47 protein-coding genes, 2 tRNA genes and 3 rRNA genes (1 of these 52 running past the window's edge) are annotated in these 57,671 nt (G+C 33.3%); 32 read left to right on the plus strand and 20 right to left on the minus strand.

Going from position 1 to position 57,671, the window contains the following annotated elements:
• The first annotated feature begins 367 nt into the window (after positions 1–367).
• The 7 genes from OLM51_RS11845 (at position 368) to OLM51_RS11875 (ending at position 7,240) form a co-directional block, all read left to right on the plus strand.
• Positions 368–1,881, plus strand: a 16S ribosomal RNA gene (locus OLM51_RS11845).
• A gap of 125 nt (positions 1,882–2,006) precedes the next feature.
• A tRNA-Ile gene (locus OLM51_RS11850) sits at positions 2,007–2,080 on the plus strand.
• A 92-nt stretch (positions 2,081–2,172) separates the two neighbouring features.
• Positions 2,173–2,246: transfer RNA gene (locus tag OLM51_RS11855), tRNA-Ala, on the plus strand.
• A gap of 203 nt (positions 2,247–2,449) precedes the next feature.
• Positions 2,450–5,330, plus strand: a 23S ribosomal RNA gene (locus OLM51_RS11860).
• 169 nt (positions 5,331–5,499) lie between these two features.
• Positions 5,500–5,609, plus strand: a 5S ribosomal RNA gene (rrf, locus tag OLM51_RS11865).
• The 16S, 23S and 5S rRNA genes sit together here with 2 tRNA genes alongside, the layout of an rRNA operon.
• 719 nt (positions 5,610–6,328) lie before the next feature.
• Entirely contained in the window at positions 6,329–6,781 is a 453-nt protein-coding gene (locus tag OLM51_RS11870; protein ID WP_264550828.1) for a DUF1569 domain-containing protein, read from the plus strand.
• 24 nt (positions 6,782–6,805) lie between these two features.
• The gene (locus tag OLM51_RS11875) at positions 6,806–7,240 is read left to right on the plus strand and encodes a nuclear transport factor 2 family protein (protein WP_264550829.1); all 435 of its coding nucleotides are present in this window, start codon (positions 6,806–6,808) and stop codon (positions 7,238–7,240) included.
• A gap of 5 nt (positions 7,241–7,245) precedes the next feature.
• Here OLM51_RS11875 and OLM51_RS11880 read toward each other — a convergent pair whose 3' ends face one another.
• Positions 7,246–7,890 (minus strand): endonuclease III domain-containing protein, encoded by a 645-nt coding sequence (locus tag OLM51_RS11880; RefSeq protein WP_264550830.1) that lies wholly within the window; start codon positions 7,888–7,890, stop codon positions 7,246–7,248.
• Positions 7,891–7,938: 48 nt separating this feature from the next.
• Positions 7,939–8,805: an alpha/beta fold hydrolase gene (locus OLM51_RS11885; protein WP_264550831.1), complete on the minus strand. Its 867-nt coding sequence runs from the start codon at positions 8,803–8,805 to the stop codon at positions 7,939–7,941.
• Positions 8,806–8,942: 137 nt separating this feature from the next.
• On the opposite strand from OLM51_RS11885, the gene OLM51_RS11890 reads away from it, so the two are divergent.
• The 6 genes from OLM51_RS11890 to OLM51_RS11915 all read left to right on the plus strand — a co-directional run bounded on the left by OLM51_RS11890 (position 8,943) and on the right by OLM51_RS11915 (position 18,578).
• Entirely contained in the window at positions 8,943–10,370 is a 1,428-nt protein-coding gene (locus OLM51_RS11890) for a glycogen synthase (RefSeq protein ID WP_264550832.1), read from the plus strand.
• Entirely contained in the window at positions 10,360–11,640 is a 1,281-nt protein-coding gene (locus tag OLM51_RS11895; RefSeq protein WP_264550833.1) for a glucose-1-phosphate adenylyltransferase, read from the plus strand. The genes OLM51_RS11890 and OLM51_RS11895 overlap by 11 nt, the downstream gene beginning before the upstream one ends.
• Positions 11,641–11,691: 51 nt before the next feature.
• The gene (gene glgB, locus OLM51_RS11900) at positions 11,692–13,596 is read left to right on the plus strand and encodes a 1,4-alpha-glucan branching protein GlgB (protein ID WP_264550834.1); all 1,905 of its coding nucleotides are present in this window, start codon (positions 11,692–11,694) and stop codon (positions 13,594–13,596) included.
• 201 nt (positions 13,597–13,797) lie between these two features.
• Positions 13,798–16,197 (plus strand): glycoside hydrolase family 31 protein, encoded by a 2,400-nt coding sequence (locus OLM51_RS11905; RefSeq protein WP_264550835.1) that lies wholly within the window; start codon positions 13,798–13,800, stop codon positions 16,195–16,197.
• 87 nt (positions 16,198–16,284) lie between these two features.
• Positions 16,285–17,097 carry a M48 family metallopeptidase gene (locus OLM51_RS11910; RefSeq protein ID WP_264550836.1) on the plus strand — a complete coding sequence of 271 codons (813 nt, stop codon included), beginning with the start codon at positions 16,285–16,287 and terminating at the stop codon, positions 17,095–17,097.
• A 155-nt stretch (positions 17,098–17,252) separates the two neighbouring features.
• On the plus strand, positions 17,253–18,578 hold the full coding sequence (locus tag OLM51_RS11915; RefSeq protein ID WP_264550837.1) for an MFS transporter: 1,326 nt from the start codon (positions 17,253–17,255) through the stop codon (positions 18,576–18,578).
• Between the two features lie 10 nt (positions 18,579–18,588).
• On the opposite strand, the gene OLM51_RS11920 is transcribed toward OLM51_RS11915, so the two are convergent.
• The 5 genes from OLM51_RS11920 to OLM51_RS11940 form a co-directional block, all read right to left on the minus strand.
• The gene (locus OLM51_RS11920) at positions 18,589–20,436 is read right to left on the minus strand and encodes a serine hydrolase (RefSeq protein ID WP_264550838.1); all 1,848 of its coding nucleotides are present in this window, start codon (positions 20,434–20,436) and stop codon (positions 18,589–18,591) included.
• Between the two features lie 257 nt (positions 20,437–20,693).
• On the minus strand, positions 20,694–21,419 hold the full coding sequence (locus tag OLM51_RS11925) for a head GIN domain-containing protein (protein WP_264550839.1): 726 nt from the start codon (positions 21,417–21,419) through the stop codon (positions 20,694–20,696).
• A gap of 17 nt (positions 21,420–21,436) precedes the next feature.
• Positions 21,437–22,498, minus strand: coding sequence for a hypothetical protein (locus OLM51_RS11930; RefSeq protein ID WP_264550840.1), 1,062 nt, complete (start codon positions 22,496–22,498; stop codon positions 21,437–21,439).
• Entirely contained in the window at positions 22,482–23,018 is a 537-nt protein-coding gene (locus OLM51_RS11935; protein WP_264550841.1) for an anti-sigma factor, read from the minus strand. The genes OLM51_RS11930 and OLM51_RS11935 overlap by 17 nt, the downstream gene beginning before the upstream one ends.
• 91 nt (positions 23,019–23,109) lie before the next feature.
• The gene (locus OLM51_RS11940; RefSeq protein WP_264550842.1) at positions 23,110–23,664 is read right to left on the minus strand and encodes an RNA polymerase sigma factor; all 555 of its coding nucleotides are present in this window, start codon (positions 23,662–23,664) and stop codon (positions 23,110–23,112) included.
• 269 nt (positions 23,665–23,933) lie between these two features.
• Here OLM51_RS11940 and OLM51_RS11945 point away from each other — a divergent pair, with 269 nt between their 5' ends.
• The 7 genes from OLM51_RS11945 (at position 23,934) to OLM51_RS11975 (ending at position 32,969) form a co-directional block, all read left to right on the plus strand.
• Positions 23,934–24,626 carry a hypothetical protein gene (locus tag OLM51_RS11945; RefSeq protein ID WP_264550843.1) on the plus strand — a complete coding sequence of 231 codons (693 nt, stop codon included), beginning with the start codon at positions 23,934–23,936 and terminating at the stop codon, positions 24,624–24,626.
• A 244-nt stretch (positions 24,627–24,870) separates the two neighbouring features.
• Positions 24,871–27,324, plus strand: coding sequence for an endopeptidase La (gene lon / locus OLM51_RS11950; RefSeq protein ID WP_264550844.1), 2,454 nt, complete (start codon positions 24,871–24,873; stop codon positions 27,322–27,324).
• Between the two features lie 207 nt (positions 27,325–27,531).
• Entirely contained in the window at positions 27,532–28,551 is a 1,020-nt protein-coding gene (porQ, locus tag OLM51_RS11955; RefSeq protein ID WP_264550845.1) for a type IX secretion system protein PorQ, read from the plus strand.
• 4 nt (positions 28,552–28,555) lie between these two features.
• Positions 28,556–29,161 carry a murein L,D-transpeptidase catalytic domain family protein gene (locus OLM51_RS11960; protein WP_264550846.1) on the plus strand — a complete coding sequence of 202 codons (606 nt, stop codon included), beginning with the start codon at positions 28,556–28,558 and terminating at the stop codon, positions 29,159–29,161.
• Positions 29,162–29,464: 303 nt separating this feature from the next.
• On the plus strand, positions 29,465–30,157 hold the full coding sequence (cmk, locus tag OLM51_RS11965; protein WP_264550847.1) for a (d)CMP kinase: 693 nt from the start codon (positions 29,465–29,467) through the stop codon (positions 30,155–30,157).
• Between the two features lie 68 nt (positions 30,158–30,225).
• The gene (locus OLM51_RS11970; protein WP_264550848.1) at positions 30,226–31,602 is read left to right on the plus strand and encodes a nucleoside permease; all 1,377 of its coding nucleotides are present in this window, start codon (positions 30,226–30,228) and stop codon (positions 31,600–31,602) included.
• A 122-nt stretch (positions 31,603–31,724) separates the two neighbouring features.
• Positions 31,725–32,969: a TPR end-of-group domain-containing protein gene (locus tag OLM51_RS11975; RefSeq protein ID WP_264550849.1), complete on the plus strand. Its 1,245-nt coding sequence runs from the start codon at positions 31,725–31,727 to the stop codon at positions 32,967–32,969.
• 3 nt (positions 32,970–32,972) lie between these two features.
• Here the strand turns inward: OLM51_RS11975 and OLM51_RS11980 are convergent, their stop codons facing one another.
• A complete protein-coding gene (locus OLM51_RS11980; protein WP_319799957.1) occupies positions 32,973–33,326 on the minus strand; it encodes a hypothetical protein in 354 nt (117 codons plus the stop codon).
• Positions 33,327–33,531: 205 nt separating this feature from the next.
• Positions 33,532–33,903, minus strand: coding sequence for a winged helix-turn-helix transcriptional regulator (locus tag OLM51_RS11985; RefSeq protein ID WP_264550850.1), 372 nt, complete (start codon positions 33,901–33,903; stop codon positions 33,532–33,534).
• Positions 33,904–34,003: 100 nt separating this feature from the next.
• On the opposite strand from OLM51_RS11985, the gene OLM51_RS11990 reads away from it, so the two are divergent.
• The 4 genes from OLM51_RS11990 to OLM51_RS12005 all read left to right on the plus strand — a co-directional run bounded on the left by OLM51_RS11990 (position 34,004) and on the right by OLM51_RS12005 (position 41,962).
• Positions 34,004–34,540 (plus strand): NAD(P)H-dependent oxidoreductase, encoded by a 537-nt coding sequence (locus tag OLM51_RS11990; protein WP_264550851.1) that lies wholly within the window; start codon positions 34,004–34,006, stop codon positions 34,538–34,540.
• Between the two features lie 247 nt (positions 34,541–34,787).
• Positions 34,788–36,566 (plus strand): 30S ribosomal protein S1, encoded by a 1,779-nt coding sequence (rpsA, locus tag OLM51_RS11995; RefSeq protein WP_068840655.1) that lies wholly within the window; start codon positions 34,788–34,790, stop codon positions 36,564–36,566.
• A 122-nt stretch (positions 36,567–36,688) separates the two neighbouring features.
• Positions 36,689–39,235 (plus strand): T9SS type A sorting domain-containing protein, encoded by a 2,547-nt coding sequence (locus tag OLM51_RS12000; protein ID WP_264550852.1) that lies wholly within the window; start codon positions 36,689–36,691, stop codon positions 39,233–39,235.
• Between the two features lie 138 nt (positions 39,236–39,373).
• On the plus strand, positions 39,374–41,962 hold the full coding sequence (locus tag OLM51_RS12005) for a T9SS type A sorting domain-containing protein (RefSeq protein ID WP_264550853.1): 2,589 nt from the start codon (positions 39,374–39,376) through the stop codon (positions 41,960–41,962).
• A 262-nt stretch (positions 41,963–42,224) separates the two neighbouring features.
• Here OLM51_RS12005 and OLM51_RS12010 read toward each other — a convergent pair whose 3' ends face one another.
• Entirely contained in the window at positions 42,225–42,755 is a 531-nt protein-coding gene (locus tag OLM51_RS12010) for an ExbD/TolR family protein (RefSeq protein ID WP_264550854.1), read from the minus strand.
• A 28-nt stretch (positions 42,756–42,783) separates the two neighbouring features.
• Entirely contained in the window at positions 42,784–43,308 is a 525-nt protein-coding gene (locus tag OLM51_RS12015) for an ExbD/TolR family protein (RefSeq protein ID WP_264550855.1), read from the minus strand.
• A 215-nt stretch (positions 43,309–43,523) separates the two neighbouring features.
• On the opposite strand from OLM51_RS12015, the gene OLM51_RS12020 reads away from it, so the two are divergent.
• The gene (locus tag OLM51_RS12020) at positions 43,524–44,078 is read left to right on the plus strand and encodes a fasciclin domain-containing protein (protein WP_264550856.1); all 555 of its coding nucleotides are present in this window, start codon (positions 43,524–43,526) and stop codon (positions 44,076–44,078) included.
• 64 nt (positions 44,079–44,142) lie between these two features.
• On the opposite strand, the gene OLM51_RS12025 is transcribed toward OLM51_RS12020, so the two are convergent.
• The 6 genes from OLM51_RS12025 to OLM51_RS12050 all read right to left on the minus strand — a co-directional run bounded on the left by OLM51_RS12025 (position 44,143) and on the right by OLM51_RS12050 (position 50,767).
• Positions 44,143–44,988: an EamA family transporter gene (locus OLM51_RS12025; protein ID WP_264550857.1), complete on the minus strand. Its 846-nt coding sequence runs from the start codon at positions 44,986–44,988 to the stop codon at positions 44,143–44,145.
• 63 nt (positions 44,989–45,051) lie between these two features.
• Complete coding sequence (locus OLM51_RS12030; RefSeq protein ID WP_264550858.1) at positions 45,052–45,192, minus strand: SsrA-binding protein; 141 nt, start codon at positions 45,190–45,192, stop codon at positions 45,052–45,054.
• Positions 45,193–45,496: 304 nt separating this feature from the next.
• On the minus strand, positions 45,497–47,278 hold the full coding sequence (locus OLM51_RS12035; protein WP_264550859.1) for a M56 family metallopeptidase: 1,782 nt from the start codon (positions 47,276–47,278) through the stop codon (positions 45,497–45,499).
• Positions 47,279–47,350: 72 nt separating this feature from the next.
• Positions 47,351–49,012, minus strand: coding sequence for a M56 family metallopeptidase (locus OLM51_RS12040; RefSeq protein WP_264550860.1), 1,662 nt, complete (start codon positions 49,010–49,012; stop codon positions 47,351–47,353).
• A gap of 5 nt (positions 49,013–49,017) precedes the next feature.
• On the minus strand, positions 49,018–49,386 hold the full coding sequence (locus OLM51_RS12045) for a BlaI/MecI/CopY family transcriptional regulator (RefSeq protein ID WP_213256784.1): 369 nt from the start codon (positions 49,384–49,386) through the stop codon (positions 49,018–49,020).
• 163 nt (positions 49,387–49,549) lie between these two features.
• A complete protein-coding gene (locus OLM51_RS12050) occupies positions 49,550–50,767 on the minus strand; it encodes an MDR family MFS transporter (protein ID WP_264550861.1) in 1,218 nt (405 codons plus the stop codon).
• Between the two features lie 98 nt (positions 50,768–50,865).
• Here OLM51_RS12050 and OLM51_RS12055 point away from each other — a divergent pair, with 98 nt between their 5' ends.
• The 7 genes from OLM51_RS12055 to OLM51_RS12085 all read left to right on the plus strand — a co-directional run bounded on the left by OLM51_RS12055 (position 50,866) and on the right by OLM51_RS12085 (position 55,778).
• Entirely contained in the window at positions 50,866–51,465 is a 600-nt protein-coding gene (locus OLM51_RS12055; protein ID WP_264550862.1) for a DUF1684 domain-containing protein, read from the plus strand.
• Positions 51,465–52,121, plus strand: coding sequence for a TatD family hydrolase (locus OLM51_RS12060; RefSeq protein WP_264550863.1), 657 nt, complete (start codon positions 51,465–51,467; stop codon positions 52,119–52,121). The genes OLM51_RS12055 and OLM51_RS12060 overlap by 1 nt, the downstream gene beginning before the upstream one ends.
• 181 nt (positions 52,122–52,302) lie before the next feature.
• A complete protein-coding gene (locus OLM51_RS12065) occupies positions 52,303–53,022 on the plus strand; it encodes a tRNA threonylcarbamoyladenosine dehydratase (protein ID WP_264550864.1) in 720 nt (239 codons plus the stop codon).
• An 83-nt stretch (positions 53,023–53,105) separates the two neighbouring features.
• Positions 53,106–53,777, plus strand: coding sequence for an HAD family hydrolase (locus tag OLM51_RS12070; protein ID WP_264550865.1), 672 nt, complete (start codon positions 53,106–53,108; stop codon positions 53,775–53,777).
• Positions 53,778–53,839: 62 nt separating this feature from the next.
• The gene (locus tag OLM51_RS12075; RefSeq protein WP_264550866.1) at positions 53,840–54,682 is read left to right on the plus strand and encodes a DUF2911 domain-containing protein; all 843 of its coding nucleotides are present in this window, start codon (positions 53,840–53,842) and stop codon (positions 54,680–54,682) included.
• Between the two features lie 155 nt (positions 54,683–54,837).
• Positions 54,838–55,362 carry a TetR/AcrR family transcriptional regulator gene (locus tag OLM51_RS12080; RefSeq protein WP_264550867.1) on the plus strand — a complete coding sequence of 175 codons (525 nt, stop codon included), beginning with the start codon at positions 54,838–54,840 and terminating at the stop codon, positions 55,360–55,362.
• A gap of 2 nt (positions 55,363–55,364) precedes the next feature.
• Positions 55,365–55,778 carry a nuclear transport factor 2 family protein gene (locus OLM51_RS12085; RefSeq protein WP_264550868.1) on the plus strand — a complete coding sequence of 138 codons (414 nt, stop codon included), beginning with the start codon at positions 55,365–55,367 and terminating at the stop codon, positions 55,776–55,778.
• A 16-nt stretch (positions 55,779–55,794) separates the two neighbouring features.
• Here the strand turns inward: OLM51_RS12085 and OLM51_RS12090 are convergent, their stop codons facing one another.
• The 3 genes from OLM51_RS12090 to OLM51_RS12100 all read right to left on the minus strand — a co-directional run.
• The gene (locus OLM51_RS12090) at positions 55,795–56,424 is read right to left on the minus strand and encodes an MCP four helix bundle domain-containing protein (protein ID WP_264550869.1); all 630 of its coding nucleotides are present in this window, start codon (positions 56,422–56,424) and stop codon (positions 55,795–55,797) included.
• The gene (locus tag OLM51_RS12095; protein WP_264550870.1) at positions 56,421–57,053 is read right to left on the minus strand and encodes a hypothetical protein; all 633 of its coding nucleotides are present in this window, start codon (positions 57,051–57,053) and stop codon (positions 56,421–56,423) included. The genes OLM51_RS12090 and OLM51_RS12095 overlap by 4 nt, the downstream gene beginning before the upstream one ends.
• A gap of 237 nt (positions 57,054–57,290) precedes the next feature.
• Positions 57,291–57,671, minus strand: partial view of a sodium:solute symporter gene (locus tag OLM51_RS12100; protein ID WP_264550871.1) — the final stretch only. The gene runs 1,344 nt beyond the window's last position; the window shows 381 of its 1,725 coding nt (coding positions 1,345–1,725); its start codon lies off the right edge, out of view; the stop codon is at positions 57,291–57,293.

Here is a 57,671-nt window from a genome sequence, read left to right on the forward strand (position 1 = left end):
GCTAAATCAAACGGAAAGAAATTTTCGAAAAAAAAGATTAGAAAAAGCTTGTGAGATTTAAAAACGGATGTTACATTTGCACCCCGCAAAACACGGAAAGTTCATTGACAGATTGGTAAATTGGGAAGTATGAAATGAAAAGAAATTTTCAAAAAAAACTTCAAAAAACATTTGCCAGTTAGAAATAAGTTTTCTACTTTTGCACCCGCTTTGAGAGACAAGCGAAACAAAAAGAAATACACGTTCGTAGACATATTGAATTGACAGCCGTTCCGATGAAAATCGGAACAAAAGAATAAGAGTAATAGAATTGAGAGATTCGAAAAGAACCACTAGATAATACATCGCAATATAATATAAAAAATATACGATGAAGAGTTTGATCCTGGCTCAGGATGAACGCTAGCGGCAGGCTTAACACATGCAAGTCGAGGGGTATATGTCTTCGGATATAGAGACCGGCGCACGGGTGCGTAACGCGTATGCAATCTACCTTTTACAGAGGGATAGCCCAGAGAAATTTGGATTAATACCTCATAGCATAGCAACTTCGCATGAAGTCACTATTAAAGTCACAACGGTAAAAGATGAGCATGCGTCCCATTAGCTAGTTGGTAAGGTAACGGCTTACCAAGGCAACGATGGGTAGGGGTCCTGAGAGGGAGATCCCCCACACTGGTACTGAGACACGGACCAGACTCCTACGGGAGGCAGCAGTGAGGAATATTGGACAATGGGCGCAAGCCTGATCCAGCCATGCCGCGTGCAGGATGACGGTCCTATGGATTGTAAACTGCTTTTGTACGAGAAGAAACACTCCTACGTGTAGGAGCTTGACGGTATCGTAAGAATAAGGATCGGCTAACTCCGTGCCAGCAGCCGCGGTAATACGGAGGATCCAAGCGTTATCCGGAATCATTGGGTTTAAAGGGTCCGTAGGCGGTTTAGTAAGTCAGTGGTGAAAGCCCATCGCTCAACGGTGGAACGGCCATTGATACTGCTAAACTTGAATTATTAGGAAGTAACTAGAATATGTAGTGTAGCGGTGAAATGCTTAGAGATTACATGGAATACCAATTGCGAAGGCAGGTTACTACTAATGGATTGACGCTGATGGACGAAAGCGTGGGTAGCGAACAGGATTAGATACCCTGGTAGTCCACGCCGTAAACGATGGATACTAGCTGTTGGGAGCAATTTCAGTGGCTAAGCGAAAGTGATAAGTATCCCACCTGGGGAGTACGTTCGCAAGAATGAAACTCAAAGGAATTGACGGGGGCCCGCACAAGCGGTGGAGCATGTGGTTTAATTCGATGATACGCGAGGAACCTTACCAAGGCTTAAATGTAGATTGACCGGTTTGGAAACAGATCTTTCGCAAGACAATTTACAAGGTGCTGCATGGTTGTCGTCAGCTCGTGCCGTGAGGTGTCAGGTTAAGTCCTATAACGAGCGCAACCCCTGTTGTTAGTTGCCAGCGAGTCATGTCGGGAACTCTAACAAGACTGCCAGTGCAAACTGTGAGGAAGGTGGGGATGACGTCAAATCATCACGGCCCTTACGCCTTGGGCTACACACGTGCTACAATGGCCGGTACAGAGAGCAGCCACTGGGCGACCAGGAGCGAATCTATAAAACCGGTCACAGTTCGGATCGGAGTCTGCAACTCGACTCCGTGAAGCTGGAATCGCTAGTAATCGGATATCAGCCATGATCCGGTGAATACGTTCCCGGGCCTTGTACACACCGCCCGTCAAGCCATGGAAGCTGGGGGTGCCTGAAGTCGGTGACCGCAAGGAGCTGCCTAGGGTAAAACTGGTAACTAGGGCTAAGTCGTAACAAGGTAGCCGTACCGGAAGGTGCGGCTGGAACACCTCCTTTCTAGAGCCTCGAATGTTAGTGCTTGCACACGTTGAGGAAAAAAGATGTGAATCGAATGGATCTGAATATTAAAATTCAATTACTCTTGCTGTTAATTTAAAAATAATGAAAATTAAGTAAAACAGAGTCTCGTAGCTCAGCTGGTTAGAGTACTACACTGATAATGTAGGGGTCGGCAGTTCGAGTCTGCCCGGGACTACTATTTAACTTAAAACAAAGGAAATTTTAGAGGTTGAGACCTTATGAGCAATAATTCATAACTCATAACTAATAACTCATCACTAAGAAAATGGGGGATTAGCTCAGCTGGCTAGAGCGCCTGCCTTGCACGCAGGAGGTCAACGGTTCGACTCCGTTATTCTCCACGATTTTAGTCATAAAGATTAAAGTCATAAAGTCCAAAGTGATTCACTTGACGACTTTTGACTTTTGACCTTCGACTAAATAAAGTTCATTGACATATTGAGATAAGAAAATAATAAAAAGTAGAAAGCGTTTTTTGTTATTAGTAGTAATACAAATAATAAAAGACAAAAAAAAACGGTCATAATTAAATTTATGATTGGTACAATAAGCAAAATAAGGGCGTATGGGGGATGCCTAGGCTCTCAGAGGCGAAGAAGGACGTGATAAGCTGCGAAAAGCTGCGGGGACGAGCACACATCGATTGATCCGCAGATATCCGAATGGGGCAACCCACTATGTTGAAGACATAGTACACCGATAGGTGGGCAAACCCGCTGAACTGAAACATCTAAGTAGGCGGAGGAGAAGAAAACAAAAGTGATTCCGTAAGTAGTGGCGAGCGAACGCGGATTAGCCCAAACCAGTGCTGTTACGGCAGTGCTGGGGTTGTAGGACCACGACATTTCTTGCACAAAGAATTAGAATCTACTGGAAAGTAGAACCATAGAGGGTGATAGTCCCGTATAGGTAATGAGTGTAAAGGATAGTGGTATCCTGAGTAGGGCGGGGCACGTGAAACCCTGTCTGAATTTGGCGGGACCATCCGCTAAGGCTAAATACTCCTGAGAGACCGATAGTGAACCAGTACCGTGAGGGAAAGGTGAAAAGAACCGTGAATAACGGAGTGAAATAGATCCTGAAACCATACGCTTACAAGCGGTCGGAGCCCTTTCGTGGGGTGACGGCGTGCCTTTTGCATAATGAGCCTACGAGTTAACGTTGCTGGCAAGGATAAGTGATTAAGTCACGGATCCGTAGCGAAAGCGAGTCTGAATAGGGCGCTTTAGTCAGTAGTGTTAGACGCGAAACCGTGTGATCTACCCATGGGCAGGTTGAAGCTGTGGTAACACACAGTGGAGGACCGAACCGGTTGACGTTGAAAAGTCTTCGGATGACCTGTGGGTAGGGGTGAAAGGCCAATCAAACTCGGAAATAGCTCGTACTCCCCGAAATGCATTTAGGTGCAGCGCTGATGATAGTTATATAGAGGTAGAGCTACTGATTGGATGCGGGGGCTTCACCGCCTACCAATTCCTGACAAACTCCGAATGCTATATAATGTTTCACAGCAGTGAGGGCTTGGGTGCTAAGGTCCAAGTCCGAGAGGGAAAGAACCCAGACCATCAGCTAAGGTCCCCAAATATATGTTAAGTTGAAAGAACGAGGTTTGTCTGCCCAGACAGCTAGGATGTTGGCTTGGAAGCAGCCATTCATTTAAAGAGTGCGTAACAGCTCACTAGTCGAGCGGACGAGCATGGATAATAATCGGGCATAAACATATTACCGAAGCTATGGATTTACAGTCTGACTGTAAGTGGTAGGGGAGCATTCTAACAGGGTTGAAGGTGTATCGTAAGGTATGCTGGACTGGTTAGAAAAGAAAATGTAGGCATAAGTAACGATAATGCGGGCGAGAAACCCGCACACCGAAAAACTAAGGTTTCCACAGCTATGCTAATCAGCTGTGGGTTAGTCTGGTCCTAAGGCGAACCCGAAAGGGACAGTCGATGGCTAACGGGTTAATATTCCCGTACTACTAATTACTGTGATGGGGTGACGGAGTGATGAAAGCGCCGCGAACTGACGGAATAGTTCGTTGAAGTACCTACCTATAAGAGATGCAGGCAAATCCACATCTTTTGGGGAAATACGATAGTACTCGGAGTCTTCGGACAAAGAGATAGTGCGCCTAAGGGCTTCCAAGAAAAACCTCTAAACTTCAGGTAATTAGTACCAGTACCGTAAACCGACACAGGTAGTTGAGGAGAGAATCCTAAGGTGCTCGAGAGATTCATGGCTAAGGAATTAGGCAAAATAGACCTGTAACTTCGGGAGAAAGGTCGCCAGCGCAAGCTGGCCGCAGTGAAGAGGTCCAGGCGACTGTTTATCAAAAACACAGGGCTCTGCAAAATCGTAAGATGAAGTATAGGGCCTGACACCTGCCCGGTGCTGGAAGGTTAAGAGGAGATGTTATCTTCGGAGAAGCATTGAATTGAAGCCCCAGTAAACGGCGGCCGTAACTATAACGGTCCTAAGGTAGCGAAATTCCTTGTCGGGTAAGTTCCGACCTGCACGAATGGTGTAACGATCTGGACACTGTCTCAGCCATGAGCTCGGTGAAATTGTAGTAACGGTGAAGATGCCGTTTACCCGCAGTGGGACGAAAAGACCCTGTGCACCTTTACTATAGCTTAGTATTGACCTTGGATAAATGATGTGTAGGATAGGTTGGAGACTGTGAAGTGGCGTCGCCAGGCGTTGTGGAGTCATTGTTGAAATACAACCCTTTGTTTATCTGAGGCCTAACCCCGCGTTGTGGGGGACATTGCTTGGTGGGTAGTTTGACTGGGGTGGTCGCCTCCAAAAGAGTAACGGAGGCTTCTAAAGGTTCCCTCAGTACGCTTGGTAACCGTGCGTAGAGTGCAATGGCATAAGGGAGCTTGACTGAGAGACATACAGGTCGATCAGGTACGAAAGTAGAGCATAGTGATCCGGTGGTTCCGCATGGAAGGGCCATCGCTCAAAGGATAAAAGGTACGCCGGGGATAACAGGCTGATCTCCCCCAAGAGCTCATATCGACGGGGGGGTTTGGCACCTCGATGTCGGCTCGTCACATCCTGGGGCTGGAGAAGGTCCCAAGGGTTGGGCTGTTCGCCCATTAAAGTGGCACGCGAGCTGGGTTCAGAACGTCGTGAGACAGTTCGGTCTCTATCTACTGTGGGCGTTAGAAATTTGAGTGGATCTGATTCTAGTACGAGAGGACCGAATTGGACAAACCTCTAGTGTATCTGTTGTCCCGCCAGGGGCACCGCAGAGTAGCTACGTTTGGAAGGGATAAGCGCTGAAAGCATATAAGCGCGAAACCCACCACAAGATGAGATTTCTTTTAAGGATCGTGGAAGATGACCACGTTGATAGGCTATAGATGTAAAGGCAGTAATGTCATAGTCGAGTAGTACTAATAATCCGTAAGCTTATGTACACCCTTTTCCCGAGAGCGAAAGCTCTCGGGAGGAAACTTTCTAAATACTTTTATGTTTCTTTATCTCAGTATGTTAAGATATTTGCAGCGAAGCTGCAGTTGACAGTTGATGGTTGGTAGCCCGTGGAAACACCAACAACCATAAACCAACAACCGCCAACAATGACCTTAAGGTGGTTATTGCGGCGGGGCTCACCTCTTCCCATCCCGAACAGAGTAGTTAAGCCCGCCTGCGCAGATGGTACTGCAGTTATGTGGGAGAGTATGTCGTCGCCTTTCTTTTAAGAATCCTCATCATTTATTTGATGAGGATTTCTTGTTTTATACCATATTTTAATTGTACTGCAATTATGTGGGAGCCCCGATAGCTATCGGGGGTCGTCGCCTTTGCTTCGCCAGTTTGGCCAAAAGGCCTCGGGTCTTTTAAGAATCCTCATCATTTATTTGATGAGGATTTTTTGTTTTATACCATATTTTAATGGTACTGTAATTATGTGGGAGCCCCGATAGCTATCGGGGGTGTCGCCTTTGCTTCGCCAGTTCGGCCAAAAGGCCTCGGGTCTTTTGAAAAACACTGTCCAAATCGGATAGGCTTTTTTGTTTTGCAATAGATTTTATTTTTACTGCAAAGTACATGGGAAATTTTAAATCATCTGATAACGCAAAGTTCACAAAGCTGTTTGTTGACAGCTTTGTGAACTTTGCGTTTTTTCATTGTGTTCTTTGCGGTTAAATAAGAATTTTTATGCTGAATTTCTTTTGAAAACTACAATTTCTTTTTGCTGTAAATTGCGTTAGGGATGGAAGTGGTATCCTTTTGTGATATCCAAAACTGCTGAAAACACTAAAAACCCTGTCACAAAAGATTTAGCGGACAGCCCGACCCGGAGGGTAACGCCATAATTATTAATTAAATTAGTGGTAAAATACTTATGTAATTTTATATTTTATATTTTTGCTACTCTTTAGATGACCAAAATTTTAAACTAAATTGCATTATGAAAAATATTTTTGATAAAGAAGTCTGTAATGATTTTATAAATCGAATCAATAAACTTAGTCCGGAATCAGAAGGGCTTTGGGGTAAAATGAATGTTTCTCAAATGTTGGCGCATTGTAATGTGTCTTATGAAATGGTTTATGATAATATTCATTCTAAACCAAATGCTTTTATGAGGTTTGTCTTAAAATCGCTGGTAAAGAATAAGGTTGTTGATGACAAAGCATATGCCAGAAATAATGGAACTGCACCACAGTTTATAATTAAAGGAGATAGAAATTTTGATATCGAAAAGAAGCGGTTGGTTGCTTATATTACTAAAACACAAGAATTGGGAGAAAGAGAATTTGAAGGAAAAGAATCTCTTTCTTTTGGCAAATTAACGTCTAAAGAATGGAGTAATATGTTTAGTAAACATTTGGAACATCATTTGAGCCAATTTGGTGTTTAATTGTCTATTTTAATCTGATTTTTTATGAGAATATATGTTGTATTAGCTTTATTATTGGTTGGTTTAGTTTCAAATGCGCAACAACAGGACGTGCAGAAAACTATCGAATCTTTCTTTGAAGGATTTCATCAAAAAGACACAATTAAACTCAAATTAGTGTGTTCTGATAAGATTATTTTGCAATCTATTAGTGAAAGTAAAACTAAGGGAAATAAATTATCTGATGAAACAGCAAAAGAACTCTATAAATCTATTGCTTCAATTCCTGCCAGTATGAAATTTCAGGAAAAAATTTTAAGTTACAATATTCAAATTGATGGTGGGATGGCACATGTTTGGGCTCCGTATGAGTTTTATTTGAATGATAAATTAAGTCATACTGGTGTAAATACTTTTACTTTGTTTAAAGAAAAAGATACATGGAAAATTATTTACTTAATTGATACAAGAAGAAAATAAGTTTTTTAAGCTACTTCTGTGGTATAATAGAGACAAATATCAGCTAAAAGACATTCCTCACATTTAGGTTTTGGTCTGCAGGTTTCTCTTCCCAAAAAAGATATTGCCATGCCAATCTCAGACCAAATGCTTTTTGGTAATACCTGCATTAAATCTTTTTCAACTTTAATTCCGTCCTTACTTTCTTTTATTATCCCAATTCTTGGTGCTACACGAATGACGTGTAAATCTGCAATTATACCTTCGGCTGGTTTGCCAGTTTCTCTTAAAATTACATTGGCCGATTTTCGTCCAACTCCTTTTAAAGCTGTTAATCCTTGCATTGTTAAAGGAATATCGTCATCATTTTGAATTGCTCTTGCAATTTCTAATATCCAGTTTGCTTTTGTTCCAAAGTTTCTAACCTTACTTATGTAAGGTATAAATGTCTCATGATCTGTCTCGGATATACTTTTTAAGGTTGGAAATTTCTCAAATAGTACCGGTGCAATTTTATTAATATTAGCATCAGAATCTTGTGCAGACAAAATTACCATAACTAATAATTGATATGTATTTTGGTATTCTAAAGGATGTCTTTTTCCTTTATATTTCTCTAAAATGGGCTCTAATTTAATTTCCCAATTATTTGTTTCTCCAAATAAATCCATTTCATTATAGTTTAAGTTAGTTGTTTGAAAAATGTAACTATCACAAAATTAGTTGGTTTTGATAAAATCTAACGTTTTTTTGATAACATTATGATTTCCAAGTATTTTTCTATGTCCTAAATTATCAGTTAAAAACAAAGTTCCATTCTCAAGTTGTTGGTGAATGTGAATTCCTGCTTTAACGGGAACTTCGGGATCATCATTATCGTGAACGACTAAAACTGGAATTTTTACTTTTTGTGCTGCTCTATAGGCAGAAAAGTCATCCATTTTCATCTGATATTTATTTTCAAAACGATCACGAAGACGTTCGCTAATCTCTTGCTTTAAACCTAATTTTGAAACAAAGTCATCTAGAATATCCTGAACAATATCACCACTACCAATTACGATTGCTTTTTTTACGTGTAAACCATCTTTTATGGCATTTAGAACAGACATTCCGCCAAGTGAGTGACCAATTGCAAATTCAAATGGGCCAAATTGCTTTTCAATTTCTAATATTGAAGCAATAAATTCAGACATAATGGTTGATTTGCCTTTTGATTTTCCATGTGCAGGTGCATCAAAACTTACAGTTGAATAGCCATTTTTTAAAAGTTCATCGGCTATTTTAAATAACTGGGTACCTCTTCCAGACCAGCCGTGAACTAATATAATTTTACGGTTACTATTTCCGTAATGATAAGTTACAATGTTTTTATCTATTTCAGGAATATGAATTGTTTTCTGTACACTTTGAGTGTCCATTTCAAGTTCTCGTTTTGGAATCTTATGTTTTATAGGTGTTGTAAATAGTTTCGCAGCATATGTCGTAACTAGTTTAGTGGAAATAAAAGCGCAAATTTTACAGGATACAATAATAAACTGTGGAATTTTTAATGATTTAGTAGGATTAGTTTCCTTTTTTGACATATTATTAAATTTTACTTGAGAGCTAAATTATGCTTATTTTTTCCTAAATTTAAAAAACATAAAAGTAGCATATTAATGATTACTTAAAAAAAAATAAATCAGTGATTACTATTTTAATACTGTTATAAATTTTTAGGATGGAAATATTTCATTTAAGTGCAGAATGTTACCCAATGGCAAAAGTTGGTGGTTTGGCTGATGTCGTTGGCGCATTGCCTAAATATCAGACAAATGCAGGTCATCAGATAAGAGTTGTTGTCCCAGGTTATGATACAAAATTTAGGAAAGAAAATGATTTTGAATGTGTTCATTGGGGAAATGTGAAACTAGGAAATTTTGATTTTCCATTTAGCGTTTTAAAAGAGGCTTCTGATAAACTGGGTTATGAATTGTATTTGATAGAAATCAAAGAATTATTTGACAGGCCAAATGTTTATGGGTATGAAGATGATATTGAACGTTTTTTATCTTTTCAGATTGCAAGTTTAGATTGGATTATGGCTCGTGGTAAAGCTCCCGATATTATCAATTGTCATGATCATCATACAGGAGTAGTCCCTTTTTTAGTGAAGTATGCTTATAAATATGAAAGTTTACGAAATGTAAAAACAACGATTACCATTCATAACGGTTTATATCAAGGTTGGTTTGGCTTTGATAAGTTATATTATCTGCCAGAATTTGATTTAATTCATGTGAGGTTTTTAGAATGGAATCATTCAATTAATTCGCTGGCAGTTGGAGTGAAATGTGCACATGCTGTTACTACTGTTTCTCCAAGTTATCTAAATGAGATTAATTATGCCGCAAATGGTTTGGAATCGCTTTTTAATTCGGTTCGAAATAAATCAAGAGGAATTTTAAACGGAATTGATATAGAAGTCTGGGATCCATCAAGAGATAAAATGATTGAGCATCATTACTCTATTGAAACTTTTGAAATGGGAAAACAAATAAATAAAGAAAAGCTTTGTGAGCAATTTGAATTAGACCCAACAAAACCATTATTTAGTTTTATCGGACGGTTATTCGAAGAAAAAGGAGGCGATTTATTACCACAAGCATCTGCATTAGCATTATCTGAAAATTTTGAGAATATTAATATCCTGATTTTAGGATCGGGAAATGCTGAAATAGAAGCACAACTAACGCAATTGCGAAATGACTATAAAGGCAACTACAATGTTTTTATTGGTTATAATGAAGAATTAGCGCATTTAATTTATGCGGGATCGGATTATATTCTAATGCCTTCCAGAGTAGAGCCATGCGGTTTGAATCAGATGTATGCCATGAGATATGGGACAATACCAATTGTTAGAAGAACAGGAGGATTACGTGATACGGTAATTGATTTTGGAGATGAAGGAAATGGAGTTTGCCACGATCAGGCTTCGGTTGGAGATATTTGTTATTCGATAAATCGTGCAGTAGGGTTGTATGAAGATAAAATAAATTTCAATAAAGTTTTAAAAAGAGGAATGTCAGCAGATCATTCCTGGGAAAGTGTTTGCCAAGAATATATCGAAATATACAACTTAATAATTCAGCAAAATGAAGTTTAAAAAGAAAAATGTAGTTGCCATTATTTTAGGAGGTGGGCAAGGATCTCGCTTGTTCCCATTAACAGAAACAAGATCTAAACCAGCTGTTCCAATTGGAGGTAAATATCGTTTGGTTGATATTCCAATTTCAAATTGCATCAATTCTGATATTTTTAAAATATTTGTTTTGACACAATTTAATTCTGCATCTCTTAATGCTCATATTAAAAACACGTTTAACTTTAGCATTTTTAGTCAGTCATTTGTTGATATTTTAGCAGCTGAACAAACCCCGGATAATCCAACCTGGTTTCAGGGAACTGCAGATGCTGTTAGACAATGTATGTCTCATTTTTTAAAACATGATTTTGACCATGCTTTAATTCTTTCTGGAGATCAGTTGTATCAAATGGATTTTAACGAAATGTTAGAAGCTCATATTGCTGCAGATGCTGCAATTTCTATTGCAACTTTACCTGTAAATGCTAAAGATGCTCCGGAATTTGGAATTTTAAAAACCAATCATGAAAGCTGCATTGAAGCTTTTATTGAAAAGCCGGATGCTTCACTTTTGCCACAATGGGAATCTGAGGTAAGTGAGCAAATGCAGGAAAAAGGCAAAAAATATTTGGCTTCAATGGGCATCTATATTTTTAATAAAGAATTGCTAGTAGAATTAATGGCAAATCCGGATACTAAAGATTTTGGAAAAGAAATTATTCCGCAAGCCGTTGGGAAACATAAAATTTTGAGTTATCAATATGAAGGATATTGGACTGATATTGGAAATATTGAATCATTCTTTGAAGCAAATATCGGTTTAACTGATGATATTCCTGAATTTAATTTGTTTGATAATGATAATAAGATTTTTACAAGACCAAGATTACTTCCACCATCAAAATTTAGAAATTCCATTATCAATCAATCCTTAATTTCAGAGGGCTGTATTATCAATGCTAAAGAAATTAAAAGTTCGGTAATTGGTATACGTTCCAGAATTGGTACAGGAACAGTTCTTGAAAATTGCTACGTAATGGGGAATGATTTCTATCAGGATTTAGATGAACTTAATCATGAAGCAAGCATTAATAAAATTCATGTTGGAATAGGGGAAAACTGCTTTATTAAAAATGTTTTAGTAGATAAGAATGTGCGAATCGGAAATAATGTACATATAAACGGAGGCAAGCATTTAGATAATTTTACTAATGAATTGTATAGCATTAAAGATGGAATTGTTGTGATTAAGAAAGGAGTTATTCTGTCGGATAATTTTAGAATAGAATAAAAAATCCAAATTCCAAAAACCAAATTCCAATTGTTGCCTTAAAAACCAAATATGACAAAAGTAATTACATATTCTTTATTTACCGATTTTGATATTGATTTATTCAAGGCAGGAAAACATTTCAAATTGTATGAAAAGTTAGGAGCACATTTAGTTGAAGTAAATGGAGTTAAGGGAGTTTATTTTGCTGTTTGGGCTCCCACAGCAAATTCAGTTTCTGTGGTTGGTGATTTTAATTATTGGGTGCAAGGTGAACATCAGCTTCAGGTTCGCTGGGATTCTTCAGGGATTTGGGAAGGATTTATTCCTGATATTTCGAAAGGATCACTTTATAAGTATAAAATTGAGTCGAATATAGATGGAGTTGTAACCGAGAAAGCCGATCCATTTGCTTTATACTGTGAAAAACCACCAAATACAGCATCGATTGTCTGGGATTTAGGTTACAATTGGAAAGATAGTAATTGGATGGAATCCAGAAATGAAAATAATGCTTTAAATAAACCTTATTCGGTTTATGAAGTACATTTAGGTTCTTGGAAACGTGGTGAAAATAATCGATTCTTAACTTATTTAGAATTGGCAGATGATCTGGTTGCTTATGTTAAAGAAACTGGTTTTACACATGTTGAGTTTATGCCTGTTATGGAGTATCCATATGACCCTTCATGGGGATATCAGCTGACAGGTTATTTTGCACCAACATCACGTTTTGGCAAACCACAGGATTTTATGGTTTTGGTTGATAAACTACATCAGGCTGGTATTGGTGTTATTCTGGATTGGGTTCCTTCACATTTTCCTGATGATGCACATGGCTTAGGTTTCTTTGATGGTTCGCATTTATATGAACATCCTGATCGTAGAAAAGGGTATCATCCCGATTGGAAAAGTTTAGTTTTTAATTATGGACGTAACGAAGTTCGAGCTTTTTTAATTAGTAATGCGGTTTTTTGGCTTCAGAATTATCATGCTGACTTACTAAGAGTTGATGCTGTTGCGTCAATGCTATATCTTGATTATTCCAGAAATGAAGGTGAATGGGAACCTAATATTTATGGAGGAAGAGAGAATTTGGAAACCATTAGTTTTCTTAAAGAATTTAATGAGGTAATCTATGCTAATTTTAATGGAGTTCAAACTATTGCAGAAGAGAGCACTTCTTTTCCGATGGTTTCAAGACCAACATTTACAGGAGGTTTAGGTTTTGGAATGAAATGGATGATGGGCTGGATGCACGATACTTTAAAATATTTTGAAAAAGAAACTGTGTATCGAAAATACCATCAAAATGATTTGACATTTTCAATGACTTATGCCTTTACGGAAAATTTTATGCTTCCGTTTTCGCATGACGAAGTGGTGTACGGAAAAAAATCTATTGCGAATAAAATGCCTGGTGATGAATGGCAGAAATTTGCCAATTTAAGATTACTTTACAGTTATATGTTCACACATCCGGGAACAAAATTGTTGTTTATGGGGTCTGAGTTTGGGCAAAGTGACGAATGGAATTTTGAGAAAAGTTTAGACTGGCATTTACTTCAATATGATTATCACTCGGGAGTTAAAAAAGTAATTACAGACTTGAATCAGTTATACAAAACTTATCCGGCATTATATGAAAGACAATTTACCGGTGACGGTTTTGAATGGATTAATTATTCAGATCATCAAAATGCTGTTATTTCGTATATCCGAAAAGGAGATAATTCAGATGAAAATGTAATTGTGGTTTGTAATTTTACTCAGATAGTGCGGGAGAATTACAGAATTGGCATTTCTCAAAAAGGAAAATTAAGAGAAATTTTTAATAGCGATGCAGAAATTTATGGAGGAAGTGGAGTTGGGAATTCAGAATCCTTAAAAGTTGAATCTTCTCCTTATGATGGAAGGGATTATTCTGTTGAATTAATTTTGCCTCCTTTAAGTGTTACAGTTTATTCTTTTGAGTAGAAATTTAAAGAAAATTTCTCTTAATGCTTTTTTATCAGTTTTGTGTTTTAAAATTATCAAATTATTGATTTTTTGTAAACTAATTTGTTGCTCATTCAGAAAAAACGTTTTCGTGAATAAACCTTTTATTCATAGTGCTTTACCGAGTTTTTTTGTATGTTTGAAGTAAAGATAGAGTTCTTAAATTAAGACAATAGCGTTATGATTACAAATACATCATTAGAACATAAAGGTAATTTATTTCCGTCAAAAATAGTTTCATATGAGCATGAAGGTGATTCTGTTTCTTTTTACACGGACAATAATGTAATTTTAAAAGTTACGGTTCTTAGAGACAGTTTAATTCGTTTTCGTTTTACCACAAAAGGTTATTTTAGTAATGATTTTTCGTATGCAATTGATAAAACACAGCTGCATGGTTATAATTTTTTACAAGTTAACGAAGACGAAAATTATTTTGAAATCAGAACGAGTAAAGTGGTTTGCAAAATTAAAAAAGCAGATGTCCGTTTGTCTATTTATGACTTAAATGATTGTCTGATTCTTCAGGATGAACTTGGATTTCATTGGGAAGAAAGTTATGAATATGGTGGAAATATTGTAAAAATGAGCAAATCGTCAAAGGACGGGGAATGTTTTTACGGTCTTGGTGACAAAGCCACTCAAATGAACTTAAAAGGCAAAAGAGTAGAAAATTTTGCTACTGATCAATATGCTTATCAAAAAGATCAGGAACCGTTATATAAAGTTGTCCCTTTTTACATTGGATTACATAATCAAAAATCTTACGGCGTTTTCTTTGATAATACGTTCAGAACCTTTTTTGACTTTTGTCAGGAAAGAAGAAATGTGACTAGTTTTTGGGCAGAAGGAGGCGAAATGAATTACTATTTCATTTATGGCCCGCAAATGCAGGATGTAGTGACGACTTATACAGATTTGACCGGTAAGCCAGAATTACCACCACTTTGGGTCTTAGGATATCATCAATGTAAATGGAGTTATTATCCTGAAAGTAAAGTAAAAGAAGTCACTTCTAAATTTAGAGAATTAAAAATTCCGTGCGATGCCATTTACTTGGATATCGATTATATGGAAGGTTTTCGCTGTTTTACATGGAATAAAGAATATTTTCCAGATCCAAAAAAAATGGTCTCTGAATTAGCCGAAGATGGTTTTAAAACAATAGTTATCATTGACCCGGGAATTAAAATTGATAAAGATTACTGGGTTTATAAAGAAGCATTGGAAAAAGGTTATTTCTGTAAAAGAGCTGATGGTCCTTATATGAAAGGAAAAGTCTGGCCTGGAGAATGTAATTTCCCGGATTATACAAATCCCGTAGTAAGAGAATGGTGGGCTGGCTTATTTAAAGAGTTAATTTCAGACATTGGAGTAAAAGGTGTTTGGAATGATATGAATGAACCTGCAGTTATGGAGGTTCCAAATAAGACATTTCCAATGGATGTACGTCACGTTTACGACGGGAACCCTTGCAGCCACAGAAAGGCTCATAATATTTATGGAACCCAGATGGCCAGAGCCACTTATCATGGTGTTAAACGATTTGCTTACCCAAAGCGCCCTTTTGTAATAACAAGATCAGCTTATTCTGGTGCTCAACGTTATACATCGTCATGGACAGGTGATAATGTCGCAACTTGGGAACATTTATGGATTGCTAATATTCAGGTTCAGAGAATGTCTATTTCCGGAATGGGTTTTACCGGTTCTGATATTGGTGGTTTTGCAGAACAGCCAACAGGTGAATTATATGCACGTTGGATTCAGTTAGGAGTTTTTCATCCTTTTTGCAGAACACATTCTTCTGGAGATCATGGAAACCAGGAACCATGGGCGTTTGACGAAGAAGTAATCAATATTACCAGAAAATTTGTAAATCTTCGTTACCAATTGTTACCTTATTTGTATACCATGTTCTGGCAATATATAGAAGAAGGTGTGCCAATGCTTAAACCTTTGGTATATTATGATCAGGAAGATACGCAAACACATTATCGTAATGATGAATTCATTTTTGGGAATCAAATTTTAGTTTGTCCAATTCTTGAACCCAATGCTGTAGGTAGACGTATGTATATTCCTAGAGGTGAATGGTATAACTTTTGGACAAATGAGCTGTTTATTGGAGGGCGAGAAATTTGGATTGACACCAAATTTGATGAGATTCCGGTTTTTATAAAAGCGGGTGCTATTATTCCGAAATATCCGGTTCAGCAATATGTGGGCGAATTAGAATTTGATGAATTAACACTTGATGTATATTTCAAAAACGGTAAAGAAAAATCGGTCGTTTATGAGGATGCTCAGGATGGCTATGATTATAAAAAAGGACGTTACAGTTTTTTATCTTTTAGAACTATTGGAAAGGAAAAGGAATTGATTATTCAGCTTCATAAAGAAGGTAAATATGATACACCTTATTCTAAATATAAAATCAATCTAATTGGACTTCCTTTTAAAGTTACAGAAATTGAAATCGACAATGAAAAAGTCGAATTTGATATAATAAGTTTCGAGCAGAATAATTTTCTGATTATTGATAAAGAGTTTAATGAACTACATATTGTTGGCGAATAGGTAAATTCTGATACTGTTTTTGAAAATTGTGTAAAAATTAAACTTATTTTATTTGTATTTTTGTGTGCATGTTTAATTTTTAAGATCATGAAAAAACATCTAATTGCAGGACTTTTTACAGCAGTTTTGGTTTACAGCTGTGCAACAAACCCTATAACAGGAAAACAGAGTTTAAATTTTGTTTCAAACAGTGAATTATTTCCTTCTTCATTTCAGCAATATAGTCAGTTTTTAACTGAAAATAAAGTAATTACAGGTACAGCAGATGCTAAACTTGTTGAAACGGTAGGATTTAAAATTAAACTGGCTGCCGAGAAATATTTAAACTACTTAGGACAATCACAATATTTGAAAGATTATCGTTGGGAATATAAATTGGTTGATAACAAGGAAGTTAATGCATGGTGTTTACCGGGAGGAAAAATTGTTGTTTATTCGGGTATTTTGCCTGTTACACAAAATGAAGCTGGTTTGGCAACAGTAATGGGGCACGAGGTTTCACACGCATTAGCAAATCACGGTGCACAAAGAATGTCTGCGGCACAATTGCAGCAAATTGGCGGAGCGGCTTTGAGTGCTGCAACCAGTACAAAATCGGCACAAACTCAGGAAATTTTTGCTCAGGCTTACGGAATTGGTTCTGAAGTTGGAGTTATGCTCCCTTTTAGCAGAAGTAATGAAAGTGAAGCGGATAAAATAGGTTTAACATTAATGGCTATTGCAGGTTACAATCCAGATGATGCTGTTGCTTTCTGGAGCAGAATGTCTGCAAAATCTGGAGGATCAGGAACTCCGGAGTTTATGAGTACGCACCCGTCAGATGCAACAAGGATTGCTAATATTAAAGCTTTAATTCCAGAAGCAAAATCAATTGCTCTAAAAGTAGGAACTATAAAATAAAAGTCTGATTATCAGAATATATTATATTTTAAGCTATTCGTTTTCGGGTAGCTTTTTTTATGCTTTATAATTTATTAATATATGAATCGGGATAATTTGTATTTGATTATGATAAAAATTAGATAAATTCGTAGCGCATTAACAAAACCATTTCTATGAAAAACCTACAAAAAGGAGATAAGAAGCTTTTAAATGCCTGGGCATTTTATGATTGGGCCAATTCTGTTTATACCCTTACAATTGCTTCGGCAGTATTTCCAATTTTTTATGAAGCTTTATTTGCAGATAGAGATCACTATATTGATGTTTTTGGACTTCATTTAAAAAACTCTGCATTAATTAGTTTTATTACTGCAGCGGCTTTTTTAGTAGTTTCCTTTATTTCTCCATTATTATCTGGAATTGCTGATTATGTAGGGAATAAAAAATCTTTCATGAAATTTTTCTGTTATTTGGGTGCCTTATCATGCATGGGATTATATTGGTTCGAATTAACTAATATTTATGTTGGACTGGCATTTTACTTTTTTGGATTATTGGGATATTGGGGAAGTTTAGTTTTCTATAATTCTTATTTGCCTGATATTGCTTTTGAAGAACAGCAAGACAGAATTAGTGCTAAAGGATATTCTTTGGGATATATAGGAAGTGTTATTTTGTTGATTATCAATTTAGCAATGATTATGAAACCTGAATGGTTTAGAATCGAAGGCACTGCTACTATAAAGGCTTCAGATATTGCAATGCGTTATTCTTTTGTAATGGTGGGAGTGTGGTGGATATTATTCAGTCAGTATACTTATTACTACTTGCCAAAAGGAAGCAAAGAAACGGGTGAAAAACTAACAAGGTCTGTTGTATTTAATGGCTTCAAAGAGTTAAAAAAGGTTTGGGGATTATTACAGGAGAATATTCCTTTAAAACGTTACTTAGGAGGTTTCTTTGTTTCGAGTATGGCGGTACAGACAGTAATGTTGGTAGCAACTTATTTTGGAGCACAAGAAATTCAATGGTCTTCTAAAGAAGAAAGTACAATTGGGTTGATTATATGTATTTTAATTATCCAATTAGTAGCGGTAGTTGGCGCGGTAGTTACTTCCAGAGCATCAGCAAAATTTGGAAATATTCCAACTTTAATAGTTATAAATGCAATTTGGGCAGTATTCTGTGCGCTAGCTTACTTTATTACGTTACCAATGCATTTTTACGTTATGGCAACTGTTGCCGGTTTTGTAATGGGAGGAATTCAGGCATTGTCACGCTCGACATATTCAAAATTATTACCTGAAACAAGTGATACGGCTTCATTCTTTAGTTTTTATGATGTTGCCGAGAAGATCGGAATTGTAATAGGAATGTGCGTTTACGGAATCATTGATCAAATTACAGGAAGTCCGCGTGCAGCGATTGTAATTTTGGGAATTTTCTTCGTCACATCGATTTTTCTTTTAAGAAGAGTTCATAAAAAAGAGGCACTTTAAGTGCCTCTTTTTATTTTGATTTAAGTATTGTATCGATTTTTGAAATCATTTCTTTTGCATTTTCATTTTTCGGATTTAGATCTAATGACTTTTGATAGTTTTGTTTGGCCAGATCTAATTTTCCCATCGCTTCGTAAATCTCTCCCAAACTATCATATGCATTTGCTGATTGGGGATATTCAGAACAATTGAGAGTGAAAATTTGAACAGAAATAGCAGTTTGTTTCTTATTTAAAAATTGATAACCTAAATTATTCAGATTCTCTTCAAAATTATATTCAGGATATTTCAGCTTTAGTTTTTGAAATTTTGACAGGGAAGTTTGAAAATTATTTTCGCTAAAAATTTCAATTAACTGAGATTGTGTGGTTTTAATTTCATCTAAAGGTAATTCTAGTTTCTTATCAGTATAGCCTGGTCGCAAAATCGTTATGGATTCTAGTTGATTTTTATCTAAATTAAACTGAATGATATTCGGATAGTTATCAATTTTAAAAGAATTGTTTCCTATGTAATGCATTTCGTTTTTTTCAGAATCATAATTTTCTTTCAAAACGGGTGAATTCAGAAATAGAATAGAATTCTCTTCTACTATTTGAGAGGTTCCTAATCGATCATATCCGTAAAGAATTTCAGTGTAATACCCTTTAATAGCTTCTTTTAAGTTTGATGGAATTTGTTTTGAAGAAGTCGAATGAATAGATTTGCTCCAATGAAGCTTGGTGATGATTTCTTTTTCGAGATAAGCCATCACAGGCAAACGATTTGGTTTATCACCATTTGCTAAAACTGCAATTCCGTTGCCATTTTCCATTGTTGCCAGTAATTCGCCACCAGTTCCGGTATTTGAGCCATCGTGAGAAAACCATTCCAAATTCCCAAAGCCAATACTTCTTTGCCAGCCATAACTCCAGCCACGTGCACCATTTAGTGTAACAATATCAGTAACTTTTTTAGCAACAGCCTGAGAAATGATTTTATTACCTTTTCCGAGTAAAGCTTTTTGCATTTCTATAGCGATTAAAGCTAAATCAGTAGGAGTAGACCATAAACCTGATGGTGCAACTTGAGGCGTTATCGGAATTCCGGTTCTTATAATTTGACCTTTATTGTTATGTACTTTGGCAACATTGGTTAGAAATCCATTTTCATTAGGCTGTATCATCGTTGAGTTTTGTAACTGTAGCGGATCCAGGAGTATTTCTTTGACAATCTGAGCCAGTGGTTTCTGAAAATAATCTTCAAGCGCACATTGAACAATTACGTAACCACCACCACTATATTCCCAGTTTGTTCCCGGTTTAAAAAGAAACTCAATTGGCTTTTTGGATCGCGGAAGTAATTTTCCCTGTAAGCTTTCTACAATTGTCGGAATAGAATCGCCTGTATAATAATCTTCAAAACCACCCTGACTTGTTCCTGCGGTATGAGATAAAAGCTGTTTCCAGGTTACAGGGGTATTTTTTGTAAAGTTACTTTCCGGAAGTTTCCATCTTTTGAGATATTTTTGAATAGGATCATCTAAATTGATTAGTCCTTTTTCTTCTAAAATGGCACAAACAATTGCTGTTATTGGTTTTGAAATCGAAGCTGTAGAAAATGCTGTGTTTGGGTCAATTTTTTCATCAGAATCAGAAGCTTTTATTCCCCATTGATTAGTCCAGATTATTTGATAATTTTCAAATACAGCAACGCTTAATCCTTTTAAATTATACTTTTTCATTACTTCATAAGTGCTGTTTTTCAGATTATTTAAAGTAATAGTTTGTTCTGTTGGTTTCTTGGTGTTTTTTGTTGTTTGAGCAAAAGACAGGGCACAAGAAAGCATCAGAAGGAAAATAAAAATTATCCGTCTCATCTAAACTAATTATTAAAGTTGTGATTTTTGAAATAGAATTTTCTAAGAACACTACTTGGTTCAAAAGAAGGATGCTTGAGATTATTCTGCCATTTCCGTCACATCAAATGGAATTGGTCTTGATTTGGGTATTTTTTAATCTTTCAAAAAGATTGTTTTATAAGGTAAGTAAGAGCTCAATAATAAAAGAGGAATAATGGTTCATTTTTCGATTGAATGATTTTTGAAAATTTTTTATTATTGAGCTCTGTAAGTAATTATGCTTTTGAAATGCTTCCTGATCCGGAAACTTTTACATCACGTTTTTCTGCATTTCCGGTATATTTAATATCTCCCGAACCAGAAACTCTTGCTGTTAGACTTTCATTACAGTTTACACTAACATCTCCTGAACCTGAAACACTGACATTAGCATTTTTAGATTTTAAACCGTCAGCTTCAATATCTCCGGATCCGGAAAGTTTTATTACCAGACTATCTGAACTTCCTTTTAGTTTAACATCTCCCGAACCACTCAGATTAAACTCAAATGTATTGGAATCAACAGCTAAATCTATATTTCCTGAACCTGATAGTCTTGCTGTAAAAGTATCGGTCTTGATCGGATTTTTAGTTGTAATATCTCCTGAGCCAGACAAACTTAACTCGGATATTTTTTCAAACGGAATTGTAATCTGTACCTTTTTGCCCATACTAGAACTTATATTGGTGTTTTTCTTGTTATGAATTTTTAGAACATTGTCCTGAACTTCTACGATAATGGCAGCCAAAATATTTTGTTCTCCGGTAATCGTAATTTTACCTTCTTTACCAGCTACTAAATCTATATCATAAGAGCCGGTAGCTTTTATTACATCATAATCAGATGTTGTTCTTGTTTCGGTTACAACCTTCCCGTTACCTTTTATTTTCTCCATTTGGGCATTAGCCGAATAGCTTAATAAAAATGCACCAAAGACTGCTAGTTGAGTTAATTTTTTCATTGTTTGATTTTTTAAGATTATTGTTTTTTGATTAATGTTACGCTTCCGTAATTTGAATTGATAATTAATTTATTTTGACCTTTCTTTTTATTATAACCACTTATTCTTTTACTGGTATTTTTGGTTTCATTGACTAATACCTCCAAAGAATTATCACTTTTTATTCCACCATATTTAGTGTTAATATCAAAATCAAATGCATAATTTGAATCGTAACCGAGCGAAACATCAGAATAGCCGGAATTTATATTTATGTCATTTGCTTTGCTGGTAATAGTTGAGACATTAATTTTACTGTAATTGGTGTCAATATTTGCACTATTAGAAAGCTCGGTAATCCCAACTGTAAGATAGTTTCCTGAACCAGAAATTGAGTTTATTTTATTGAACTTAAAATTTCCATAATTACAGTCATATTTGATATTTTGACCATCAGAAACTACTATATCTGTGTAATTGGTATCGAGATTCAAATTTCCTGCATCATTTATTTTTAAGCCGGAATATTGTGCTTCAATAAGTCCGTTTTTGATATAATCAATAGTAGAATTTTGACAGTATTGAATCTGAATTTTGTTGTTTGAATTATTTAGTTTTCCAATAGAAACTTTACCATATTTACATTCAATATTACTTGATCCTTCTAAATTGATAACAGAAATATTTCCATATTTGTTTACCAGTTTTGCGGTTCCGTTTTTCGGAATTTTTATCACATAGTTAATTTCAAAACTATTACTGCTGCCTTTACTCTTTGTGCTGGAGTTTCCTGTTTTTGTAATTGCAGTTACCATAGATTTCAGTGCAGTAATATCAACATCAATACTGTTTAATCTTTCATTAACCCAGTTTTCATTTCCTCCGGTAACTTTTATAAGAATGTCAAGATCTATTTTGTCTTCATCCCACGTAGACACTGTAATGTTACCATATTTGTTGTCAATATCAATTCCTGCATCTGCGTTTACGATGTAGGTTTTTTTGATTGTTTTTTGTTTTGAAATAAAAGTGTCATCATTAGAGAATCCTAAAAAAGGAATCAGGATGAACAGGATTAGTATTTTACATTGTTTCTTCATTTGCTGTATTTTTTAAATTTTCGTTTTCTTCAATTCTTTTCAAAACAGTCTGCAAAAATGATATCCTTGTTTGCAGATTGCTGATCATGGCATAAATAATTTGTTTGTTTTCGCCGTTCTTTTGCAATTCGGTAATGATTTTCTGGTAATCAGCATCAAAAACTTTCATTTGTTTTAATGCATCATTAATAATTTGCTCATTTTCAGGAGAGCTTTTCTCTTTTAGTTTAACGAGTTCATTATCGATAAGGATGTTAAAAATAGAATCTGTACGCTGCGTTTCTTTAGAGGCAAATTTGAATTCTTTTGGTTTTTCATTTTTGTAAAAAACAGATATTCCTAACATTAAGACGATAGAAGCCGCAATAGCGGTTACAAACCAGTATTTCTTTTTCTTTGGTTGTTTTGCGTTTAATTTCTTTAAAAAATCTGCCTGATGATCAGTATGCATTTCCTGAATATCCCATTGATTTTCAAATTTGTTAAATAACTGATCTAAATTGTCTTTTTCCGTTTTCATATATCCTAATTTTATTTTTTAGAGGTGATATATGGTATCGCCTTTTTATTTATTGGTGTTTGTGTACACAAACTTTTTTTAAGTGGCGATTTCATATCTCCTCTAATTTTTTTCGCAAACTTTCTTTTGCTCTGCTTAACATAGTGCGGCAGTTTGCATAACTAATATTCAAAATTTCACTTATCTCTTCCTGATCATAACCCTCAATGTAAAAAAGTGTCAGTACCATGCGATAATTATCTTTTAGGCCTAAAATGGTATCTAAAACCTGTTTCACTTTAAGTGTATTTAAATCAATGTTTTCAGAGTACAAATGATCATTCTCTTCAATTTTGTAAAGTGACTTACTCAGATCATCAACCTGAAAGGCATTATTCTTTTTATAAAAATCAATACTATAATTGATAATTATTCTCTTTAGCCATGCCCCAAAGGCGACTTCCTGTTTATAATCGTTTATTTTTGTAAATGCCTTTAAAAAGCCTTCCTGCATGACGTCTTGTGCAAAATGTTCGTCTTTTACAATACGATACGCCACATTATACATGGCTTTACTGTAACGATTGTAAATTTCAAATTGGGCTTTTTGATTATTCTCTTTACAAAGCGCGATTAATTCTTCGATATTTTGGTTAGTTATACTCAAGTAATAGTTGCTGGTTTATTATAATGACCTTATATTTTTTGATATGTTACACTTTTTATAAAATTAATTTTATTTTTTTTCAAAATTGCATTTTTAGTTTAAAGATATTTTTAATGTAGATTTTTAGAATATTTAAGTGATTTGATTTTAAATTATTGATTGTTAGATATTTGCTGTTGTTTGTTTTTAAGAATTACTTTGTTAATAAAATATTAAATCGAAATCTTAATTTTATTATTTTTGAGGTAATCAAAAACAAATCAAATACCATGAAAAAAATTAAATGCATTGCATTAATGACATTATTTGTGTCAACCTCTTTGTTTACTTCCTGTTCAAGTGATTCTGGGAACAATGATGATTCAGCAAATCCTCTAGTTGATTATTGGCCAACGGCCGTGGGCAATCAATGGGTCTTAGATCAGAACGGTACAAAATCGACTATGAAAATTATTGGTTCCGAAAAAGTAAACGGAGATACGTATTTTAAATTCGATCAGTTTGTAAGTACCAGTAATGGTGGAGATGGCAGTGCAAAAGCATCTATCAAAAAACTTAATGGAGAGTATTTTATTAAAATTGATGATATCGTATATAGTGCTAACGGAATTTCTGGTAAAACAACCGGATATGAGTTTATTTTCTTTAAAGATAATCTGGAAGTAAATAAAACATGGACGGGAACATATACTCAGCAAACTTCATTTGATTATCCTGGCATACCTGTTATAAAATTAATAGTGAAATATACAGGAACTATTTTGGCTAAAGGTGCTACTGAAACAATTAAAAATGTTACTTATAAAGATATTATTAAGTTTAAGCTGCATCAGGAAGCCACTGTGGAAGGTGAAACTGCTACTTCTACTGATGCAGAATATTGGATCGCGAAAGATATAGGGGTTGTCAAATTTATTTTCAATAATACCACTTCAGATTTAGTTTCTTATAAAGTTAACTAATCATATTTTTTTTAAAGATTTAAAAACCGAAGTAGCTTTCGGTTTTTTTTATGACTTTATGTTATTTGTGTATAAATAACATGTAATTTAAAATTTCAAAACTGATGCTTTTGGATTTGGCATAATGATTGTCTATTTTTACGGCCTATGTTGTAATTACAGTGTTGATTCAAATCTGTGCCTTTTAGAAGGCTATTTACATATAGGATTAAACTTTTAATGACAAAACGACTTATATATTATTATGTCAAATCATAAAATACTTACTATTGACAATCTGTCACTTCAGGAATTTGATTCCGAAGCAGAATTAATTCCGTTATTAACACCAGAAGACGAAGAAGAAATGAATAATGAGGAGTTACCTCTTTCGTTACCAATTTTACCTTTACGTAATACTGTTTTGTTTCCGGGAGTTGTTATTCCAATTTCTGCTGGAAGAGACAAGTCTATTAAATTGATAAATGATGCTAATGCCGGTGGAAAAATTATTGGTGTAGTTTCTCAAATTAATGAAGAAGACGAAGATCCATCTAAAGATGATATTCATAAAATTGGTACAGTAGCCCGAATTCTTCGTGTTTTAAAAATGCCAGACGGAAATGTTACTGTTATTTTACAAGGAAAAAAACGTTTTGAAATCGATGAAGTGGTTTCAGAAGAGCCTTATATTACGGCAACAATTAAAGAAGTTGCAGAAGAACGCCCAACAGAAGATGATACGGAATTTACTGCTATTTTAGATTCTGTTAAAGAACTGGCTATTCAAATCATTAAAGAAAGCCCAAATATTCCATCAGAAGCGACATTTGCGATTAAAAATATCGAAAGTCAATCATTTTTGATCAATTTCGTTTCTTCAAACATGAATTTATCTGTAAAAGAAAAACAAGGGCTTTTATCGATAAATGGATTAAAAGAACGCGCTCTGGAGACTTTGCGTTATATGAACGTAGAACTTCAAAAATTAGAATTGAAGAACGATATTCAGTCAAAAGTTCGTTTTGATCTGGATCAGCAGCAACGTGAATATTTTCTTCATCAGCAAATGAAAACCATTCAGGAAGAATTGGGAGGCGTTTCGCAGGAAGAAGAAATGGATGAAATGGGGCAGAAAGCGAAAACCAAAAAATGGGACGAAAAAACGCAGAAACATTTCGAAAAAGAATTGTCTAAAATGCGTCGTATGAACCCACAATCACCTGATTTCGGAATTCAGCGCAATTACTTAGAATTGTTTTTGGAATTGCCTTGGGGTGAATATTCTAAAGATAAATTCGATTTAAAGCATGCTCAGAAAATATTAGATAAAGATCATTTTGGACTTGATGAAGTTAAGAAAAGAATGATTGAGCATTTGGCAGTTTTGAAATTGCGAAATGATATGAAATCGCCAATTATATGTTTAACAGGGCCTCCGGGAGTTGGTAAAACCTCTATTGGCCGTTCTGTAGCCGAAGCTTTAGGACGTGAGTATGTGCGTATTTCGTTAGGGGGTTTACGTGATGAAGCAGAAATTCGCGGACATAGAAAAACCTATATTGGTGCAATGCCAGGAAGGATTATTCAAAGCTTGAAAAAAGCCGGAACTTCAAATCCTGTTTTTATTTTAGATGAAATTGATAAACTTTCGAACGGAAACAGCGGTGATCCATCTTCTGCTTTATTAGAAGTTTTGGATCCGGAACAAAACAATGCTTTTTATGATAATTTCCTTGAAATGGGATATGATTTATCTAAAGTAATGTTTATTGCTACATCCAATAATATGGCAGCAATTCAGCCAGCATTGCGTGACAGAATGGAAGTGATTAAAATGTCAGGTTATACAATTGAAGAAAAAGTTGAAATTGCAAAAAGACATTTATTTCCAAAACAATTAGAAGCACACGGATTAACTTCAAAAGATTTGACAATTGGTAAAAAACAATTAGAAAAAATTGTTGAAGGTTATACACGTGAATCTGGTGTTCGTAATTTAGAGACTAAAATTGCTCAGGTAATTCGTAATGCGGCAAAATCTGTAGCAATGGAAGAGGAGTATAATAAAAAAGTTACAGACGAAGATATTATAAAAGTTTTAGGAGTTCCGAGATTAGAACGTGATAAATATGAAAACAATGATGTTGCCGGAGTTGTTACAGGTTTGGCCTGGACAAGTGTTGGTGGAGATATTCTGTTTATAGAATCGCTTATTTCTGAAGGAAAGGGATCATTGACTATTACAGGAAATCTTGGAAATGTCATGAAAGAATCTGCTACAATTGCTTTAGAATATATTAAGGCAAATGCCAAAAAGTTAGGTCTTGCAATTGAACTTTTCCAAAAATATAACATTCACCTGCACGTTCCGGAGGGAGCAACTCCAAAAGACGGACCAAGTGCCGGTATTGCAATGCTTACTTCTCTTGTTTCTTTGTTAACTCAAAAGAAAGTAAAGAAAAGTCTTGCGATGACTGGAGAAATTACACTTCGTGGAAAAGTATTACCAGTAGGAGGGATTAAAGAGAAAATCCTGGCTGCTAAAAGAGCTGGTATTAAAGAAATTATTTTATGTCACGAGAATAAAAGTGATATTGATGAAATTAAAGCTGAATACCTAGAAGGACTTACTTTTCATTATGTGAAAGAAATGAGTGAAGTTCTGGCATTGGCTCTAACAGATCAAAATGTAAAAAACGCTAAACAGTTAAAATAATTTTTAATTGTAAATTTTAATATTTAAAATCCAAATTCCAATTGTTTCTGATTGGAATTTGGATTTTTTTTATAGTCTTAGTATTGAATTTATAATAAAAAATGTGGTATAGTTGTTGATTTTGAGGTAATTATAAAAATTATTTTTTCAATTATATAATTTTATATTTGTATTTGCGTTATTCCCACATAGGAACGTTCCAAAAACATGTTAAAACGGTTTGTTTTATTTTTTATGTTGCTAATTTATTCGATTTCATTCGGGCAAATTGGAGGGCGGTACACCTATCAATTTCTTAATCTGACTTCGTCACCTAGACAAGCAGCATTAGGAGGAAAAACAATTACAATATATGATGAAGATGTTAATCAGGTAATGTTTAATCCTGCAGTTTTAAATGAAGATATGGACAATCATCTGGCAATGAATTATGGAAGCTATTACGGTGAAGCCTCTTATGGAACTGCGTCGTATGCTTATACGTATGACAGACACGTTCAGACTTTTTATGCCGGAGTAAGTTATGTAAATTACGGAAGCTTTGAAGGTTATGACGAAAATGGGCAGGCAACTTCGGATTTTAGAGGAAGTGAAGGCGCATTAACATTGGGTTACGCATATAATGTTCCTTATACAGATTTTCATATCGGTACTAATGTTAAGTTAATAACTTCATCGTTAGAAAGTTATAATTCTATTGGAGGTGCAATTGATTTAGGGTTTTTGTACGTAATTGAAAAAAATGATGTAAATTTGGCCTTAGTATTTCGTAATATTGGGACTCAGTTTACAACATATTCAGGAATACAGGAGAATTTGCCCTTTGAAATCATTGCTGGTGTTTCACAAGAATTAGAACATGTACCATTACGTTGGCATCTTTCGCTAGAAAATTTACAACAATGGAATATTTCTTTTTCGAACCCCGTTCGTGGAGAAACCAATATTGATGGGTCAACAAGTGATGAAAAAGTTTCATTTGTAAATAATGCTTTGCGACATGTTGTTTTTGGCATGGAACTTTTCCCCAAAAAAGCATTTAATTTGCGTTTAGGATATAATTTTAGAAGAGGTGAAGAATTACGTATTAATGAACAACGCAATTTTTCAGGTGTTTCTTTAGGGTTTGGTTTAAGAATGAATAAATTAAAGTTTAATTATTCATATTCTAGGTATACATTGGCGGCGAATACAAGTCTTTTTGGTTTAATTTTAAATTTTCAGTAGTAACATGAAAATATTTACTCTATTTTTATTCATGACTGTAGGCGTTTTTACGGGATTTAAACACTACATCTGCGAAGAAGAATCTACTATCACCGAGGTTGAATTGGAAAGAATTAATACCAGAATAGTAGATATAAAAAAAATGATTAGTATTGATCATAAATACAATTCTAAAATTGCATTTTTGGTTGATATGAAAGTTCCGTCTGGTAAAAATCGTTTTTTTGTTTATGATTTAGAAAAAAACGAAGTGATAGATCAGGGGCTGGTTGCTCATGGCTCAGGTTCTGAAACTGGAATTAAAGGCATGCTTAAGTTTAGTAATTTACCTAATTCAAATTGCACTTCACTTGGCAAATATGCAGTTGGAAAAACATATAAAGGAATTTTTGGAAAAGCTTACAGATTAGCTGGTTTAGAAGAAACAAATAATAAAGCTTTAGAACGCGCTATTGTATTACATGCTTATTCTGCAGTTCCGCTGGAAGAACAGAATTATTATATCAGTAACAGCCATGGTTGTCCAATGGTAAATGAGGAGTTTTTTAAAAGAATTCAAAAGATAATTGATAGTTCTAAGTCGAATATCTTAATGGATATTTACTACTAAAAAAAAGCATCAGTAAAAATAATTTTAAGAGATATAAAACTTTTTGTTGTCGGGAAAATAATAGTTTTCGATAATAAGAAGTTTTTTTTTGTCCAAAACTGATTTTTAGATTTTGATTTCATAATCGTTATAAATTTTCTATTTAAGCAGAAAGATAGTTACATTTGCAACACCTTTAATTACGTTATGTTTCGGTGAAAATGTTGTAATTCTAAGTGTAAATAATTATGGTCTGGAAATTAAATATTTTGCGACTAAACTTTGAATGTTTTAAATAAGATATAAAAACTTAAAAAAATAAAATTGAAAAAAATTACTATCGCTATCGATGGATTTTCATCTACAGGTAAAAGTACCTTAGCAAAACAATTAGCAAAAGAACTGGAATATGTATATGTAGATACTGGAGCAATGTATCGTGCAGTTGCATATTTTGCTATGCAGAACAATATTATTGGGGCTGATTTTTTTGATAAAAATGTTTTAATTGATACTTTGCCGAAAATTCAATTGGAGTTTAAATTCAATGCTGATTTAGGTTTTGCAGAAATGTTTTTAAATGGTGAAAATATTGAAAAGCAAATCAGAACAATTGAAGTTTCTAATTTTGTAAGCAAAGTTGCTGCTGTTTCTGAGGTTCGAGCAAAATTAGTTGAACAACAGCAGGAAATGGGCAAAAACAAAGGGATCGTAATGGATGGAAGAGATATAGGGACTGTTGTTTTTCCAGATGCGGAACTTAAAATATTCATGACTGCAAGTGCCGAGACACGTGCACAAAGACGTTTTGATGAATTACAACAAAAAGGTGATAACGTTACTTACGAAGAAGTTTTAAAGAATGTGGTAGACCGTGATCATATGGATACACATCGTGAAGATTCTCCTTTAGTGATTGCAGACGACGCTATAGAGATAGATAATTCTTACTTAAATAAAGAAGAGCAGTTTGCTGCTGTTTTAGAATTAATAAATGATGTTGTTAAAACAGTTTAATTTTTTGCAGATATTATTTTAAATGGTAGTTTTACCGCTTCATTTTATTCTAAAGACAAATTTATTATATGGGGATTAAAAACAGATTGATTATAATGAGCTTTCTTCAATTTTTTGTATGGGGAGCGTGGCTTATTACAATTGGAAATTATTGGTTTGGTACAAAGAACTGGGAAGGTACACAATTCGGTTTGGTATTTGGAACCATGGGAATCGCTTCTCTTTTTATGCCAACACTTACTGGTATTATTGCTGACAGATGGATTAATGCCGAAAAATTATACGGTGCACTTCATATACTTTATGCAGTTGTCTTATTTGGAATCGCGCAAGTAACTACTCCGGACACTTTTATTATTGTAATGCTTTTAGCAATGTGTTGTTATATGCCAACAATTGCTTTAAGTAATTCTATTTCTTATACTTCATTAAAACTTAATAATAAGAATATTGTAAAAGATTTTCCGCCTATTCGTGTTTGGGGAACTATTGGTTTTATTGTTGCGATGTGGATTACAAACTTAAGTGGAAGTAAAGCTACTGAATACCAATTTTATATTGCCGGAGTCGGTGCCTTGATTTTAGGAGTTTATGCTTTTACATTGCCAAAATGTGAGCCGCAACGTTTGATTAAAGAAAATGCGACATGGATTGAGACTTTTGGTTTAGAGTCTTTTAAATTGTTTGCCAATTATAAAATGGCTTTGTTTTTTGTTTTTTCTATGTTTTTAGGAGGAGCACTTCAGCTAACAAATGCTTACGGAGATGTTTTTTTGGATGAGTTTAAACACTTTCCAAAATACGCAGATTCGTTTGTGATTAAATATTCGACTATTATTATGTCGATTTCTCAGGTTTCTGAAACTTTATTTATTTTGGCAATTCCATTTTTCTTAAGACGTTTCGGGATCAAACAAGTTATGCTTATTAGTATGTTGGCCTGGGTATTGCGTTTCGGATTATTTGCTTTCGGAGATCCTGTTGGAGGTTTATGGATGATTATTTTGTCTTGTATTGTTTACGGAATGGCATTTGACTTCTTTAATATCTCAGGTTCTTTATTTGTAGAAAGTAATACAGATTCTAAAATTCGTTCTTCTGCACAAGGATTATTTATGATGATGACAAATGGAGTAGGAGCTGTTTTAGGGAGTTTGACTTCTGGTTGGGCAATTGATCGTTTCTTTACAAAATCGTTCAATACTTCGACAGAATTAGCTGGATTTTTGCAAACAGATGCTTCCAATGCTAAAATTGCTGAATTTGTAAAAAGTCAGGGTAATTCTATTTCTGTTGATGGTGTTTTTGCAAATCCGGTTTTAATGAAAGACTGGCATACTATCTGGTTGTCTTTTGCAGCTTATGCATTGGTTATTGCGATTGCGTTTGCAGTTTTGTTTAAACATAAACATGATCCTAGGGAATTAGAAGGGTTGAATCATTAAGATATAGAGAAATTCACATAGTAAACCCGACAGATTTTTAAAATCTGCCGGGTTTCTTTTTTTAAGATCTTCTGTTAAGATAAAAAGCAATAACTTTATTCATGATTCTTAAAACCAAAACGATGCTGAAAATTAAACTATTTCTATTGCTTTTACTTGGGATTTCGGGTTTTGCTCAGACAAAAGTTTTGTACAATCAAAGTTTGGAAGCTTATAAGAGTAAAGACTATGTTTTGTTTTTGAAATTAGCAAAGCAATTGGATAGCATTCGTCCAATGCATCCTACGTTTACTTATAATTTGGCTTCGGCTTATTCCTTAAATGGGAAAAAACAAGAAGCTTTAGGAGTTTTGAAAAATATTGTTCTCGCTAATAATACAATAGCTTTTGAAGATGATTCTGATTTTGAATCGATTAAGAATGATGAAGCTTTTAAAGAGTTATCGCAACTAAAAGTTTTACAATTAAAAACAAGAGAAAGCTCTGTTGAAAAAGTGAGGCTTTCCGAAAAAGATTTGCATCCCGAAGGATTAGTTTATTTAGAAAAACAAAAGCTTTGGCTGGCTTCTGGTATTAGAAATAAAAAGATTGTTTCTTTTGATGCTTCTGGTAAATGTTCAGATTGGTTTGTGGATGGTTCCTATTCTGTATTTGCTTTAAAGACAGATTATAATGAGAAATACCTTTGGGCAGCTTGTTCTGCAATTCCGGAAATGAAAGGCTTTAAGAAAGAATTAGAAGGGAAAAGTGAAATTTTGAAAATTGAAATTGCTTCTAAAAAAATAGTCAAACGATATTCTATCGATGGTAATCATGTTTTTGGCGATCTTGCTGTGACAAAGAATAATGAGGTTTATATTTCGGATAGCGCTGAACCGAAAATTTATAGAATAGAAAAAGATGGTTTAGAGCTTTGGAAAGATTTACGAAAAGAAGCTTTCAATCTGCAAGGAATAGCATTTAATAGAGAGGAATCAAAATTGTTTATAGCCGATTATTTAAAAGGAATTTTGGTGATCGATTTTAATAGTAAAAAAGAGTCTTGGCTGGAATTTCCAAAAGAAACTTCAAAAAAGGGAATTGACGGATTGGTTTTTTATAAAAACTCATTAATAGCAATTCAAAATGGAGTAGTGCCAATTAGGATTGTACGCTTTAGATTGGACCAAAACGAAACTAAAATAATTGATTTTGCGATCTTGGATAATAACAGAAAAGAATTTAATGAACCGGCTTTAGCAGCTTTAGTTCACGATAAATTGTACTTTTTTGCAAATTCGCCCTGGAAGTTTTATGATAAGGATTTTCAATTGGATGAAGCTAAATTTGATAATCCGAAACTGTTTGAACTTGATTTAAAGAAATAAGAGTTATTTTAAGGATGCAATCAAATCATCAACTTGTTTTTTTTGCTGGGCGTATCTTTGTTGAAGTTCAGATCCTTCGCCCATTCGGGTGTAATATTCTAAGCCTTTATTGGCGAAGAATTTTTTATGAAAATTTGAAATTTCAGGAACCTGTGGAAAAAGGTTATTAAAGTTCATTTCATAATAAGCCTGCCATTCTCTTTCGTTTTTGTCTAAAACATACGGTTTTATCGTTTTCTGATTAACATGAACCATTTCGTGTACGATAAGAATAAGCATCAATTCCAGCGGAAATTCAAAAGTGTTTTCAGGAATGCGGATAATTTGAGATTCGCCAAAGTTGCCTTCAGTGGTCATTAATATAAAGTCAGGTTTTGCTTTTTCTCTAAATTCAAACCTTTTTAAGTTTTTGTTTTTGAGATTGTACTTTTTTAAAAGCCAATAAACAGCATTAATAACCTGTCCATTTTTATGAAAGGTTTCTTTTTTGTTTTACATCTTCAAGCTTCATAACTATTACAAAAGTGTTTAGATTATATTATGTTCTGGAGTACATAAAGGATTAGTTTTTGATAAACTCTCCTTTTTCGGCTGCAATCGAATTTCCTAATTCTGTGATAGAATCTAAAACAGTGCTAAAAGATTTTCCAAATTCGGTTAAGCCATACGTTACTTTAATTGGAGGTTTTTTTCCTTCGACTTTCCTAAAAACAAGACCGTCTTCTTCAAGTTGTTTGAGTTGCAGACTTAAAGTTCGTTCTGTGACCGTGGGCATCTCTTTACGAAGTTCGTTGTATCTTTTTGAATTGTTTTTTAAGTGATACAAGATTACGGCTTTCCATTTCCCTCCCATTAAATCCATTACTAAACTTACTGTGCATGGATACGTTCTTCCTTCAAGCTTAATTAAATCGGGTTGGCATTCTGTTTTCATAAATATTGACTTTAACCTATCCAATTGGATAGTTATTGCGGAATTGTAAAACTATAAATAATTTTGTAACTATAAAAATGATAGTATAAAAATTTAAAATATGGCATTATTAATTTTAGGACATCCACAGTTAGGGAAATCAATTGCAAATAAGGCAATTATTAAAGAAATCCAGAAAAACAATTCAGAAATTGAGATTAGAAACTTAGGCGAATTATATCCTGATTTTAATATCAATGCTGAAGAAGAACAAAAGGCGTTATTGCGACATGAAACTGTCATTCTGCAGTATCCTTTATATTGGTATAATATGCCGGCGATTTTAAAGCATTGGTTTGATGTGGTTTTTGAGCATCAGTTTGCTTATGGGTCAAAAGGGGATAAGTTAAAAGGTAAAAAGCTTTTAACAAGTGTTACGGTGGGTTCGCTGGAGAAAGAGTACAAACCTTTTGGAAAACATAATTTCAGAACCACAGAATTCTTTAAAAATATTGAACAAACTGCTTATTTTGCTCAAATGACTTTTCTTGATCCGATGTTTTTTCACGGAACATCTGCTGTAGATGGTTTTACAGAAGATGAAATTAAAGAACGAGCAAAGAGATATGCAAATCTTTTATTGAGTTCTGTTGTATAAGTTTCTCAAAGTTTAGAACTTTGACAATGGCCTGTGTCGTAATTAACTGGACAGGTTTTTAAAACCTGTCCGGTTTGCTGATAATCATCCTGATTTATTTTGTAAGTACAAATATTTGTGGTAATTTTGCAAACCTTTTGGCAGAGAAGAGTTTCCTTTAGGTATCAACCATTTATGTAAAACAACTTCTGTATTTTCTATCGCATTAAGAAACTCAAGAAAAACAGAATACAAATTTTTTATCAGCATGTCTGAACAATTAAAATCACAAGAAGAGTTTTTAGCAAATTTTAACTGGCATAACTTCCAAGAAGGAATCGATGCAGTTGATGAGAAAAACTTACAAGAGTTTGAAGAACTAGTATCTAAAACTTTCATCGCTACAGATCAAGAAGAAGTAGTTGAAGGAGTTGTTGTTAGAATTACAGATAGAGACGTTATCGTTGATATCAATGCTAAATCTGAAGGTGTTATTTCTTTAAATGAATTCCGTTACAACCCAAACTTAAAAGTAGGTGACAAAGTAGAAGTATTAATCGACATCCGTGAGGATAAAACAGGTCAATTAGTATTATCTCACAGAAAAGCACGTACTATCAAATCTTGGGATAGAGTTATTGCAGCTAATGAAACTGGAGAAATCGTTAACGGTTTTGTTAAATGTAGAACTAAAGGAGGTATGATCGTTGACGTATTCGGTATCGAGGCGTTCTTACCAGGATCTCAAATTGACGTTAAGCCAATTAGAGACTACGATGTATATGTAAACAAAATGATGGAATTCAAAGTGGTAAAAATTAACCACGAATTCAAAAACGTTGTTGTATCTCACAAAGCGCTTATCGAGGCTGATATTGAAGTACAGAAAAAAGAAATCATCGGTCAATTACAAAAAGGACAAGTATTAGAAGGTGTTGTTAAAAACATTACTTCTTATGGTGTGTTCATTGACTTAGGTGGTGTTGACGGATTAATTCACATTACTGACCTTTCTTGGAGTAGAATCAACCACCCAAGTGAAGTTCTTGAATTAGACCAAAAATTAAACGTTGTAATCCTTGATTTCGATGATGAGAAAACAAGAATTCAATTAGGATTGAAACAATTAAACGCTCACCCATGGGATGCTTTAGATGCTAATTTAACTATTGGTGATAAAGTAAAAGGTAAAGTAGTTGTAATCGCTGATTACGGTGCATTTATCGAAGTTGCTGAAGGTGTTGAAGGTTTAATCCACGTTTCTGAAATGTCATGGTCAACTCACTTACGTTCTGCTCAGGATTTCGTAAAAGTTGGAGATGTTGTTGAAGCTGTTATCTTAACTTTAGATAGAGATGACCGTAAAATGTCATTAGGTATAAAACAATTGACTCAAGATCCATGGACTGACATTACTTCTAAATACCCAGTAGGTTCTAAACATACAGGTATCGTTAGAAACTTTACAAACTTTGGTATTTTCGTGGAATTAGAAGAAGGAATTGATGGATTAATCTACATTTCTGACCTTTCTTGGACTAAGAAAATCAAACACCCATCTGAATTTGTAAATGTTGGTGAAAAACTTGATGTAGTTGTATTAGAATTAGATGTTGAAGGACGTAAATTATCTTTAGGTCACAAACAAACTACTGCTAATCCTTGGGATCAATACGAAGATTCTTTCGCTGTAGGAACTATCCACAATGGTGAGATTTCTGAAATCGTTGACAAAGGAGCTACTGTAGAATTCGGAGATGATATCGTTGCTTTCATTCCTACTCGTCACCTTGAAAAAGAAGACGGAAAGAAATTGAAAAAAGGTGATACTGCTGATTTCAAAGTAATCGAATTCAACAAAGAATTCAAAAGAGTAGTTGCTTCTCACACTGCTATCTTCCGTGAAGAAGAAGAGAAAAACGTGAAAGCTGCAACTGAAAATACTTCATCAAACTCTACTACTAATGCACCAGCTGCAACTTTAGGAGATAACAATGATGTATTAGCTGCATTAAAAGCTAAAATGGAAAAAACTGAGAAAAAATAATTCTTAGTTTCCTCTAAATAGAAAGTCCCACAGCATGTGGGACTTTTTTTTGTGCTTTACTTTTTGGTTTAAGAAGTTTTAACAAATAAAGTTGTGTTATTATCTTAAAAAGTTATTTTTGTATGAAAATACCACATATGAAAAAACTCTACTTTCTAATTTTATTTTTATGTTTTTATTGCCTGAATGCACAGGTTGTTAGCATTCCTGATGCGATTTTTAAAGCAAAGCTACTATCTTCAAGTCCCTCAAATCAAATTGCTAAAGATTTAAATGATAAATGGTTTAAAATTGATGCGAATAATGATGGGGAAATACAAACTTCTGAAGCCTTAGCAGTTAGTTATCTAAAAATTAATAATACGCGAACAGCCAGTCTTAACGGAATCAATGATTTTAGTAATCTTACTTATCTGGATTGCCAAAGCAATTTATTAGTATCTTTAGATGTAACCAATTTAAAGAAACTTACCAAGTTAGATTGCGGTTATAATTATATTTCGAATTTAAATGTAAATGGATTGACCGGTTTGGAAAATCTTAACTGTAGAGCCAATAAATTGCAGACATTGGATATTTCAAGTTTAAAAGGCTTAAAAATGTTTAGTTGTGCAGTAAATTTACTAACTGCATTAAATTTAACAGGCTTGTCAGAACTTCAAGATGTAACCTGTAGTTTTAATTCTCTCACTGTTTTAAATTTAGCAGGACTAACTAATTTAGTTAATTTAGGATGTGGTTCAAATAAAATTTCTAAATTAGATATATCTAATTTAGTAAATCTTGAATCTTTTGCTTGTCAGGATAATACTGTTTATGCTTTAAAAATAGGAAATCTTACAAAGCTTAAAACATTGTATGTTAGTAATAATACTATCGGTTCGTTAGATTTAAGTGGATTAGTAAATCTTAAAGAATTATTATGCGGCTATAATAGTCTTAGCTCTTTAAAACTTAATAATTTACAAAATTTAGAATATATTAGTTGTGATCACAATTACATTTCTTCGATTGAATTTGATAAGTTGACTAAAGTAGTTACATTAGCATGTTATAATAATTATCTTAAAACATTGGACGTTAGTAATTTAATTAACCTTCAAAATTTAAGTTGCTATTATAATCAATTGACATACTTAAATGTAAAAAATGGTCAAAACGAGCCTTATCTGGCTTTTGATGGTAATCCAAATTTATTATATATCTGTGCTGATGATGGTCAAACAACCGAAATTCAAAATTCACTTGCAGAATTTCAAAATACTAAATGTACTGTAAATAGTTATTGTTCTTTTACTCCCGGTGGGATATATTACACTATTCAGGGGAACGGGAAATTTGATTGGAATGACAATGGTTGCGATATATCTGATCCAGTTTGGAGTAATATGTTTTTGAAAGTTACTGATTTAAACGGAAAACTTATTACTTACAGCATAGCAGATCAAAAGGGATTATATTCTACATATTTGCCATTAGGATCATATAAAGTTACACCAATTTTAGAGGATTCATCTTATTTTAAAACGGTTCCTGAGAACTTTGATATTAGTTTTCCGGAATCTGCAAGTCCATATAATTTAGACTTTTGTTTAAATATATTAAATCCGAAATCAGATCTGGAAGTAGTAATTATACCTGTGGTACCGGCCAGACCAGGTTTTGATGCAAAGTATAAAATTGTTTATAAAAACAAAGGAAACACAACACTTTCGGGAGTTGTTAATCTAGGTTTTGATGATAGTGTTTTAGATTTGATTTCAGCAAATCCAAAAGTTTCTGGTGAAAAAATAAATAATGCTTCGTGGAATTTCACTAATCTAAAGCCATTTGAAACTAAAGAAATTATAGCGATTTTTAATGTTAATGCTCCAACAGAAACTCCTGCCGTTAACATTGGCGATATTCTAAAATTTAACGTAGCTATAAAATCTGAGAATATTGATGCTACACCATTAGACAATACATTTTCTTTTAATCAAACCGTTGTAGGATCATACGATCCAAATGATAAAACCTGCTTAGAAGGTTCAGTGATTACATCCAGATTAATAGGTGAGTATGTTCATTATATGATCCGCTTTGAGAATACAGGAACCTATACTGCACAAAACATTGTTGTAAAAGACATGATTGATTTATCTAAATTTGATATTTCTACTTTAGTTCCAACAAGTTCCAGTCATCCTTTTGTTGCTAAAATTTCGGAGGAAAATAAAGTTGAATTTATTTTCGAAAAGATTAATCTTCCTTTTGATGATGCAAATAATGACGGTTATATAGCTTTTAAAATTAAAACTAAACCAACATTAATAGTTGGGGATACGTTTACAAACGAGGCTAATATTTATTTCGATTATAATTTTCCAATTTTAACCAATAAAGCGACTTCTAAATTTGAAGAAACATTAGGATTATCAGATTTTGCGTTTTCAAATTATTTGGCTCTGTATCCAAATCCTGTAAGTGATATTCTAAATGTTGCTGTGAAACAAGATATAGAAATACAATCATTGGCAATTTATGACATTTTAGGGCAATTGGTTATTGCGATTCCAAATGCAAAATCAGTTTCAACTATTGATGTTTCAAGGCTTAGAGCAGGGAATTATTTTATAAAAGTAAAATCAGATAAAGGAAGTTCAAGTGTGAAATTTATTAAAAATTAATAGATACTTCTTTAAAATAGAAAGTCCCACAGTAATGTGGGGCTTTTTTTTGCTCATTAGTTTGGATTTTAAGAAGTTTTAACAAAAAAAGTTGTGTTATTATCTTAAAAAGCTATTTTTGTAATAAAAACTTTATATATGAAGAAACTCTACTTTTTAGTTCTTACTTTATACTTTTTCAATAGTTTGAATGCACAAATTATTAATATTGTAGATATTAATCTTAAAATGAAGTTGATATCATTGAATGTTGATACAAATTCAAATTTTCAAATTGAAGCTGCTGAAGCATTAAATTTAAAATTTTTAGATATTAGTAATTCAAACATTAGTTCTTTGCAAGGGTTGGAAAATTTCACCAATCTTGAGTATTTAAATTGCAGCAACAATCCAATCCTTAATGGAATTGATTTTAATGTGCTTAAAAAACTTACTTACCTGAACTATTCTTTTATTCAAAGCACTACTTATTTTAATATTGAAAATTCAAATCTTACTACATTAGTACTAGATGGATCTCCAAACTTACAGTATCTTCAATGTGTTGCTAATAAAAATCTTACCTCATTAAGTATTAGCGGTGCTACAAAACTTACCACACTTTGGTGTCCAAATAATAAATTAACATCATTAAATCTCGAAGGGCTTACAAGCCTTAAGAATATTGAATGTTATGGTAATCAATTGACAACATTAGATGTAGGGAATTTATTAAATCTAACAAGTTTAAGTTGTCAGGGTAATTTACTAAGTACGCTGAATGTAAATGGGGCAAGCGGACTTAAAAGTTTAACTTGTTTCAATAATAAATTACTTCGAATAAATGTAAGTAATCTGATAAATCTTGAAAGTTTGCTTTGTTATTCTAATGAGTTACTAGAACTGAATGTAAACGGCCTAGTTAATCTTAAAGAATTGTATTGTGATACCAATCATATTCCCTCTTTAAACTTAAGCGGATTGGTAAATCTTGAGAATCTAAATTGTAGTATAAATCAATTGTCTGAATTAAATTTAAACGGTTTAGTTAATCTTCAGGAATTGAGATGTAGTAATAATCAATTATCGTCCTTAAATCTAAGTGGATTAACAAAATTATTAACTTTTGAATGTGTTAATACTCAGATAAAGACATTAGATTTAAGTGAATCAAAGAATATTGAAAACTTAATCTGCTCTCAAAATCAGCTGACATCATTATTTATTAAAAATGGGAGTAATGAAAAAGGATATTTAAATTTTGCAAAGAATCCTGACCTGAAGTATGTCTGTGTAGATGAAAGCCAAACAGAAGAGGTAAAGCAATTAGTTAATAATTATGGTTATACCAATTGTAATGTAAATTCATACTGTTCCTTTGCACCAGGCTCAGATTACTTTACTATTCAGGGAGTTAATAAGTTTGATGAAACTAATAACGGTTGTGATGCTTCGGATTACAATTTTCCAAATTTGAAGTTTAATTTATTTGACGGAACAAATAACGGAAGTTTAATAGCTGCAGCAAATGGAAATTATTCAATTGCTTTACCAGCTGGTAGCCATACTGTAACCCCGGTTTTAGAGAATCCTTCTTATTTTAATGTTTCACCAGCTCAGTTGGATGTTACTTTTCCAACACAGGCAAGTCCGGTTGTACAGAATTTTTGCATAACATCAAATGGCACCCATCCTGATTTAGAAGTTTCAATTTTGCCAATTATCGCGGCTAGACCCGGATTTGATTCTTCCTATAAAATTATTTATAAAAATAAAGGAAATATAACTCAATCGGGTACTGTAAATTTAGCTTTTGATGATGCAGTTTTAGATTTGGTTACTGCAAATCCAGTTGCAACAACTCAGGTAATAAATAATTTATCATGGAGTTTTATTAATCTAAAACCATTTGAATCTAAAGAAATTAATTTGACAATTAAAGTAAATGCTCCAACAGCAATTCCTGCAGTAAATAATGGAGATATTTTATCATTTAAAGCAAATATAACTTCTGCTTTAGCAGATGATACAGCTTTAGATAATACCTTTACTTTAAATCAAACAGTTGTAGGTTCTTATGATCCAAACGACAAAACATGCTTAGAAGGTTCAGTTATTAAATCTGGTTTAATAGGTGAATATGTGCATTATATGATTCGTTTTGAGAATACGGGAACCTATGCTGCACAAAACATCGTTGTAAAAGATCTTATTGATTTGTCTAAATTTGATATCTCGACTTTAATTCCAACAAGTTCAAGTCATGCATTTGTTGCTAAAATCTCTGAAGTAAATAAAGTCGAGTTTATTTTCGAAAATATAAATCTTCCTTTTAATAATGCTAATAATGATGGTTATATTGCTTTCAAGATTAAAACAAAACCAACCTTAAAAGTAGGTGATACTTTTACTAATGATGCTAATATTTACTTTGATTACAATTTTCCAATTTTAACCAATAAAGCGACTTCAAAGTTTGATGCATCATTAGAAACTTCTGATTTTGTGTTTTCAAATTATTTCACTTTGTATCCAAATCCTGCAAGTGATATTCTAAATGTTGATGCTAAACAAGATACAGAAATACAATCAATTGCAATTTATGATGTTTTGGGACAATTGGTAATAGCAGTTCCAAATGCAAAATCGATTTCTAATATTGATGTTTCAAGGCTTAAAACAGGGAATTATTTTATAAAAGTAAAATCAGATAAAGGAAGTTCAGGTATGAAATTTATTAAAAATTAATAGATACTTCTTTAAAATAGAAAGTTCCACAGTAATGTGGGACTTTTTTTTATCTTTTTTTGTTTCAAGTTTTCTTTGTTTCAAGTTTCAAGTTGTCACGCTGAGCGAAGTCGAAGCGTATCTTAATTGGATTTTGGAATTTAAAGAATTAGTATCTTAAGAAGCTATTTCCTGCTCTCCTCTCTATCTTTTCCTACCTAAAGGAGCCAGAAAAAGGATGCCGCTTCGATCAGGGCTAGGGCAGTCGTTTTCGTAAGAAGCTTTATTTTGAAGCTAGTAATTTTGATTCTTCAGGAGTAAATTCAGGTAAGATTACATAAGTATCAATTTTAGCAATTTCCATTTCGTCTAAAATATCTACTAAATTACCATAATTAGATTTTTTGCTTGGTTTAATAATAACAGTAATACCACGACCAGGTTTTCCACTTTGAGCTGAATATTCTAAGACTTCTTTATTTCTTTCTAATAACTCTTTTCTAATTCCGGTTTTCCCATATTGCAACTTTTTTGGACCTTCAATTGGATAAAATAATAATCCAGAATAAGTAATTATTTGGTTATCATCATCAAGTAAAAGTGTTAGAGTACGTCTTTCATCATGAAGTCTGCAACCCATAAAACGCTCTTCGTAGTCATAATTGGGTAAACTAATATCCATAATTTTTGGCTTTGATAATTCTCCAACAACCATAAAAAATATGATTAGTAAAAAAGAAACGCTGACCATTGCGGTTAAATCAACTCTTGTATTTAACTTTTTGCTTCGTATTTTTTTTGGTAGATTATTCATGGTTTTTCAATTTAAATTGGTTTTTAAATTATCTTAAAGCTAATAATTTTGATTCTTCTGGAGTAAATTCTGGGTCAATATTATAAGTATCAATGTTTGCTATTTTTAATTCATCAAGAATTTCTACAAGATTTCCATAATTTGACGTTTTACTTGGTTTAATCAAAACCACAAGTCCTCTTCCTGGTTTGCCATGTTTAGCTGAATATTCGAGAGCCATTTTGTTTTTTTCTAGCAACTCTTTTCTAATTCCATTTTTCCCATATTGCATTTTTTTAGAAGTATGAATAGGAATAGGTACTAATCCCGAGTACGAAATTATTTTATCATTTTGATCTAATAAAATTGTGAGAGATCGATTCTCTTCAACATAAGCAGGGAGACAATCATCACAATCGAGATCAGGAGAATCTAAATTCATGGCTTTTGGCTTCGACAATTCACCAACAATCATAAAAAATATAATCAGCAAAAAAGAAACGCTGACCATTGCGGTTAAATCAACTCTTGTGTTTAACTTTTTGCTTCGTACTTTTTTTGGTAGATTTTGCATAAGGATCCGTTTTATTATTTTAAAGTTAATAATAAAATAGAGACAAAACGAAGTCATATTTTAAATTTTATGAAAAACTGAGAAGTTTTGTTAGTTCTAAGTTATTCAATGGTTGAGAGCTACAATTTTGCCTTTTTTGTCGCACAATTTATTTTATCTCAAAACCAAAACAAATTTATCTCCGTAAATGAATTTATAACTTAAAAACATTTATCATGAAAACTAGAAAATTTTTAGCCACTGCGGTTTTAGCTTTAGGAGTTGCATTTGCATCTAATGCACAAAAATCAGTAATGGTTGGCGGAGCTGCAATGTATCCGAATAAAAATATTATTGAAAATGCTGTTAATTCAAAAGACCATACAACATTGGTTGCGGCAGTAAAAGCAGCCGATTTAGTTGAAACATTACAAGGTACAGGACCATTTACTGTTTTTGCACCAACTAATAAGGCTTTTGATAAATTACCAAAAGGAACAGTGGAATCATTATTGAAACCAGAGAATAAAAAAATGCTACAAACAATCTTAACTTATCATGTAGTGGCAGGAAAAATGAACTCGTCTGATATTGCTGCCGCAATAAAAGAAGGAAAAGGAAAAGCGACCCTTAAAACAGTTAGCGGTGGTACATTAACAGCCTGGATGAGTGGTAAAGATTTATATATTAGTGACGAGAACGGAAATAAATCTAAAGTTACCATTGCCGATGTAAATCAGTCAAATGGAGTGATTCATGTAGTTGATACAGTATTGCTTCCAAAAAAATAATTAGAATCTCCAGAATTTTAACCTATTTATTGAAGAAGCTCTGCAGATTTATGCAGGGCTTTTTTTATTTTTTCGCTGTCAAAGTGCTTCCTGCCGAGGCAATTACAACACAAAAAACGGCTAATATTTCAGAAAAGTTTAAATTTTCCTGCAGGAAAATAAAAGCACAAATAGAAGCAGCTGCAGGTTCTAAACTCATTAATATACTAAAAGTACGAGGAGGAAGTTGGCCCAGAGCTTTCATTTCTAAAGTAAATGGGATCGCACTGGATAACAAAGCAAGTGCAACGCCTGCGCCTAAGAGATTTGGTGTTAAATTAGCAAGTCCTTTTTCTAAAATACCAAAAGGCAAAATTAAAATAGAAGCAAACAACATCCCAATTGTTACCGCTTGACCACCATTCATTATTTTAGAAATTTTCCCGCCTAAAACAATATATGTAGCCCAAAGGGCACCAGCTAAAAGAGCAAAAATAACACCTAGTGAATCTAAACGTTGATTGGTCCATGGTGCGATTAGTAAAATCCCGATTGCAGCAAGCAAAACCCAGCAATAGTCTACCAGACGTTTTGAACCTGCAATAGCAACAACAAGAGGCCCAATGAATTCTAAAGTAACGCCTAAACCAACTGGGATTCTTTCAATTGCTAAATAAAAAATTAAATTCATTGCGCCCAGGCACAATCCGTAAGGAATTACCAATTTCCATTGGGCTGATGTAATCGCTTTTAAGTTTGGTCTGTAAGCTAATAATAAAATTAATGCCGAAAAACCAATTCGCATTGATGCTGTGCCCGCAGCACCTACTGCCGGAAATAATGTTTTTGCAATTGCTGCTCCACATTGTACACTAATAATTGCTAATAATACTGCCGGAACAGGAGGAAGGTTTATTTCTTTATTTTTCATTAAGGAGAATGCAGAAAAAGACAATCTTTTTCTACTAAATAGACAAAAGTATTTTTTAACTAATTAACCTAAAGCACGTTTAGTTACATAAGCACGATAACCAATTATAGCCATTTGCCATTTTTTGGCTTTTGAAATATCTAAACCTTGTTTCGTAAAACTTGGCAAAAGAATTTTATTTAGTTGGGCTAAAACTTTATACATAGTAGGTTAATTTTGTGCAAAGATATAAAAAAGACTTTGCAATAGGTAAAGTGATCAGCTTCTTTTATAAGTCTTACTCTAAAGTTTGATGTTGATAGTCAGAATTTTACGGTATTTTTTATAAGTGTGTTTTTGTGGGTTTCCTCATTTTTAGAAGATTAAAATGATAAGACGGGTATTTTTAATTTTCTGAAATTTTCATAAAAAAGAATATGCTGTTTCAATATTTTAGGATGATAAAAATTAAAATAAAAAAGCCAGTGACATGCACTGGCTTAAAACTTAAAGTATTGATGATGAATCGCTATGATTTTTTATTTTCTTTATCCATCTTACTCATTTCTTTTTCGTAAGCTTTCATATTTTTCTCGTAGTTTTTCATGTTTTTCAAGTACTCCTTCATATTTTTTCTTTCATAATCAGGAGAGTGATTTGAAAATTGTTTTTCCATATTGGCACTATAGCGTTCCATGTCAGCTTCATATTTCTCCATTGCAAGATCAAACTTTTCCATTTGTTTATCATATATGGCTTCTCTTTGTGCCATTACTGCTTCGACTTGTTTCTCATATGCTGCCATCTGTGGTTCAAATGCTTCCATTTTTTTGTCAAACTCGTCCATCTCTTTTTCAAATTTACTCATAGCTACTTTGTCTCTTGGATTTGCCGGAGCTACAGGAGGTTTTGGCATTTTAGACATGTCAACCGGAGGTACAGGAGGCATTGCCCCGGAAGGAAAAGCAGGTGCTACAGGGGGAGCGGGTGGTGCAGGTAATGCATCAGTTACCAGCGATGTCGGCGGAACTGGTGGTACAGGCATATTTGTACCATTATAATGTTTAATTTCGACAGTACGATTCCCTATGATTATTGGTTTTTCAATTTCACTGTCTGTAACGATTCCTATTTTTTTTGAACCATTATCTTCGGTTAAAATCATAATTCCACAGTCTTTTATTGGCTTATTACCTTCAATCTGGATAGTTTGAACATCTTCTGTACCTTTTTGTGCTTTTACCATTATGGCGGTTAGTTCATTTTTAGAATTTCTTTTTACGTTAGAAACTAACATATCTACATCATGTTCTTTTTTAAGTTTAGCTGCCATTTCTTTTAGCTCCTGATCGGTTGTTGTTTTTTTAATTTTAAATACAGCAACTGAATCTTCATTTTGGGCAATTCCCTGAGCTTCTTTTCGTTCTTTTTCTTGCGTAATTGTTTTTATTTGAAAGGAAAGTACAAATAGTGCAAGTACAGGAATTACAATATAATACTTCCAGTAATTCCATTTTTTTGATTGATTTTTGTTTAACATGACAATTCGTTTTTTGATTAATGATTGATAAAAATGATTGGTGATTGCAACACAAGTTTCATGTGTTGTTATTTTTAAAAGCGTGTATTGATACGCTTTTTTGTCGGCTATTTTTTTAGAAGCTTCATTATCTGCAATAAATTCCAGGTTCTGAAGAATTGCTTTCTTGTACAGCCAGATAATTGGATTAAACCAAAAAAGAATACAGAAAATTCTCGAAATGATCACATCAATTGTATGATGCTGATCGCTGTGTACTTTTTCGTGTTCTAAAATACTTTGTAATTCTGTTTCGCTGTACAGTGATGAGTTGTACACGATGTAATCAAAGTAAGAAAAAGGAGCAATGTTATCCTCTACATCAACAAATTTAAAATCTTCTTGTTGTTTGATCTTTTTTCCTTTTAAAACAGTGTTTAAACTATAAAAGTCAATGGCAAATTTGATCATAAATGCTGAAAAACCGATAGCATAAACAGCTAACGATACTAAAAACCAATTGATTTCAAAAGAGTCATTTTCTGTAACTTTAGGACTGTGAGAAAGATAATTGTAGTTTGTAATTGGTGTATCAGAAAGCGGAATTGGGTCAATCCAGACCACTTTGGTATAAATGATCAAAGGCAAAATAACGGCAGTTAATAAACCGGCAAGCAAAAAATATCTATTGCTGTTAAAAAAAGTTTCTTTACGAAGCAGAAAATAATAGGCACAATAAAATACTGCAATTAAAGAACTTGATTTGGCGATAAAAATAAAAAGTGCTTCCATGATGGTTATTTTTCTCTTTTTTTGGGTTAATTTTTGGGTGATTTTGGTTAGTTTGATGAAGTAAGAGCGATATTAATTGGTTTCAATTTCAATAACACCGTCTTTACCTTTATCTCCGTACTTTTTAATTGCATTTTCATCTTTTAATATGCGTATTGTCTCAATTCTTAAATTTTGAATATCTGAACCTTTTTTAATGTCAGTATTAACCTCTCCGTTTACCACAACCAGTTGGGTTATTTTTTTTGAAGACTCGCTGCCATTTGTTTGAATTGTGGTAATCGTATTTGTTCTCGGTTCGATGTTAAAATTCGAGTTATAGCTGGTTTTAATTATTTTTACATTGGTGTTAGGATTAGCGTTTACATCAGAATTTACGTTTGCATTTACATTCACGTTAACATCGGCAGTATGTGTACAAGTGCTTGTACTAATGCTTGTATGAGTATTATTATTAGTTTTAGCATTACAATCAGTTTTAGAATTTTTAACTTTTTTTACTTCAACTTTATTTTCCTGCTCAGTAACTTTTACCTGAGTCGCTTCATTTTCGGTTACTAACTTGATATTCTTAGAACCATCACTTTCGGTAACCACTATAATCTGGCATTCTTTAATGGCCTGATTTCCTTCGATCATAAAGACCTGCGCTTCTTCTGAGCTTCTTTTAAGATCAACTTTCAATCCGGTTAATTCGTTATTTGAATTTCGTCTTACATCAGAGAATACAGCGTCTGTATTATGTTTTTTCTTTAAGTTTTCTGCAATTTCCTTTAATTCCTGATCAGTTGTTGTTTTACTGATTTTGTAAATATCTTCAGAAGCTTCGTTGTTATTAAGAACTTCTTTCTTAATTTCTTTTTTCTCTTTTGCAATTACTTCAATTTGAAATAGAAAGACAAAAGCTGCAAGCGCCGGAATCACTAGACAGAGTTTCCAGGAACTTCCTTTTTTTGATTGATTTTTGTTTAACATGACGATTCGTTTTTTGATTAATGATTGATAAAAATGATTGGTGATGGCGACACAACTTTCATGTGTTGTTATTTTTAAAAGTGTGTATTGATAGGCTTTTTTATCTGAAATTTTCTGAGCTGCTTCTTTATCAGCAATAAACTCCAGATTTTGTGTAATAGCTTTTTTATAAAGCCATATTACAGGATTAAACCAAAATAAAAGACAAAAAGCGCGGGATATAAGTACGTCGATGGTATGATTTTGATCGCTGTGTACTTTTTCATGCTCGATAATATTCTCTAATTCAGATGGTGTATACATTGATGAGTTGTATACAATATATTCAAAGTAGGAGAAAGGCGCTATATTGTCGGTCGTGTCAATAAATTTAAAGTCAGCTTGTTGCTGGATTTTTTTTCCTTTTAGAACCGTGTGAAGACTATAAAAGTCCATTCCCAATTTTACTAGTAAGATTAAAAATCCAATGCAATAAACCAGTGAGACTAAGAATAACCAGTTGATTTCTGTACTGTTACTTTCAATGGTTTGAAAAGTATTGATGGAGGATAAATTAATAGCAGTTGTTGGAGTAGGTTTTACCCAAATGATTTTTGTGTAAACGGCAAACGGCAAAATAACAGATGTAAATAAACCGATTAGTAAAAACCAACGATTGCTATTAAAGAAAGTTTCTTTTCGAAGTAAAAAATAATAAGCACAGTAAAATAGTATAACTAAACCGGTAGATTTGGCAATATAAATAAGTAGTGCTTCCATAACTACTATTTTTCTTCTTTTGGATTCTCAATCATCGCAAGAATTTCACGTAATTCTGCAGCAGAAATCTTTTCTTCTTTTGCAAAAAATGAAACCATATTCTTATACGAACTATTGAAATAATTATCAATTGCCGTTTTCATGTACTTTTTGCTGTACGCCTCTAGAGTTACAACCGGATAATACTGATGTGTATTTCCAAATGCATTATGCGCCACAAAACCTTTTTCTTCCAGATTTCGAACTATAGTCGAAAGTGTATTATAGTGCGGTTGATCTTCAGTAATTTCTGCCTGAATCTCTTTTACGAATGCTTTTTTAAGCTTCCATAAAATCTGCATGATTTCTTCTTCCTTGTTGGTTAACTTTTGCATGTCTTCTAATTTTAATTCAAACCTACAACTATTTTTATAGTTACGCAACTATAAAAGTAGTTATTTAACTATTTTTTAAGTTTGAAGTCAGAATTAGGCATGAAAAAGTAATTCAATTCAAATGTAATGAATTGAAAATTAAATATTTATAATAAAATAAATTTTAAGATATTTTTTCGCGTACCAGAGCTTTTTTTATCCACAAACAACAAAGCATTGCAATTACACCAATACTAGCCATGAAAAACCAGTTGGTCTGATACCCCATGCGTGTAATAATTTCAAACCCTAATTTTGAACTTATAATATGAGCAAGACTAAAACTCATAGTATATAAGGCCATATAGCGTCCTTCCTGACCTTTTGGGGCGCGGCTTAAAGCAAAGGCATTAGAAAATGGGAAGGTTAAAATTTCTCCTATCGAAATACAAATCATGCTAATAACCAGTATTCCAGCCCAAACATTAATAAGTAATAAAAAGAAACTAAGTGCCATTACAGAAGATCCGAGAATAATAATCCTGATTTTAGGGAAGCCTTTTCTCTCCATAAAACCAACTGTTGGCATTTCCAGAAGAAAAATCAAGAGACCATTTAAAGTCATTAATAGTCCCGTTTGAAATTCACTCAGACCAAATTTTTCATTATGATATAAAGGTAAAGTCGTAAAAAGCTGAAAGAAAATCATGGCAGTAACAAAACTTACAAATAAGAAAACCCAAAAGATTTTATCATGAAACACCGATTTTATATCTCCTGCGCTTTCATTTTTATCCTCATGAATGGCTTTTTTCTTTTCTTTAACCAATAATGCAAAAATGGAGATAGAAACAATGCATGAAGCTCCATCAACCCAGAACAATCCGGAATATCCAATTCCCATAATAATTAAACCTCCAAGTGCAGGTCCTGCGGCAAAACCTAAATTTACGGCAAGACGAACAAGAGTTAAGGCACGAGTTCTGTTTTCTGGTTTTGCATAGGCACCCAGAGAAACAAACATAGCCGGACGAAACATATCTGCAATTGTCATTAAGACAAACATGGCTCCGCAAAGCGCCCAAAATGTAGTAATATATTGCACAAGAAAGAGCGAAACTCCACTAGTAAATAAACTAAAAATCATGATTTTGTAAAACCCAATTTTATCTGAGAGTTTACCACCTAACCAGGAACCTAACATAGATCCTAAACCAAAAGCGACCATTATCCAACCGACCTGATTGTAAGTGAAATGCAGGTCTTCTTTTAAATATTTAGATAAAAAAGGAAGCACCATTGTTCCGGCACGATTGATAAAAGTAACGATGGCAAGTATCCAAATTTCTCTTGAAAATCCACGAAAATTATTGATGTAGTGGTTAAAGGCAGTTTTGAGCATTATAAATTATCTTATTTGCAACAAAGTTAGGAAACTTTGTCACGAATTGCGGTTGCTGCTTTATTACTTTTAAACTATTTTTGCATAAAATTTCAACGATGAAAAAATCTATTGCACTTATTGTTCTGATGGTTTTTAATTATGGCTTTTGTCAGAAAAAATTCAGTCACACTGATGTTGAGAAATTTCAGAAACAAATTAATTCTGAATATACTGATGCTAAGACAAGTCCGTTAATGGAAGAAGATTTAAAAGCTTTTAAAACTTTGGACTTTTATCCCATAAGTGATAAGTATTTTGTCAATGCAAAATTTGAAAAAGCAAAAAACGAGAAGGTTTTCGAAATGAAAACTACAGGTACAAGAACACCAAAATACATCAAGTACGGAACTATATTTTTTAGCATAAATGGAGTTCAGATGAAGCTGAACGTTTATAGAAATATTGAACTTTCAAAACAAAAGGAATACAAAGATCATTTGTTTTTGCCTTTTTCTGATTTAACCTCCGGAAAAGAAAGTTACATAGGAGGAAGGTATATAGATTTAAAAATTCCGAAAGGAAATACAATTACAGTTGATTTTAATCAGGCTTACAACCCGTATTGCGCTTATAATCATAAGTACTCTTGTCCGTTGGTTCCTTTAGAGAATGATTTAAATATTGAAATCAAAGCAGGAGTAAAAGCTTTTCATTAATGGAATTCTTTAATTTTCATACCCATCAGTTTACAAATCAATCTAATGTTTTAGAATTGGTGAATCAATATCCCTTGGAGTTTGATGCAACAATCGCATATTATTCTATCGGAATTCACCCTTGGTATATTAAAGAGGATCAAACTGATTTAGAATTGAAAATTATCGAGGAAAAATTGCAAACTAATAATTGTTTAGCAATTGGAGAATGTGGTTTAGATAAGCGAATTGATATTCCTTTGGATCAGCAGATTATTGTTTTTGAAAAACAATTGCAATTAGCACAAAAGTATAATAAGCCAGTTGTGATTCATTGTGTTGCTGCTTTTCAGGAAGTAATAGCAATTAAGAAGAAATTGAATATCTCTGTTCCGATGATCATTCATGGTTTTTCAAAGAATAATCAAGTTGCAGAACAAGTAATAAAAGCTGGATTTTATATTTCGTTTGGAAAATATTTATTAAGAAACACGGATTTAAAAAGCGTTTTTCAGAATATTCCAAATGATCGTTTCTTTTTGGAAACCGATACAATTGAAGATGGTATTCAGAAGGTTTATGATTTAGCAGCTGAATATAAAGAAATAAATATAAGCGAATTGCAGTCTATTATTTCAAGTAATTATACAAGAGTGTTTGGTGGAAGAAGTGATTAGTGAAAAGTGATTAGTGAAAAGTGAAATGAGTTTATCAGTCTGAGTGCCCAAGAATTTGGGAGAAAGTTGCTCCAATTGAACATGGACTTCGACTTCGCTCAGCCTGGCAGTAAAACTTGAAACTTTAAACCTGAAACAAAAGAAAAACAAAAGAAAACAAAAATAAAAATAAAAATATAATATGGCAGAGTGGACAGAAAGAGCCGAGCTTTTATTTACAAAAGAAGGATTGCAAAATTTGCAAAATGCAAATGTATTAGTAGTAGGATTAGGTGGTGTAGGATCATTTGCTGCTGAATTTTTGGCAAGAGCAGGAGTAGGGAATATGACTATTGTGGACGGAGATGTAGTTGATATTACCAATATCAACAGACAATTGCCGGCTTTGCATTCGACCGTAGGAGAGCCAAAAATCAAAATTGTTGGCGATCGTTTAATGGATATTAATCCAGAATTAAAACTAACCCGTGTTCAGGAATTTTTATCTCCGGAACGCGCTTTTGAAATTGTCTCTCCAGAGTTTGATTATGTCTTGGATTGTATTGATAGTATCACGCCGAAACTAAACTTAATTATTGCTGCAAAACGCAAAAGAGTGAAGATCATAAGCAGCATGGGAGCAGGAGGAAAGATGTTGGCATCTAAAGTAAAAGTTGCAGATATTTCTAAAACCATAAATTGCTACTTTTCTAAAGCAATTCGTAAAAGATTAAAAGCTGTTAAGATTAATAAATTGAAAGTGGTCTTTTCATCAGAGATTCAAAACGACAAAAGCCTAAAGCTTACAGATGGAAAAAATTTCAAAAAATCATTTTACGGAACAAACAGCTACATGCCGGGATTATTTGGACTTCATGCTGCAGAAACCGTAATTCGATATATACTTAAAAAGGAAGAGTAGTTTCGGTTTACAGCCATAGTTCCCTGAGAAAAACTTTTGAGCCTTTGCACCTTTTTACCTTAAAACCTTAGTACCTTTAAAAAATGATTAAAACAGTAATTTTTGATATGGACGGTGTAATTGTAGATACAGAACCCGTTCATCGTTATTCGTATTACAAACAATTCTCAGAATTAAATATTGAAGTTCCGGAAGAAATGTATACCAGGTTTACGGGATTTTCTACACGAAATACTTTTCAGACATTAAAAGAAATTTTTCCCGTGATTGATCAGGAAGTCGAAGATTTAATTCAGAGAAAAAGAAATATATTTAATGATGCATTTGATACCAAAGAAGATTTGTATTTGCTGGAAGGTGTTGAAGATTTGATTAAAGATTTGTATGCAAACGGTATTCAGTTAATTTTAGCTTCATCTGCATCTAAAGTTACTATTGATCGTGTTTTTACAAGATTTAACCTGCATCAGTATTTCTCGCATATTGTTAGCGGAGAGGATTTTCCGCAGTCAAAACCAAATCCGGCGATTTTTATTCATGCTGCTTCGTTATCAATTGCTCCAAAAGAAGAAAGTATTATAATCGAAGACAGTACAAATGGCGTAAAAGCTGCAAAAGCAGCCGGAATTTATTGTGTAGGTTATAAAAGTCAACATTCGAAATTACAGGATTTATCTGAAGCTGATTTAATTATTGATCATTTTTCGGAATTAAATGCTATGAAAATATCACAGTTAGATGCTGGAATTATATAAAATTTAACATTTGTTAGCTATTTGAATTTGTAAATTTGAACAAAATAAATTACTCCCTAAATATGAAAAAAATACTTATTGCATTAGCCATTATTATAACGCCTTTTGTTTCTGAAGCGCAAGTTAAAACGCCACAAGCAAGTCCAAAAGGATACATTAAGCAAACAGTTGGTTTAACCGATGTTGAAGTTACTTATTCAAGACCCGGAGCTCGTGGCAGAGCAGTTTTTGGAAACTTAGTTCCATTTGGAAAACTTTGGAGAACCGGAGCAAACGAAAATACAATCATTAACTTTGGTGATGATGTTGTTATCGATGGAAAAACTTTGAAAAAAGGAAAATATGCGATTTATACGATTCCAAAAATCGAAAGCTGGGAGGTAATTTTTTATCTTTCTACAGACAATTGGGGATTACCTGAAAACTGGAGTGATGCATATGTTGCTTTAAGAACTACTGTTAAAGAGAATGCATTACCGACGCCGGTTGAGACTTTTACTATCGGAATTAACGGTTTAGATCCTAATTTTGGTTATTTAGAAATGTCTTGGGAAAATTCTCATGTAGCATTAAAATTTGAAGTTCCAACTGCAAAAATGGCTACCGCAAGTATCGAAAAAACTTTAGCCGGACCAACTGCAAATGATTATTTTGCTGCAGCACAATATTTATTTCAATCAAACGGAAATATTGATACAGCAAGAACTTATGTAGATAAATCTCTGGACATGAGTACAGATAAACCCTATTTTATTCTGAGACTTAAATCATTGATTCAGGCTAAACAAGGAGACAAAAAAGGAGCGGTAGAAACTGCAAAAGCTTCTTTGGCTGCTGCTGAAACTGCAAATAATCAGGATTATGTTAAAATGAATAAAGACAGTATTGCTGAGTGGAGCAGATAATAATTCTGATGAATTATTAAACTGTAAAACATTTAAAATCCAAATTCCAAAACTGAATACTTTGGAATTTGGATTTTTTTTAGCAAAATAAATAGACAGACTTGTCTGTTTGTGTTTTGGAATTATTTATATTTGCATTGTAATCAGGAATTGATATGGCACCAAGAGAAAGAATTTTAGAAAAAACATTTACATTATTCCATAGACAAGGTTATAATGCAACTGGTATTAATCAGATTATTGAAGAAGCGAAAGTGGCTAAAGCAAGTTTTTATCAGCATTTTAAATCTAAGGAAGATTTGTGTGTTGCATTTTTGGATCAGCGACATGTCTTTTGGTTTGATGAATTGAAAAAATTCACCTCAAAAGGAAATGATCCAAAATCAAAGATAACTGCTTCATTAGATTTTTTAATTTATATGAATGAGAAGGAGAATTTTAGAGGATGCAGTTTTCTCAATATCTTATCGGAAATTCAGTCAGATAATGTAAAAATTCTCAACGTTATTCAGAACCACAAAAGTGATTTGCGAAATTACTTTAATGAGATTCTTAGCAATACACTCTTATCGGATCATGTATATCTGCTTTTTGAGAGTTGTATTATCGAAAGTCAATTGTTTAAATCAAATCAGCTTATTACGCAAACCAGAAAAATTATAGAAACGTTAAATTTATAAACATGGAACAGAAATTACCATTGCCTCCTTTCACATATGAAACGGCATTAGAAAAAATTCAGTTGGCAGAAGATGCCTGGAATAGTCAGGATCCGGAGCGAGTTTCGAAAGCTTACACAATAAATAGTGAATGGCGAAACAGAGATAAGTTTGTAAACGGACGAGCAGAGATTATTGAGTTTTTAACTCAAAAATGGAATAAAGAACAAAATTATAAACTGAAAAAAGAGTATTGGGCTCATACAGAAAATAGAATTGCAGTACGATTTGAGTATGAATATCAGGATATTGACGGAAACTGGTTTCGTGCTTACGGGAATGAAAACTGGGAATTTGACGCAAATGGTTTAATGCAAAAAAGATTTGCAAGCATAAATGACCTTTCTATTAAAGAAGAGGAAAGAAAACTGAAATAAACCAAAGAAAATTATATTAATTGAGGCTAGGCGGCTCCGGAATCTTTATCGATCTTTTTATTTTCTTTACAATTAAAAGATAAAAGGTAATTGCTCCCAAAATGATAAGTAAGGCAATTTGGAGCTGTCCTAAACTATTGTTTTTATTATACATGGCATTGGCAGCAGCAAGTTTTGCTTTGCCTTCTTCAATTTGAATTTGGGATAATGATTCCAGTGTTTTTAGAGCCTGAGTACTTGAATTGGCAATCTTTCCCCAGTTTTTATTTTCGACTTGTGTATTGATCTCTTTACATGAAGCCAGAAAAGCATCAAAATGACTTTTCTCATTATTTGTCAATACCGTTTTGGCATACAAATCATCAATATTATGAATGATAGTAAGGGTTTGTACAATTTCGTCTTTCTTAATATTATCGCTTAGATCCAGTTTTTCGGCTTCAGCTTTTATAAAATGAAGTTCTTTAGAATATTGAAAAATGTAATGTGCCACAACCAATCGGTCATTAAAAATGGCATTGATATTTTCGTTTACTTTTTTAGAATTCTGCAGCGTGTTAAAGTTGCCCAACAAAATGATAAGCATCACAATAAGTAGTACAAAAGCCGCTTTGGTCTTATTACTGTATTTTTTTTGATCTTTCATAGTGTTGTGTTGTAAAAGAATGATGAATTATTAATCATTTTGTTGTTGGTCAATTCTATGTCTTTGACAGCACTTAGAGGTGTTATTTTTATAGTTTTACTTCCTTTGGTGGTGTAAAAATAGTAGAGACTGTTGCTGTTAATCAAATATACCTGCTCAGATTCTCCAGTGCTAAAATTGATTTTATGATTGTATTGTACTTTGTTATCCCTGATTTTTTTTGATGTAAAGTAACCGCCCGCAAGTCCGTATCCCAGAAAAAAGGAACATAGAAAAAGGGCTAGACTTTTTAGTGCAATATCGTTATAATAGTTTTTTGCTTCTGTGTTAGAATAACCTTCTATTGGTTTTAGCTCAAAAGTTTTCTGGATAAATTCTCTCTGGTGGTATTTAGATAAAAATTTAGGTAAATAGTAGTGAAGTATAAAAAGTAGAAGAATTGCAATTAAGATTACAGGATTTGAAGTAAAAGTTGCAATAGGACTAATTAAAATATCCATGATGGTTGAATACTTTAAAATGTTTATTCCCAACATATAATAAAAAAAACTCTCATGCAGAATCCCCATTATTACAAGGAACAGATAACCAAAAGGAAGTAGTTTTTGTAAGTCGTCTGAAATTCTCATTTTTAGTTTTTTAGTTTCAGTTTCAATCAGTCTTTGAATATACTAAAATAACATTTTTTGCTTACAAATTAGACGAGAGTTACAATCTTATACATTTTTCAGGAGTTATTCTCGACTGTCTGCGGTATCTTTTGCAACTCCTGATCATTATCAGGGAGTACTACAAAAGATACCACTTTTGTCAGGACTATATGAAACAAAATCTATTAAAAAGATCAGTCGACAGCATTTTCTGAATTATTCTAAGATTACATCTTCAGGATCTGATTTTCCTCTAAAAAATAAAATTTGCATCAAAAATGCCAATACAATTGTTAAAATGGCTCCAATAAAATTCAGCCATAAATATCCTAATTTTTCCTGATTGTAAACCATAAAATAATAAATCACAAAGATCGTCAACTGACTAATAATCGCGCTTATAAACATTGGTTTTGCTTTAACTCTTTTAGAATAGAATGCCACTAAGAATATTCCCAGAACAGTTCCGTAAAATATAGATCCGATGATATTGACAAGCTGAATTAAGTTCTCAAATAAAGTTCCAACACAAGCAAAAAGAATCGCTACAATGCCCCAAAACAGTGTGAAAAACTTGGTTGCATTAAGATAATGTTT

Source organism: Flavobacterium sp. N2038 (assembly GCF_025947185.1).
GTDB lineage: Bacteria > Bacteroidota > Bacteroidia > Flavobacteriales > Flavobacteriaceae > Flavobacterium.

What these genes read in the sequence shown, in the direction of transcription:
- OLM51_RS12040 (WP_264550860.1), bottom strand. Translation starts at nt 49,012, where the DNA reads ATGGAAGCACTACTTATTTATATTGCCAAATCTACCGGTTTAGTTATA.
- OLM51_RS11890 (WP_264550832.1), top strand. Translation starts at nt 8,943, where the DNA reads ATGGAAATATTTCATTTAAGTGCAGAATGTTACCCAATGGCAAAAGTT.
- OLM51_RS11980 (WP_319799957.1), bottom strand. Translation starts at nt 33,326, where the DNA reads ATGACCACTGAAGGCAACTTTGGCGAATCTCAAATTATCCGCATTCCT.
- porQ (WP_264550845.1), top strand. Translation starts at nt 27,532, where the DNA reads ATGTTAAAACGGTTTGTTTTATTTTTTATGTTGCTAATTTATTCGATT.
- OLM51_RS11930 (WP_264550840.1), bottom strand. Translation starts at nt 22,498, where the DNA reads ATGAAGAAACAATGTAAAATACTAATCCTGTTCATCCTGATTCCTTTT.
- lon (WP_264550844.1), top strand. Translation starts at nt 24,871, where the DNA reads ATGTCAAATCATAAAATACTTACTATTGACAATCTGTCACTTCAGGAA.
- OLM51_RS12045 (WP_213256784.1), bottom strand. Translation starts at nt 49,386, where the DNA reads ATGCAAAAGTTAACCAACAAGGAAGAAGAAATCATGCAGATTTTATGG.
- OLM51_RS11935 (WP_264550841.1), bottom strand. Translation starts at nt 23,018, where the DNA reads ATGAAAACGGAAAAAGACAATTTAGATCAGTTATTTAACAAATTTGAA.
- OLM51_RS11920 (WP_264550838.1), bottom strand. Translation starts at nt 20,436, where the DNA reads ATGAGACGGATAATTTTTATTTTCCTTCTGATGCTTTCTTGTGCCCTG.
- OLM51_RS12085 (WP_264550868.1), top strand. Translation starts at nt 55,365, where the DNA reads ATGGAACAGAAATTACCATTGCCTCCTTTCACATATGAAACGGCATTA.
- OLM51_RS12020 (WP_264550856.1), top strand. Translation starts at nt 43,524, where the DNA reads ATGAAAACTAGAAAATTTTTAGCCACTGCGGTTTTAGCTTTAGGAGTT.
- OLM51_RS11885 (WP_264550831.1), bottom strand. Translation starts at nt 8,805, where the DNA reads ATGTCAAAAAAGGAAACTAATCCTACTAAATCATTAAAAATTCCACAG.
- OLM51_RS12080 (WP_264550867.1), top strand. Translation starts at nt 54,838, where the DNA reads ATGGCACCAAGAGAAAGAATTTTAGAAAAAACATTTACATTATTCCAT.
- OLM51_RS12060 (WP_264550863.1), top strand. Translation starts at nt 51,465, where the DNA reads ATGGAATTCTTTAATTTTCATACCCATCAGTTTACAAATCAATCTAAT.
- OLM51_RS11970 (WP_264550848.1), top strand. Translation starts at nt 30,226, where the DNA reads ATGGGGATTAAAAACAGATTGATTATAATGAGCTTTCTTCAATTTTTT.
- OLM51_RS12070 (WP_264550865.1), top strand. Translation starts at nt 53,106, where the DNA reads ATGATTAAAACAGTAATTTTTGATATGGACGGTGTAATTGTAGATACA.
- OLM51_RS11975 (WP_264550849.1), top strand. Translation starts at nt 31,725, where the DNA reads ATGCTGAAAATTAAACTATTTCTATTGCTTTTACTTGGGATTTCGGGT.
- OLM51_RS11960 (WP_264550846.1), top strand. Translation starts at nt 28,556, where the DNA reads ATGAAAATATTTACTCTATTTTTATTCATGACTGTAGGCGTTTTTACG.
- OLM51_RS12000 (WP_264550852.1), top strand. Translation starts at nt 36,689, where the DNA reads ATGAAAATACCACATATGAAAAAACTCTACTTTCTAATTTTATTTTTA.
- OLM51_RS12005 (WP_264550853.1), top strand. Translation starts at nt 39,374, where the DNA reads ATGAAGAAACTCTACTTTTTAGTTCTTACTTTATACTTTTTCAATAGT.
- OLM51_RS11945 (WP_264550843.1), top strand. Translation starts at nt 23,934, where the DNA reads ATGAAAAAAATTAAATGCATTGCATTAATGACATTATTTGTGTCAACC.
- OLM51_RS12065 (WP_264550864.1), top strand. Translation starts at nt 52,303, where the DNA reads ATGGCAGAGTGGACAGAAAGAGCCGAGCTTTTATTTACAAAAGAAGGA.
- OLM51_RS11990 (WP_264550851.1), top strand. Translation starts at nt 34,004, where the DNA reads ATGGCATTATTAATTTTAGGACATCCACAGTTAGGGAAATCAATTGCA.
- glgB (WP_264550834.1), top strand. Translation starts at nt 11,692, where the DNA reads ATGACAAAAGTAATTACATATTCTTTATTTACCGATTTTGATATTGAT.
- OLM51_RS12090 (WP_264550869.1), bottom strand. Translation starts at nt 56,424, where the DNA reads ATGAAAGATCAAAAAAAATACAGTAATAAGACCAAAGCGGCTTTTGTA.
- OLM51_RS11905 (WP_264550835.1), top strand. Translation starts at nt 13,798, where the DNA reads ATGATTACAAATACATCATTAGAACATAAAGGTAATTTATTTCCGTCA.
- OLM51_RS11870 (WP_264550828.1), top strand. Translation starts at nt 6,329, where the DNA reads ATGAAAAATATTTTTGATAAAGAAGTCTGTAATGATTTTATAAATCGA.
- rpsA (WP_068840655.1), top strand. Translation starts at nt 34,788, where the DNA reads ATGTCTGAACAATTAAAATCACAAGAAGAGTTTTTAGCAAATTTTAAC.
- OLM51_RS12050 (WP_264550861.1), bottom strand. Translation starts at nt 50,767, where the DNA reads ATGCTCAAAACTGCCTTTAACCACTACATCAATAATTTTCGTGGATTT.
- OLM51_RS11910 (WP_264550836.1), top strand. Translation starts at nt 16,285, where the DNA reads ATGAAAAAACATCTAATTGCAGGACTTTTTACAGCAGTTTTGGTTTAC.
- OLM51_RS11985 (WP_264550850.1), bottom strand. Translation starts at nt 33,903, where the DNA reads ATGAAAACAGAATGCCAACCCGATTTAATTAAGCTTGAAGGAAGAACG.
- OLM51_RS12030 (WP_264550858.1), bottom strand. Translation starts at nt 45,192, where the DNA reads ATGTATAAAGTTTTAGCCCAACTAAATAAAATTCTTTTGCCAAGTTTT.
- OLM51_RS12015 (WP_264550855.1), bottom strand. Translation starts at nt 43,308, where the DNA reads ATGCAAAATCTACCAAAAAAAGTACGAAGCAAAAAGTTAAACACAAGA.
- OLM51_RS11915 (WP_264550837.1), top strand. Translation starts at nt 17,253, where the DNA reads ATGAAAAACCTACAAAAAGGAGATAAGAAGCTTTTAAATGCCTGGGCA.
- OLM51_RS11875 (WP_264550829.1), top strand. Translation starts at nt 6,806, where the DNA reads ATGAGAATATATGTTGTATTAGCTTTATTATTGGTTGGTTTAGTTTCA.
- OLM51_RS12025 (WP_264550857.1), bottom strand. Translation starts at nt 44,988, where the DNA reads ATGAAAAATAAAGAAATAAACCTTCCTCCTGTTCCGGCAGTATTATTA.
- OLM51_RS11895 (WP_264550833.1), top strand. Translation starts at nt 10,360, where the DNA reads ATGAAGTTTAAAAAGAAAAATGTAGTTGCCATTATTTTAGGAGGTGGG.
- OLM51_RS11925 (WP_264550839.1), bottom strand. Translation starts at nt 21,419, where the DNA reads ATGAAAAAATTAACTCAACTAGCAGTCTTTGGTGCATTTTTATTAAGC.
- OLM51_RS12075 (WP_264550866.1), top strand. Translation starts at nt 53,840, where the DNA reads ATGAAAAAAATACTTATTGCATTAGCCATTATTATAACGCCTTTTGTT.
- OLM51_RS11880 (WP_264550830.1), bottom strand. Translation starts at nt 7,890, where the DNA reads ATGGATTTATTTGGAGAAACAAATAATTGGGAAATTAAATTAGAGCCC.
- OLM51_RS12095 (WP_264550870.1), bottom strand. Translation starts at nt 57,053, where the DNA reads ATGAGAATTTCAGACGACTTACAAAAACTACTTCCTTTTGGTTATCTG.
- OLM51_RS12035 (WP_264550859.1), bottom strand. Translation starts at nt 47,278, where the DNA reads ATGGAAGCACTTTTTATTTTTATCGCCAAATCAAGTTCTTTAATTGCA.
- OLM51_RS12055 (WP_264550862.1), top strand. Translation starts at nt 50,866, where the DNA reads ATGAAAAAATCTATTGCACTTATTGTTCTGATGGTTTTTAATTATGGC.
- OLM51_RS12010 (WP_264550854.1), bottom strand. Translation starts at nt 42,755, where the DNA reads ATGAATAATCTACCAAAAAAAATACGAAGCAAAAAGTTAAATACAAGA.